This is a genomic window from Micromonospora sp. NPDC048907 (assembly GCF_055586885.1).
This window is the reverse complement of sequence record NZ_JBVJHI010000004.1, coordinates 586,134-640,910: the sequence shown is the minus strand read 5'-3', so window position 1 is coordinate 640,910 and position 54,777 is coordinate 586,134. Positions and strand designations below refer to the sequence as shown.

Below are 54,777 nucleotides of genomic sequence, written 5' to 3'. Positions count from 1 at the left end.
GCGTCGACGAGCTGCGGGCGCTGCAACTCGACCGGCTGCGCTGGTCGCTGCGGCACGCGTACGACAACGTGCCGCACTACCGGCGGGCCTTCGAGGCGGCCGGTGCGCACCCCGACGACGTGCGCGAGCTGGCCGACCTGGCCCGCTTCCCGTTCACCGGCAAGGCCGAGCTGCGGGAGAACTACCCGTTCGGCATGTTCGCGGTGCCCCGGGAGCGCGTCGCCCGGCTGCACGCCTCCTCCGGCACCACCGGGCGGCCCACCGTCGTCGGCTACACCCGCGCCGACCTCGACACCTGGGCGAAGCTGATGGCCCGCTCGATCCGGGCCTCCGGCGGGCGCCCGGGCGACCGGGTGCACGTGGCGTACGGCTACGGGCTGTTCACCGGCGGGCTCGGCGCGCACTACGGCGCCGAGGAGCTGGGCTGCACGGTCATCCCGGTTTCCGGCGGGATGACCGAGCGGCAGGTCATGCTGATCCGCGACTTCGAGCCCGAGGTCATCATGGTCACCCCCAGCTACATGCTGGCCATCGTCGACGAGATGGAACGCCAGGGCCTCGACCCGAGGTCCACGTCGCTCCAGGTCGGCATCTTCGGCGCCGAGCCGTGGACCGAGGACATGCGCCGGGAGATGGAGCAGCGCCTCGACATGCACGCCGTGGACATCTACGGCCTCTCCGAGGTGATGGGCCCCGGGGTGGCGGTCGAGTGCGTGGAGACGAAGGACGGCCTGCACCTCTGGGAGGACCACTTCTACCCGGAGATCATCGACCCGGTCACCGGCGAGGTGCTGCCCGACGGCGAGCGGGGCGAGCTGGTGCTCACCTCCCTCACCAAGGAGGCCATGCCGGTGGTCCGCTACCGCACCCGCGACCTCACCCGGCTGCTGCCCGGCACGGCCCGCGGCATGCGCCGGATCGAGAAGATCACCGGCCGGACCGACGACATGATGATCGTGCGCGGGGTCAACGTCTTCCCGACCCAGATCGAGGAGCTGATCCTGCGTACGCCCGCGCTGTCGCCGCACTTCCAGTGCGTGCTGGACCGGCAGGGCCGGATGGACACCCTCACCGTGAAGGTGGAGCGGCGGGCCGGGGTGGCCGCCGACGAGGCCGAGCGGGCCGGCGCCGCCCTGGTCGAGCAGGTCAAGAACACCATCGGGGTGAGCGTGGCCGTCCAGGTCATCGAACCCGACGGGGTGGAGCGCTCGATGGGCAAGATGCGCCGGATCGTCGACCAGCGGCGGGGCAACTGACGTGGCGGGTGAGGACGGCCGCACCGCGGCCCACGACATGTTCGACGCCGACGTGGCGTCCAAGGGCCTCGGCATCGAGCTGGTGTCGGCCGGCGACGGCGCGGCGGTGGCCCGGATGCGGGTCACCCCGGCCATGCTGAACGGCCACGCCATCGGCCACGGCGGCTTCGTCTTCCTGCTCGCCGACACCGCGTTCGCGCTGGCCTGCAACAGCCACGGCCCGGCCACCGTGGCCGCCGGCGGCGAGATCAGCTTCCTCCGCCCGGTCCGCGAGGGTGACCTGCTGGAGGCCCGGGCCACCGAGCGGGTCCGCTACGGCCGCAGCGGCATCTACGACGTCACGGTGTGCCGGGACGGCGAGGTGGTCGCCGAGTTCCGCGGCCGCAGCCGCACCATCGCCCGCGACTGACCGGCGTGCCGGCCCGTCCGCCCGCTGGGCTGCGGCAGGATGGGCCGATGGCACACATCCTGCTCCTGCACTCGGTCTACGGGCTGCGCCCCGCCGTGCTCGCCGCCGCCGACCGGCTGCGCGCCGCCGGGCACGAGGTGACCACCCCCGACCTGTACGAGGTGCCGGCCGCCGACACCGTGGACGCCGGCTTCGCGCTGCTGGAGAAGATCGGCCGGGACGTGGTCCTCGACCGGGCCCGCGCGGCGGCGGCCGGACTGCCCGCCGACGCGGTGCTGGCCGGCTTCTCCATGGGCGCGGGCGTCGCCGGGGCGCTGCTCGCCGAGCGGCCGGAGGCCGCCGCCCTGCTCCTGCTGCACGGCACCGGCGGCGATCCCGCCTCGGTACGCCCCGGGCTGCCGGTGCAGCTGCACCTCGCCGACCCCGACGACTACGAGGCGGAGGACGAGGTGGACGACTGGCAGCGGGCGATGACCGCGGCCGGCGCCGAGCTGACCGTGTTCCGCTATCCGGGCCCCGGGCACCTCTACACCGACCCCGGCACGCCCGACCACGACGCGCCGGCCGCCGCCCTCACCTGGGACCGGGTTCTGGCGTTCCTCGCCGACCGCTGACCCGCCGGCCGGCCCGGTCCGGCCCCGGTCCGGCCGCCCCGGGACGACGTCCGGGTCGGAGTGGCCCCGTGCCCGCTCCGGCCCGGACGTCGCCTCACGCGGCGAGCCCCCGCACGTCGCCGGCCGAGGTGAGCCCGGCCCGGGCGGATGCCCCCACCGGGCGCTCCCGGCCGGTCCGGCGTGGACGCGGCGGCCCGACGGCCGGCGGTCGCCCGCCCACCGCCCCCACCCGGCCCGCCGACTCGCGCGGCGGGCCGCCGGGTAACGGGTCCCGGAGCCCCGGGAACACCCCGAGCCGCGCCCGCACCGCCCGGCCCGGCCGGTTGCCGCCGGACCGGGCCGCCGGGAGAGCGCCCCGGGCAGAGGACCCGGCGGAGGCGCCCCCCGACACCCCCGCCGGCCGGCCCGCCGCGGCGCCGGCCCGCCCCCCGTGGACGGTGACCGCCCGCCGGCTGGCCGTCCGCCGGCTGGCCGTCCGCCGGCCGGCCGTCCGCCGGCTGGCCGGCGCGCCGGTTCCCACCGCGCCGCCCCCCGTCGCCGCACCCGGCGTCGGGCCGCCTCCCGCGACCACGCCGGGCGTCGGGCCGTCGCCCGTGACCGTGCCGGGCGTCGGGCCGCCCCCCGTAACCGTGCCGGGCGTCGGGCCGCCCCCCGCGGCCACAGCCGGCGTCCGGTCGTCCGCCGTCACACCCGGCGTCCGGCCACCCGCACCGGGGACCGGCGCCGGTCGGGCCCCTCCACCCGACCGGTGCCCCACCCCGGCCGGGCATGCGGCCCGGCCGGTGTCGACCCCGCCGGCGGCCGGGCGGGTCGCCCCGACCGGTTCGGCGTCCCGCAGCCGGCGGGCGAACTCCGCCCGCACGGCGCGGGGCAGCCGGTGCGCGGCCACCCGGGCCACGGCCGGCTCGGTGACCGCGTACCCGCCGGTGGTGGTCCGGTGCAGCAGGCCCGCGTCGACCAGTGCACGCAGCACCGGCTCGGTGCGCCCGGCCGGCCAGCCGAGCATCCGCGCCAGCGTGGCGGCCGGGACGTCCACGTCCCGGGCGGCGACCGCCATCACCACGGCCCGCCGCTCCCCGTCCAGCCGGTCCAGCCGGGCGTCGACCAGCCGGCGGACCGCCTCGGGCACCCCAGCCGGCTCGGCGTCGGCGCCGGGCGTGGCGACGTACGCCGCCGCGGCGCCCGGGTTGCCGCCGACCAGCGGGAGCAGCTCCGCGGCGGGCGCCGTGGGCCGGCCGGCCCGGTCGAGCAGGTGCCGCAGCAGCCGTCCGGTGTCGACGGTTCCCAGCGCGGGCAGCGGCACCCGGCGCCGCCGGCCGGCCGCCCCGGGCAGCAGGTCGGCCCAGCGCGGACCGTGCGTGGCCACCACGGCGAGCGGCAGGCTCCGTTCGGTGGCCGCGGCGAACACCCGGTGCAGGAACCGGTTCAGCGCCGGCGCGGCCCGGTCCAGGTCGTCCACCGCCACCACCACCGGCTGGCCGCCGGCCAGGTCCAGCAGGAGCTCCCCGCACACCTCGGCGCCGCGCGCGGCGGCCACCGGGTCGCCCGGCGCGGTCAGGAACTCGGCCAGCGCCTGCGCCGCGGCGCCGCGCCGGGCCGCCGGCAGCCCGTCCAGGGTGGTGCCCAGCCGCCGGCGTACGGTCTCGGGCGAGTGGCCGTCACGGAGCCCGGCGAGACCGCGGACCAGGTCCGCCAGCGGCGCCAGCTCGCCGTCCGGGAAAGGCGGGCAGTGCGCGACGCACCAGCGCACCGGGTCGCCGTCCACCGTCGACACCGCGCGGACCAGCTCGTGCAGCAGCCGGCTGCGCCCGCTGCCGGCCGGGCCGGCCAGCGAGATCCAGCGTGGACGCCGCTCCCGCACGGCCCGCGCGATCTCGTCGCCGGCCGTGGCCAGCTCGCGGCGGCGGCCGACCAGCGGGCCGTGGTGCCGGGCCGGCCGGCGCCGGGCCACCCCGGTCACCCGCCAGACGTCCAGCGGAGCCGCGCGGCCGGCCACCGCCAGGGCGGTGAGCGGGCGCTGCTCGACCAGGCCCGCGACGGCCCGCCCGGTGGCGGCGCAGAGCACCACCCCGCCGGGCGGGGCGTGCTCCTGCAGGCGGGCCGCCGTGGTGATCACCGCGCCGCTGGCCGCGCCGTGCCCACCGTCCCGGGTGGCGGCCAGGTCGACCAGCACCTCGCCGGTGGCCACGCCGACCCGGACCCGCAGCCGGGTGCCGGCCGGCAGCCGCCGGTCCAGCGCGTCCTGGATCTCCAGCCCGGCGCGTACCGCGCGGTAGGCGTCGAAGCCGTCGGAGCCGTGCGCCCCGAACAGCGCCATCACCGCGTCGCCGACGTACTTCTCCACCACCCCGTGCCACCGGTGGAGCACCGCGGCCACCGTGCCGAAGTAGGCCTGCTGCAGCGCCCGCACGTCCTCCGGGTCGAGCCGCTCGACGAGGCCGGTCGACCCGACGATGTCGGCGAAGAGGACGGTGACCGTACGCCGTTCCTCCGGCACGGGCCAGCGGGCCACGGTGACCGCTTCCCGACTCCCCACGGGCGTGGTGATCAGCATCGCACCCACCCTTTCCCCGGTCCGGTGCCTGACGACCACCGGAGACTTTCACCACCGGGTCCTCGGGGGATCGGTAGGACGACGTATGTCGACCACCCGCAACCATTAGTCGTAATGTCGACGCGAGGAGTACCACAAGGGCGCTGAGCCCGTAGAACGGTGCGGGAACCTGTGACTAGGCTGCGGGGCATGGCCAGCGATGTGGACACTGCGCCGCTCGTCGGCCGTGCCGACACGGTGGGAGCGCTGCGGTCGGCCCTGCTCGACGACGTCGCCCCGGGTCAGACCGCGGCGGTGTTCCTGACCGGCGAGAGCGGGGTGGGCAAGACCCGGCTGCTCGCCGAGGTCGGCGAGCGACTGCGGGACGCGGGCGCGCTGGTCCTCACGGGGGTCTGCCTCGACATCGGCGACGCCTCGCCGCTGCACCCGCTGCGCCAGGCGCTGCGCCGCCTCGACGCCGACCTGACCGAGGCCCGCACCTCCTCCGCGGTCCGCGGGCTGCTCCAGGTCTTCGACGAGGAGACCCCGGGCCCGGACGGCGCGGGCGCGCTGCTGGAGCGGGTGTCGCGCGGCCTGCACCTGGTCGCCGGCGGGCGGCCGCTGGTGCTGGTCCTCGACGACCTCCAGTGGGTCGACCGCAGCACCCGCCAGCTCCTGCTCTACCTGCTCGCCGGCCTCGGCGACCTCCAGTTGTCGGTGCTCGCCGCGATCCGGGCCGAGTCGTTGCAGGGCGCGCACCCGCTGCGCCGGGTGCTCACCGAGCTGCGCCGGCTGCGTTCGGTCCGGGTGATCGACCTGGCACCGCTGGACCGGGCCGCCACCGACGAGCTGGCCGCCGCGATCGTGGGCGCGCCGCTGGCACCCGAGGCCGCCGACCAGATGTGGCAACGCAGCGGCGGCAACCCGTTCGTGGTGGAGGAGCTGGCCCGCGACCTGCGCGACGGCCACGACGGCCTGTCCGACACGCTGCGCGAGGTCTTCCTGGCCCGGGTCGACGCGCTGCCGCAGCCCGCGCACGCCGTGGTGCACGCGGTCGCCGCCGGCGTCGAACCGGTCGAGCACTGGCTGCTGGCCCAGGTCGTCCGGCTGCCGGAGGACCAGCTGATCGAGGCGGTCCGGGAGGCGGTGGCGCACCGGCTGCTGGTCGGCGCCGACGACGGCTACCGGCTGCGGCACCGCCTGGTCGCCGAGGTGCTGGCGCACGAGCTGCTCCCCGCCGAGCGGGCCGCGCTGCACCGCCGCTACGCCGAGGCGTTGACCTCGGCCACCGCCGAGCTGCACCAGGCCCGGCTGGCCCACCACTGGCGGCTGGCCGGGGAGCCGGCCCGGGCCCTGCCGGCCGCGATGGCCGCCGCCCGCGAGGCCGAGCGGCTGCACGGCTACGCGGAGGCGCACCGCCACTGGTCGGCCGCCCTGAGCCTGGCCACCACCCCGCCGGCGGTGCTGCCCGACGGCGGCCGGCCCGAGCCGGTCGAGGTCGACCGGGCCGAGCTGCTGACCCACGCGGCCGAGTCGGCGCACCACTGCGGTGAGCACGCCCGCGCGCTGGCCCTGCTGGAGGAGCTGGCCGCGGACCCGGCCGGCCCGCCCACCTGCGCCCTGCACATCCGGCGGGCCCGCTACCTGGCCGCCGCCGGCCGGTCCGCCCCGGCCGAGGCCGAATACCGGCGGGTGCTCTCCGCCGACGACTGCACGCCCCGGGAGCGGGCGACCGCCGCCGCCCACCTGGCCGAGCTGCTGCTGCACCTGGGCCGCTACGCGGAGGCCGGCGACCAGGCCCGCGAGGCGCTCCGGCTCGCCGCCGACGTCGAGGGCACCGCCTCGGAGGTCGTGCTGGCCAGCGCCGCGCTCGGGTTCAGCGAGGCCTACCTGGAGGACCCGGACGCCGGGCTCGCCGTCATGCGGGAGGCGCTGGAGACCGCCGAGCGGTCCGGCCGGCCGGAGGACGTGGCCTGCGCGTACCTGCACCTGGCCGAGCTGCTCACCGGGCCGCTGAACATCCTCGAGGAGGGGGTGGTGGTGGCCCGCCGGGGCGCCGAGCGGGTCGCCGAGCTGGGGCTCGGCCGCACCTGGGAGACCCGGCTGCTGGCCATCGCCACCAACGGGCTGTTCCGCGTGGGGCAGTGGGCCGAGGCCGAGAAGGTCGTGGCGGCCGCGCTGCGGCACCGCCCGTCCGGCGCCGACGCGGTCGAGTTGCTGCTGGCCCGGTGCCGGCTCTCCGTCGGCTACGGCGACGTCGAGGCCTCCGACCGTGACCTGGAGGCGGTCGCCACCGTGCTGGCCGGCGGCGGGGCCCGGCACGTGCTGCCGATGCTCATCCTGCGGGCCGGGCTGGCCATGTGGCAGGGCCGGCACGACCTGGCCCGGCAGGCGGTCCAGCGGGGCCTGACCGAGAGCCGGTCCGACGACGTCATCGTGCTGGCCACGCTGGCGTGGCACGGGTTGCGCGCGGAGGCGGAGGCGTCGGCCAGCCGCACGGTGGAGGTGGACCCGAACGCGGTCCGCCGGCTGCGCGGGGTGGTCGACCGGGTGGCCGCCAAGAGCGGGAAGGCGGGCGCCCCGGTGCGGTACGTCGCCGACGCGTTCCTGGCCCTCTGCGCCGCCGAGCTGAGCCGGCTGGACGACGGCCGGGGCGACCCCGAGCTGTGGGCGCGCGCGGCCACCGAGTGGGACCGGCGCCACCACCCCTATCCGGCGGCCTACTCCCGCCTGCGGCAGGCCGAGGCGCTGCTGGCCCGGCGCAGCCGGGTGGCCACCGCCGGCAAGCTGCTGCGGCAGGCCCACCGGACGGCCCAGTCGCTCGGCGCCGTGCCGCTGAGCGAGGAGATCCGCACCCTGGCCGGGCGGGCCCGGGTGGCCCTGGACGAGGGCACGGCCGCCGCGCGTCCGGCGCCCCGGCCCCGGGCCGCCGAGCCGGCGGCGTCCACGGTGGACGAGCTGGTGGTGCTCACCGCCCGGGAGCGGGAGGTGCTCGCGGCGGTCGCCGAGGGGTTGACCAACCGGGAGATCGGCCAGCGGTTGTTCATCAGCGAGCGGACCATCGGCGTGCACGTGTCGCACATCTTCGACAAGCTCCAGGTCCGCACCCGGGTGCAGGCCAGCGCGATCTTCCTGCGCAACCGGGCCGAGTAGCCGCGCGTCGGCAATACGTCGTTCTACTGATCCGGCCGGCGTACGCCGGCTGGAAGGCTGTCCAGCGTCACCGGGTGGCGTCGTGGGGGCGCCGACCACTGTGGAGGAGAGATGAGCGAACCGGTCTGGGGTCCCGTGCACCAGGACATCGTCGGGCTGCTCGCCGACCACCCCGCCGACGTGCCGGCGGTCGTCGACCACCTCACCAAGCTCCAGGACCTGCTGGTCCGGCTGCCTCCGCTGGAGGAGAGCTGCCCGCTGGCCGATTTCAACAAGCTCTACCTGGTCATCACCTCCACGGTCCTCGACGGCCTGTACGACGACCGCTTCACCGACCCGACCTTCCTGGCCCGGCTTGACGTGGAGTTCGCGGCCCGCTACTTCGACGCGCTGCGGTTCTGGACGGACTCCCACCCGAGCACGCCGAAGGCCTGGTCGTGCCTGTTCCGGCGGATGCGCGGCCCGGACGCCCGGCCGTTGCCGTCGGCGGCGGCCGGGGTGAACGCCCACATCAACTACGACCTGCCGTTCGCGCTGGTGACCACCTTCGACAGCCTGGAGTCCGAGCCGGTCGACGGCAGCGACCAGCACCACGACTACCTGGAGATCAACAAAATCTTCGCCGAGCGGATCCCGGAGCTGCGCCGCGGTTACCTGGACCACTGGCAGCTGATGATCGACATGGTGAACGGCGACATCGACGACTGGTACCAGGGCGAGCTGGTGGAGTACACCCGGAACGTGGCCTGGCGCAACGCGCAGAAGATCTGGCGCTGCCGGCACGACCCGGAGGCCCGCGAGTGTGAGCGGATGCGGCTGGACGACAACGCCGCTCTGCTCGGCCGGCTGCTGCTGTCGCCCCTCGGGGCGTTCCTGCAGTAGCCGGGACGGGGGGTCCCCGCGTCCCGCCGCCGCTCGGGCGTGGGACGCGGGGACGCCGTCGGTGGTGCGAGGATGGGCCGGTGGAAGAGGCGCTCCCCGGCAACGTGACGGCCGGGGTGGTCCGGGTCGGCGACACCGTCCGGCGCCCGGCCGGCCCGTGGACCGCGAGCGTCGACGCCCTGCTCGGCCACCTGCACGCGGTGGGCTTCGGCGGCGCGCCGCGGCCGTTCGGCCGGGACGACCGGGGCCGGCAGGTGCTGGAGTACGTCCCGGGGGAGCCGGGCGACCCGGCCGGCACGTACTCCCTCGACGAGCTGGCCTCGATCGGCGCGTTCCTGGCCGATCTGCACCGCGCGACCGCCTCGTTCACGCCCCCGCCGGGCGCGACCTGGCAGACGGCCATCGCCCCCGACGGCGCGGAGCTGGTCTGCCACCACGACGTGGCGCCGTGGAACCTGGTGCGCTCGGCCCGGGGGTGGGTCCTCATCGACTGGGACGGTGCCGGCCCGGGCACCCGGCTCTGGGAGCTGGCGTACGCGGGGCAGAGCATGGCGGGGATGCGCCCGGACCGGCCGCTGGACGAGTCCGCCGCCCGGCTGCGCGCCCTGGTCGACGGCTACGGGTTGCCGGCGGTGGAGCGGCCGGCGCTGGCCGCGCTGCTCGGCCGCCGGGCCCGGGCCATGGTCGATCTGCTGGCGGCGGGCGCCCGCGACGGGGTGCAGCCCTGGGCGCGGATCCACGCCGAGGACGGGGCGTACTGGCGGGCCACGGCCGCGCTGCTGGACGCGGGGGTGGACCGCTGGACGGCCGCCCTGGCGTGACCGGTCAGCCGCGCCGGGTCCGCCCCCGGTACGCGGCCGCGGCGGCCCGGTTGTTGCACAGCTCGCAGCAGTAGCGCTGCCGGCCGGCGCGGGTCCGGTCCAGGTAGGGCGCGTCGCACCCGTCGGCCGCGCAGACGCCGAACCGCTCCGCCCCGCCGGTCGCCGCGGCCCGGGCCAGCGCCCCGGTGACGAGGGCGGCGAACGGTCCGGCCGGGCCGGGCCGGGGCAGCGGGGTGAGCCGCAGCGTCCCGTCGGGCCCGGGCTCGACCACCGTGCCGGCGCTCACCTCGGCGAGCACCTCGTTGAGCGTGGCCACCCGGGCGGCCGGGTCGGGCGCGGCGAAGACCGCGTGGAGCCGGTCGCGCAGGTCGCGCAGCCGGGGCAGGTCGGCCTCGGTGAGCGGTGCGGTGACCTCGGCGAGGCCGACGTCCCGGGCGGCGGCGCGTAGCCGCGCCACGGAGAGCTGGTCGACCGGGTCCTGGAGCACCCAGGTGCTGTGCAGCAGGGCGATGGCCAGGCGCAGCGCGGGTTCCAGGGGTGGCACCGCGCTCATCCGCGTCTCCTCCCTGGTCGGGTTGCCGACACGTCCGCCGTCCTTCCGTACTTGACCGATCGCCGCCCGCCATCCTAGCGTCGTCAGTTGCAAAACGCGTTTAAAAACTTATGGAGGTGGCACATGCGGCGTCTACCCGCCCTCGTGTCCGTGGCCGCGCTGCTGGTCACCGGCGCGCTCGCCGGTGGCGGCAACGCCCAGGCGGAGGTGCCCGCCGAGCCGGGGACCGCTGGCCACACGACGCCCACGGTGATCCGCGACATCGAGATCCCGGTCGCCGGGCAGCCGGCCGTTCGGGCCTGGCTGGTCCGGCCGCAGCGCGCCGAAGGCGGGCTGGCCGGGGTGCTGGACCTGCACTGGTTCGAGCCCGGCCGGGCCAACCAGGACCGCAGCGAGTTCCTGGCCGAGGCGACCGCCCTGGCCGGGCGCGGTGTGGTGTCGGTGCTGCCGCAGCTCACCTTCCCCTGGGCGGGCGACCCGGTCGGCGACGCCCGGGACCGGGACGCCGTCACGGCTCAGCTCGACGGGGTCCGGGCGGCGTACCGGCGACTGCTCGCCGAGCCGGGGGTGGACCGGACCCGCACCGCCGTGGTCGGCCACGACTACGGCGCCATGTACGCCGTCGACCTGACCGCCCGCGAGCCGGGGCTGCGCACCGCCGTGCTGCTCGCGCCGGACGCGACCTGGGCCAACTGGTTCGACCGCTACTGGCTCCAGCTGCCGGCGGGGGAGAAGGAGGCGTACCGGGCGGTCTTCGCCGGCCTGGACCCGGTGGACCTCGTGGGGCGGCTGGGCGCCGGGGCGTACCTGCAGTTCGCCGGCGCGGACCGGTTCGTCGGCGCGGAGACCCGGGCCGCCTTCGCCGCCGCGGCACCGCGGGCCACGGTGTCGCTCTACCCGGAGGAGGAGCACGACCTGGGCGCCGCGCGCACCCGGGACGACCGGGTCGCCTGGCTGGCCGGGCGGCTCGGGCTGCGCGGCTGACCCGGGGGACCCACCGGACCGGGCGGCGTCGGGGGGCGTCGCCCGGTCCCGGCCGGCGGGGGAGCGGCCGGACCGGCCCGGGCTGAGGACGCGGGCGGGGTGTCGGTCCGGCCCGACCGGGTACCCGGCGGCCATGCCGCACACCGGGTCGGTCCGCCGCTTCCCCTTCCGGTTCGACCCGGCGTTCCGGCTGCCGCTGGCCCTGCTCGGGGTGCGGCCGGAGACCGCCCGGGTCGAGGTGGGCCCGGACGAGCTGACCGTGCGGTTCGGTCCCTGGCGGCTGCGCACCACCCGCGGCAACGTCAGCGGGGTCGAGCTGGCCGGCCCGTACCGCTGGTGGCGGGTGGTCGGGCCGCACCTGTCCCTGGCCGACGGCGGGGTCACCTTCGGCACCGGCGTGGCCGCCGGGGTCTGCCTCCGCTTCGCCACGCCGGTGCCGGCGCTCGTCCCCGGCCGGTGGCCGCGCCACCCGGGCGTCACGGTGACGGTGACCGACCCGGAAGCGCTGCGCGACGCCCTGGCCACCCCGTCCTGATCATCTTTTTTCCGCTTGCCGGTTCCGCCGGGCCGCGCCCCGGGTACCGCCTACCGTCGGTTCAGGGCCTGAAGGGGTGCACATGGCGGAGGCACGGGACGGGGCGCAGCCCCGGCGGACGCGGGGGCGCCGCCACCAGGCGCAGTCGACCCCCGGGGACCGGGCGCTGCGCGACGCGCGCGACCCCGAGCACGGCGACCGGGCCCGGCGGGGCCCGGCGACGCTGCCCGAGCGCGTGGAGAGCCCGGCCCGGCGGGCCCAACCGACCGGCCGGCTGGTCCGCTGGCTGTTCCAGCACCGGGTGCAGCCGGAGGGCCCGGAGACCCGCGAGCACCAGTCGAAGGGGCATCCCTGGTGGCGGGTGATGTGCCTGACCGGTGTGGACTACTTCTCCACCCTGTCCTACCTGCCCGGCATCGCCGCGGTGGCGGCCGGCGCGCTGAGCCCTCTCGCGACCCTGCTGATCGTCGCGCTGACGCTGTTCGGGATGCTGCCGATGTACCGGCGGGTGGCCCGGGAGAGCCCGCACGGGCAGGGCTCGGTGGCCATGCTGGAACGGCTGCTGCCGTTCTGGCGGGGCAAGATCTTCGTGCTGGTGCTGCTCGGCTTCGTGGCCACCTCGTGGATCATCACGATCACGCTCTCCGCCGCCGACGCCACGGTGCACCTGCTGGAGAACCCGATCCTGCCCGAGTCGTTCCCGCACGGCGCCACGGCCGCCGTGGTGGTGACCGTGGTGCTGCTGCTCATCCTCGGCGGCGTGTTCCTGCTGGGGTTCAGTGAGGCGGTGCAGGTCGCCATCCCGCTGGTGGCGGTCTTCCTCGGGCTCAACGCGGTGATCGTGGTCGCCGGCCTGGCCGAGGTCGCCGCCGACCCGGGAACGCTCAGCGGCTGGACCGACCGGCTGACGCGGGTGGGCGGCGTGGGCGACGTGCTGGGCACCAGCGTGCTCGCGTTCCCGCTGCTGGTGCTGGGCCTCTCCGGCTTCGAGACCGGGGTCAGCATGATGCCGCTGGTCAAGAGCGACGGCGTCGACCCCGAGCACCGGTTGGCGGCGCGGATCCGCAACACCCGCAAGCTGCTCACCACCGCCGCGCTGATCATGTCGGTCTACCTGGTCGCCACCACCTTCGTCACCACCGTGCTCATCCCGGCGCACGAGTTCGCGCCCGGCGGGGCGGCCAGCGGGCGGGCCCTGGCCTTCCTGGCCCACGAGCACCTGGGCGAGGCGTTCGGCACGGTCTACGACATCAGCAGCATCCTCATCCTCTGGTTCGCCGGAGCCTCGGCGATGGCCGGTCTGATCAACATCGTGCCCCGCTACCTGCCCTCGTACGGCATGGCGCCCGAGTGGGGGCGGGCGGTCCGGCCGGTGGTGCTGGTCTACACGGCGATCAGCATCGCCATCACGGTCGCCTTCCGCGCCGACGTCAACGCCCAGGCCGGCGCGTACGCCACCGGGATCCTGGCCATGATGGTCTCGGGCGCGATCGCGGTGACCATCTCCGCCTACCGGTCGCGGCACCCGTTCGCCGGGATCGGGTTCACGGTGCTCACCCTCGTGCTGCTCTACGCGCTGGTCGAGAACGTCATCGAGAAGCCGGACGGCATCACCATCTCCGGCCTGTTCATCGCCGGCATCGTGGCCGTCTCGCTGATCTCCCGGGTGTCCCGCACCACCGAGCTGCGCGCCGAGCGGATCGAGTTCGACGAGGCGGCACGGCGGTTCGTCGCCGACTCGATCGCCCATGACGGCCGGCTGCACCTCATCGCCAACAAGCGGCAGAGCGGCTCGCTGAAGGAGTACCGGCTCAAGGAGCGCGCGCAGCGCGGCATGAACCCGGTGCCCGGCGCCGCCGACGTCCTCTTCCTGGAGATCGACATCAGCGACCCCTCGCGGTTCAGCGAGGTGCTGCGGGTGCACGGGGTCGAGGTCGGCGGATACCGGATCCTGCGGGCCGACAGCCCCGCCGCGCCCAACGCCATCGCGGCCATCCTGCTGGCCCTCCGGGACGCCACCGGGGTCCGCCCGCACTGCCACTTCGAATGGTCCGAGGGCAACCCGATCGCGCACCTGCTGCGCTACCTGATCCTCGGCCGCGGCGACACCCCGCCGGTGGTCCGGGAGATCATCCGCAAGACCGAACCGGACCCCGCCCGCCGCCCCGGCATCCACGTGGGCGGCTGAGCGCCGTCGCCGGCCGCCGGCTCCGTCCCGGTCCCACCACCCGGGGAACCGGTCCCACGACCCGGGGGTACGCGGGCCGCCACCCGCACCGGGCCGGGCCCGGCTGCCGGCGCCCCGCCGGGGTGCGCCGGTCAAACAAGCGCGCGCACCCGGGCGAGGAAGTCGCCGGCGCAGAAGTCGAGGAAGCCGTCCGGGTCCGGGCCGGCGTTCTGCAGCACGATGTGGTTGTACCCGGCGTCGACGTAGGCCTTCACCTTCGCCAGGTGCGGCTCCGGGTCCGGCCCGACCGAGAACTGCTGCCGGATGTGCTGGTCCTCCACCCAGACCGTCGCCGCGTCGAAGTTCACCGGGTTGGGCAACTCGCTCATCACCTTCCACCCGGTGACCGCCCAGCGGCTGGTCTCCTTCGCCGCGCGCACCGCCTGCTCCTCGTCGGAGGCCCAGGCCATCGGCACCTCCGCGTAGTGCGGCCCCCGCCCGCCGGCCTCCTGGTAGCGCTCCACGATCGACGACTTCGGCTCGGTGGCGAACAGCCCGTCGCCCAGCTCGGCGGCCATCGCCGCGGAGGACCGTCCGCTGGCCGCCACGGCGATCGCCGGGGGCGTCGCCGGCAGGTCCCACACCCGGGCGTCCTCCAGCTGGAGGTGCCGGCCCTCGTACGACTGGTAGCCGCCCTGCCAGAGCAGCCGGATGATCTCCAGGGCCTCGCGCAGCCGCTCGTGCCGGCCGCGGACGCTGGGAAAGCCCTGCCCGACCACGTGCTCGTTGAGCCGTTCGCCCGCGCCCACACCCAGGGTGAACCGCCCGTCGGAGATCAGCGCCATGGTGGCCGCGGCTTGGGCGATGATCGCCGGGTGGTACCGCACCGAGGGGCAGGTGACCCCGGTGGCCAGGCCGAGCGTGCTGGTCTTCGCGGCGATGGCGGCGAGCGCGCTCCACGTGAAGCAGGAGTGTCCCTGCACCTCGAGCCACGGGTGGTAGTGGTCGCTCATCTCGACGAAGTCGAATCCGGCCTGTTCCGCGCGGACCGCCTGCCGGATGAGCTCCTGCGGGCCGAAGGCCTCCGAGGCAAGCTTGTAGCCGATCTGCATCGCAGTGGTCTCCCGTCCTCCGCGCGGTGGATCGCTGCCCTTCCCACCCCAGACTCCGACAAACACCGCCGGAGCAAAGGGCCCAGCCTCCTAGGACGCCGGAGCGGTGGTGACCCCGCGCGCGCCGGGCACGGAACGGCCCGCGCCCCGGGGGAGCGGGCGCGGGCCGGGTGCTGCGGGGGGCTACTTGGACGGCTCGGGGAGCTTGCAGTCCACCTTGGGGTTCGCGCCGATGTAGTTCAGCGGGCCGGCCACGATCGTGACGAGGATGGTGCCCGCCTCGGCGCAGTTGGTCTCGTCGTTGCCGTAGTAACCGCGCTGGCCGGCGGCGATGGCGCCGATGACGAGCCAGATGACGACCAGGACGCCGACTATCGAGGTGCCGCGCATGGGTTGCCTCCACTGGGGTTGTGGTGGATTCGAGGTGGAGGCCATGTACCCAGAGCGGGGGAACGGTCAAACGGCGCCGCGGTGGCGGCGCGGCCGATTCCGACCATCGCGGTGCCGGGTCAGTGCGGCGGCGCGGGGCTCTCCGGGGGGCGCCCCCGGCTGCGCAGGTGGTCGGCGACGGCCACCCCGGCCAGCACCAGCATCGCGCCCAGAGCGGCGTAGATGGGCGCGAGGTGGAGGAGGAAGGGCGCAAGCGTCAGCAGCGCCAGGACGCCGCCGGGGCGGGAGACCGACACCCGGCTGAACACCTCGTACTCGAAGGCGGCGCGACCGGTCAGGAACAGCGCCGGCCCACCCAGGATGATCGCCAGCCAGGCCGGCGGGGTGCGCCCGGTCGGTTCGAGCAGCACCAGGTCGAATCCCGCGGCGCTGGTCACGACGCCGGCCACCATCAGCAGGTGGGTGTACGGGGCGGAGTTCAGGAACTTGCCCGGCTGTCTGGACATGGCGATGGCGTGCGGCAGCAGCTCGCCGGACTTGTGCACGTAGATGCGCCAGAGCAGCAGGGTGGTGGCGAACGCGATGGCGAAGGCCCCGATGTTCTCCACCTCGGAGTGGTGCAGGCTGAAGACGGTGCCGGTGACCAGGATGGCGTCGCCCAGCGCGATGATGAAGAACTGCTGGTAACGCTCGGAGAGGTGCTCGGCGGTCACGTTGCGCTGGGCGTCCGGCACCACGCCCAGCCGCGGCACCGGGTAGGCGAGCCGGAAGCCGAGGTAGTCGATGCCCAGGGCCACCAGCCAGAGGGTCTCGCGGGCGTGGCCGCCCGCCGTCGCCCCGACGAGCCAGGGGATCGCGGAGACCGCGAACCAGGTGAAGATCCGGGCGGCCCGGCGTTGGGTCTGCCGGTGGTGCCGGACGGCCGGCATGAGGAACAGCCCGCGTCCGAGATGGATCGCCACGTACGTGCCGGCGAAGACCAGTCCTCGGCCGCTGAAGGCCTCCGGGATGGCGGTGGTCATCAGCAGCGCCCCGAACATCACCGCGACGATCAGCAGCTTGATCTCGGGCCGTTGCGGGTCGTACATGTCGGTGACGAGGGTGGTGATGGCCCAGGTCCACCACAGCGCCATCAGCATGATCAGCGCCTGGACGGCCCGCTCCCAGTCGATGCCGGTGATCAGCCCGCGCGAGATGAGGGAGAGCGCGACCACGTACACGAGGTCGAAGAAGAGCTCCAGCAGGGTCACCCGGCGTGGCGCCTCGGGGTCCCGGACCGGTGGCCGCCGCTCGGCGGGCTGCTCCGGCGTGGGGGTGGGCACGAGCTGCTCCTGCGGTGGCGGGATCGGCGCGGCGGGCCGTCCGGCCCTGCACCCGACCGTAGCGACGCCCGCGTGGGCCCGTGCCGGCTTCCGGCATTTCGCGCCCGTCCGGGGCGCGGCGCCGGTGGTGACCCCCGGTCACCACCGGCGCCGCGCGTCGGATCAGGCGCCCTCGCCGGCCCCGGCCGGCAGCACCCGCTCGGCCTCGGCCCGGGCGCCGGCCAGCACCTTCGCCTGCTGCGACCAGGTCGCCAGGCCCGGCGCGGCGCGCAGGCCGGCGGCCTTGACGGTCTCCCGCAGCGTCGCCTCGTCCAGTTCGCTGAGCTGCTGGTAGGTGCGGATGCCGGCGGCCTGGAGGGCGGCGGCCAGCTTCGGCCCGATGCCCTGGATCCGCCGGAAGTCATCGGCGGTGTCCACCTGGGCCGGAGCGGCGTCCTCGACCGCGGCGCGCGGCGCGGGCACCGTCACGGGCGCGACCGGCTCGTCGGCCACCGGCTCGGCCGGCTCGGCCACCGGGTCGCCGGCCGGTACCGGCTCGGTCGCGGTGGCCGGTTCGTCGGCCACGGCCACCGGCTCCGGCGCGGTGCGGGCCGGCTCGGCCTCCTCGTCGGCGGCGCGCGGCGCGGGCACCGTCACCGGCTGCGCCTCGTCGGCCACCGGCTCGGCGGCCACCGTACGGGCCGGCTCCTCGTCGGCGGCGGCCGGCTCGGCGACCGTCACCGGCTCGGCGGACGGCAAGGGGGTGGCCTCGGCGGCCAGCGTGGCGGCGGCCGGGGCGGCGTCCTGGTCGGCCGGGGTCGGCGCCTCGGTCACCGCGGCGGGCGCCGGCACCTCGTCGACAACGGCCTCCGGCCGCTCCCGGTCGACCGTCGCGGTCACCTCGGGCGCCGGGGCGGCGGCACCCTCCACCGTGGGCGCGCCGGTGCCGGCCCCGTTCCGTCGGCCGCTCACCACCCACCCGATGACCAGGCCCACCAGCAGGGCCAGGATCAGCACCAGCCACTGCCCGAAGCTCGACGGCATGCCAACCTCCTCCTATGTACGTGAACGACAATCGCGAGAAAACCCGGGGCAGCTTCGCACACGTACGCGCGGGACGACAGGGAGGTCGGCGGCTGCCGCCGCCGGTGGGACGGGACGTGCCGGCCGGTGGCCGCGGGATGACCGAGCGTGTGCCACGCGGGGTGCGCGGAAGGGGCGCCCCGGACCCTGGTGCCGTTCGAGGGTCCGGGACGCCCCGGTCTTCGCGCCGGGCCGCTCAGCAGGCCTGGCGGGGTGCGGGCAGGTCGGCCGCGTCCCAGCTGTAGAAGCAGCCGGCCACGGCGTCGCGGGGGGAACGCCAGGTCGGCAGGTACGGCGAGGTGTGCGCCGACAGCCGCTCGTTGACCTGCTGGTAGAACGGGTTGTCGCGGACCTCGGCGGCCAGGTCCGGGTCGACGTCCACCGTCTCCATGAGGTGCACGCACAGATCGTGCAGGTAGTACAGCGAGCGGTGCCGTATGCCGGTGAGGCGGGGCAGGTCGGTGGCGTCGGACTCGGCGAAGATCTGCGCCACCCGGCCCTGCGCGCCCGGCACGATCCGGCTGACGACCAACAGTCGACTCATCGGGACCCCTCTCGCCGCTGGCGGTGCCGACTCCGGTCCACGGCGTCGGCCACCGTGGGCACACCCTGCCGGGCCCGCTGTCACCTGGCCGTCACGGTCCGGACCGTGGCATTGATGGCGGTGGTGACGCCGGCGCCGGTCAGCGGGGGTGGGGTGTGGTGGGTGCGGTCGAGCCGCGCGGCGCCGAGCCGGTCGGCCGGCCGGGGGCGTTGGTCCGGTCCGCGCGCCGCGGGGGCGCCTCCCGCCGGCTGGCCCGCCGGATCGGGGCGAGGGTGTCGTCGAGCAGCGCGCACATGGCCGGGGACGGTTCCAGGCGCAGCTCGCGCAGCAGCAGGTCGCGGTAGACGTAGAAGGCGTGCACCGCTTCGAACGCGTTGCCCTCGGCGAGGTGGATGCGGACCACCAGGCGGTGCGGGGTCTCCCGCAGCGGCTCGGCGGCCATCGCCTCCAGCGCCGCCTCCAGGGCCTCGCCGTGCCGCCCGGCGGCGAGGTGGTTGCCGGCGAGTTCCTCCAGCATGTGCAGCCGGAGCTGCCGCAGCCGTTCCCGTTCGAGCAGCACCCAGTCGTCGTACCAGCCGGGGAGGAGGTCGTGCCGGCCGGCGCCGGCGGCGCCGCGCGGAACCCGGCCGTCGCGTACCTGGTCGGCGGATGCCACCAGCTCGTCGACGTCGAGGTGGACGGCGGGGTCGAGGCGGACGGTGTCGCCGTCGGTGCGCAGCGGGCAGCAGGGGTCCTGGCGGAGCCGCCACAGCGCGGTGCGCAGGGAGGAGAGCGCCCGGTCCTCCGAGGTCTCCGGCCAGAGCAGACCGGCGAGGTGACTCCGGGTGGCGGCCGGACGCAGCCCGATGAGGGCGATGACCCGTTGCAGGCCCCGGGGGACCACCACCGGTACGCCGTCGTGGAGCAGCCGGAACCCGCCGAGCAGGTGCAGCGACACCTGTGGGGCGGGGTCTCCCGCCGTCGGCATTCTCGATCCACCGGACACGGGCGCACCCCCAGCACGCGGAACCCTCGTCCCGACCGTCCTCTGTCGCCCGGCTCGGCTGCCCGCGACGCCGGTGTCGGAACGGCTCCGCCGTGGCGGAGAAAGCCCGTTGTGACCGGGCTGACCGGTACGGAGGATATCAACACTTGTTACTCTGAGTCAACAAGGCGTCGGTTTGCTGACCGTCCGTAATGGTCACACGAACGGCCTGTGAACTGCGAAGAAGTGTCGCTATCCATTCGCAGAACTTGATCTTCGCATAGCTCTCACACAGTTTGCGTCAACGCAGCGTCACCAACTTCCCGGGCCGATGGTGGCCGGTTGACGCCGCGTTGACGGTGCCGGCGGCACCGTGTCGCCAGTCGTGCGCCGAGATCGCTCGTCCCGCACCGGTACGCATCCAGGGAGGCCGCGGATGGACCGCTCGCTCATCGTCGCCAAGGTGGTGCCGACCGCCGAGGATCGGGTCGCCGAGATCTTCGCCGCGTCCGACGCGACCGAGCTGCCGGGTCTGGTCGGCGTCCGGCACCGCTCCCTCTACCGGCTGCACGACCTCTACGTTCATCTCCTGGAGACGGAGGCGCCGACCGAGGGAGCGGTGGAGGAGGCGCGCGGCCATCCCGAGTTCGTCCGGGTCAGCGAACGGCTGCGCCCGTACATCTCGCCGTACCTGCCGACCTGGCGTTCGCCGCGCGACGCCATGGCGCACTGCTTCTACCGGTACGACGCCCCCGGGCGGCGGCCGTGACCACCACCGCGCCCCGGGACGAGCAGCTCTGGGCCCGCTGCGACGACTGCGCCTCGCTGCTCTACCGCAAGCGGCTGCGGCGCAACCTCGACGTCTGCCCGGAGTGCGGCTCGCACGCCCGGCTCGACGCCCCCGACCGGGTGGCGCAGCTGGTCGACCCGGACTCGTTCACGCCGCTGCCGGACCGGGCGGTGCGGGTCGACCCGATCGGGTTCGTGGACGCGCTGCCCTACCCGCACCGGCTCGGCGCGGCCCGCGCCGGCTCCGGCCTGGACGAGGCCGTGCTCTGCGGGACCGCCCGCGTCGGCGGCCACCCCGTCGCCCTCGCGGTGATGGACTTCCGCTTCCTCGGCGGCAGCCTCGGCTGTGCGGTCGGCGAGCTGATCACCCGTACCGCCGAGCGGGCGCTGGCCGACGCCACGCCGCTGGTGCTCGTCACGGCCTCCGGCGGCGCGCGGATGCAGGAGGGTGCGCTGTCGCTGATGCAGATGGCCACGGTCAGCCAGGCCGTCGCCGGGTTGCGCGAGGCGGGGCTGCTCACCGTCAGCGTCGTCACCGATCCCACCTACGGCGGGGTGGCGGCCTCCTTCGCCACCAACACCGACGTGGTGCTCGCCGAGAGCGGCGCCCGGCTGGGCTTCGCCGGCCCCCGGGTGATCCGCCAGGTCACCGGCGCCACCCTGCCCGAGGGCTTCCAGACCGCCGAGTTCCTGCTCCGCCACGGCCAGGTCGACCTGGTGGTGCCCCGGCACGCGCTGCGCGGCCGGTTGACGGCGCTGCTCGCCGCCGCCGAGGCCGGCCGGCGGGTGCCCGTACCCCGGCAGGAGCCGGCGCCGCGACCGGCCGTCACGGTCGGCGCGCCCGGACCGGCCCGGGACGCCTGGGAGACGGTGCGCACCGCCCGGCACCCCGGCCGGCCCACCACCCTGGACTACCTGGAGACCGCCTTCGACGGGTTCGTGGAGCTGCACGGCGACCGGCTCGGCGCCGACTGCCCGGCGATCGTCGGCGGGGTGGCCCGCCTGGACGGCCGCCCGGTGATGGTGATCGGCCACCAGAAGGGGCACACCACGGCGGAGCTGGTGGCCCGCAACTTCGGTATGGCCAGCCCGGCCGGACACCGCAAGGCGCTGCGGCTCATGCGCCTCGCAGCCCGGCTCCACCTGCCGGTGGTGACCCTCGTGGACACCCCCGGTGCCGACCCGGGCGTGGACGCCGAGCAGCAGGGCCAGGCCGCCGCGATCGCGGAGAACATCCTCGCGCTGAGCGTCCTGCCCACGCCCGTCGTCGCGGTGGTCACCGGCGAGGGCGGCAGCGGCGGCGCGCTCGCCCTCGCGGTCGCCGACCGGGTGCTGATGCTGGAGCACGCCGTCTACTCGGTGATCAGCCCGGAGGGCTGCGCCGCGATCCTCTGGTCGGACAGCTCGGCCGCCCCGCAGGCCGCCCGGGCGCTGCGGCTCACCGCCACCGACCTGTGCCGGCTCGGGGTGGTCGACGACGTCGTGCCCGAGCCGCGGCCCGCCGCACACAGCGATCCGGCCGGCGCGGCCGAGCTGCTGGGCCGGGCCGTGGCGGCGAACCTCGCCCCGCTGCTCGCCGTGCCGCCGGCCACCCTGGTCCGCCGCCGCCGGCAGCGGTTCCGCCGCTTCGGTGCGGCCCGGTCGGCGGGCGTGAACCCCTCGGTGGAGGCGATCGATCGGACGCGAACGGAGGTGGCGCGATGAGCGCGGACGGTGAACCCGAGGAGGTGCTGGACGGGTTGAGCCGGCACGCCCGCAAGCTGGTCGCCGAGCTGGCCGGCCCCGTGCGCCGCGTACGGCTGCGCAGCGGCGAGACCGTGCTGGAGGTCGAGTGGCACCACCCGGTCGCGCCGGCCCCCGCGCCGCGCGCCGAGGCCGACCCGGTCACCGCACCGCGGGTCGAGCCGGTTCCCGTCACGGAACGGCCGGCGGTGCGGGCGCCCGTGGTGGGCACCTTCTACCGGGCCCCCGAACCCGGCGCCGCCCCGTTCGTGGTGGTCGGCGACGTGGTCCGGCCCGGGCAGGTGGTCGGCATCGTCGAGGCGATGAAACTCATGAACGAGGTGGCCGCGGGCCAGGCCGGACGGGTGGTCGAGGTGCTGGTCGAGGACGGCAAGCCCGTCGAGTACGACCAGCCGCTGATCGCCCTGGAACCGCTCACCGGACGGGACGCCTGATGTTCGACAAGGTGCTGATCGCCAATCGGGGCGAGATCGCGTTGCGGGTGCTGCGCGCCTGCCGGGAGCTGGGCGTGCGGACGGTGGTGGTGCACTCCAGCGCCGACGCCGACTCGCTGCCGGTGCGGCTGGCCGACGAGACCGTCCAGATCGGACCGGCGTCCAGCCGGCAGAGCTACCTGAACGCCGCCGCGATCGTCGAGGCGGCCCGGCAGACCGGCGCGCAGGCCGTGCACCCCGGCTACGGCTTCCTCTCCGAGGACGCCGACTTCGCGGAGATCTGCGCGGAGAACGGTCTCGTCTTCGTGGGCCCGCCGCCGCAGGTGATGGCGGCCCTGGCGGACAAGTCCACGGCGCGGGCGCTGATGCGTCGGGCCGGCCTGCCGCTGCCGCCGGGCAGCGTGCGGACCCTGCCGACGGCCGCCGAGGCGCTCGACGTGGCCGCCGAGGTCGGCTACCCGGTGATCGTCAAGGCGGCCGCCGGCGGGGGCGGGCGCGGGATGACCGTGGTCCGCTCGGCCGCCGAGCTGCCCCGCGCGTACGCCCGCACCCGCGCCGCCGCCCAGGTCGCCTTCGGCGACGACCGGGTGTACGTCGAGCGGTACCTGGCGGACGCCCGCCACGTCGAGGTGCAGGTGCTCTGCGACGGCCACGGCAACGGCATCCACCTGGGCACCCGGGACTGCTCGGTGCAGCGCCGGCACCAGAAGCTCATCGAGGAGGCGCCCGCACCGGCGCTGCGACAGGCCACCCTGGACACCCTCGCGGAGACCGCGCTGCGCGGCGCCCTGTCGGTCGGCTTCACCGGTGCCGGCACCGTCGAGTTCCTGGTGGACGAGGCGGAGCGCTGCCACTTCCTGGAGATCAACTGCCGGATCCAGGTCGAGCACCCGGTGACCGAGCTGGTGACCGGCATCGACCTGGTCCACGAGCAGCTGCACGTGGCCGCCGGCACGCCGCTGCGCTGGCGGCAGGAGGATGTCCGGCTGCGCGGGGTGGCGGTCGAGTGCCGGGTCAACGTGGAGGATCCGGACCGGGACTTCGCCCCCGCCCCGGGCCGGCTGGACCGGTTCCGGCCGCCCGGCGGCCCGTTCACCCGGGTGGACACCCACGGCCACGTCGGCTACCTGGTCAGCCCGCACTACGACTCGCTGCTGGCCAAGGTGGCGGTCTGGGCGCCCGACCGGGACGGCGCGCTGGACCGGCTCGACCGGGCGCTCGGCGAGTTCGAGGTGGCCGGTGCGGGCGTGCGCACCACCATCCCGTTCGCCCGGCGGGTGCTGCGCGACGCCGCCTTCCGGGCCGGACGGCACACCACCGCCCTGGTCGACCGCCTGCTCCACCCGCCCGCCGCCGACGCCGCACCGGTCGCCGAGGTGGCTCCGCCCGCCGAACCGGCCGTGCCCACCCCCGTGCCCGACATCCGCGCCGACACCGACCCGGCCTGCCGTACGCCCGTCACCGCCGCGCCCGCCGCCGGCCCGAACGCCTGGAGGAACCCATGACCGTCGCTTCCGACCGACCGCTCGCCAACGAGATCACCGACATCCTGGTGACCCACTGCGGCCTGGACGCCGACGCGGCCGCCCGCACCCCGGCCGCCAGCCTGGAGGAGCTGGGCATGGACTCGCTGGCGCTGCTCGAACTCTCCGCGGTGGTGGCCGACCGGTGGCGGGTGAAGATCCCGGAGCAGGCCGGGCAGCTCAGCATCGCCGGCGTCGCCGACCTGGTGGCCCGGAAGGCGGACCCGCCGGGGCACACCGAGAACGCGGTCGACATCGCCGCCCCGCTGCCGCTGGTCTGGGAGATCACCAACGACGTGGCCCGGTGGACCGAGCTGTTCACCGAGTACGCGGCGGTCGAGATCCTGCACTCCGACGGCGACACGGTCCGCTTCCGGCTCACCATGCACCCCGACGAGAACGGCACGTCGTGGAGCTGGGTCAGCGAACGCACCGCCGACCCGGGCACCCGCGAGGTGCACGCCCGGCGGGTGGAGACCGGCCCGTTCGAGTACATGCGCATCCACTGGCGCTACGACGAGATCGACGGCGGCACCCGGATGACCTGGGTGCAGGACTTCGCCATGAAGCCCACCGCGCCGGTCGACAACGCCGGCATGACCGAGCGGATCAACACCAACAGCAAGGTCCAGCTCGCCGTCATCAAGGAGCGGATCGAGCGGGCGCACGCGGGAGGCGCGCGATGACCGACACCTCCACGGCCCGGGTCTCCGTCCACGACGTCACCGCCGACCGCCGGCGCGGCGGTGAGCTGCGGGTGCTGCTCGGCCCGAAGACCGTCGGCAGCACCTCCGGCTTCATGGGGGTGGCCACCCTCGCGCCGGGGGAGCGGATCGCCGAGCACTACCACCCCTACAGCGAGGAGTTCCTCTACGTCGCCCGCGGCGCCATCACCGTCGACCTGGACGACCGGCCGGTGCCCCTGGCGGCCGGGGAGGCGCTGTTCGTGCCCAGGGACGTGCGGCACCGGCTGCGCAACACCGGCGACGAGCCGGCCGAGGTGGTCTTCCACCTCGGGCCGCTCGCCCCCCGCCCGGAACTCGGCCACGTCGACACCGAGGGCGCCCCACCACCGCGGAAACCGTCGTGACCGGCCGGCGGACCGTGGTCACCGGCGTCGGCGTCGTCGCACCCGGCGGCGCCACCCGGGACCGGTTCTGGAAGACCATCACCGAGGGCCGCACCGCCACCCGGCGGATCAGCTTCTTCGACCCGTCGCCGTTCCGCTCGCAGATCGCCGCCGAGTGCGACTTCGACCCGGACGCCGCGGGCATCACCCTCGCCGAGCGGCTGCGCGCCGACCGGTACGTGCAGTTCGCCCTGGCCTGCTCCGCCGAGGCGCTCGCCGACAGCGGCCTCACGCTCACCGACGCCGACCGGGAGCGGGCCGGCGTGGTGCTCGGCACCGCCGTCGGCGGCACCATGGCGCTGGAGAAGGAGTACGTGCGGGTCAGCGACTCCGGCCGGAACTGGCTGGTCGACCACACCCTCGGCGGCCCGTACCTGTACCAGGCGCTGATCCCGAGCAGCCTGGCCGCCGACGTGGCCTGCCGGCACGGCCTGCACGGCCCGGCGCAGGTGGTCTCCACCGGCTGCACGTCCGGCATCGACGCCATCGGGTACGCCCACCAGCTCGTCGCCGACGGCGAGGCGGACATCGTGCTGGCCGGTGCCGCCGACTCGCCGATCTCCCCGGTCACCGTCGCCTCGTTCGACGCCATCGGCGCCACCAGCCCGGACAACGACGACCCGGAGCACGCCTCCCGGCCGTTCGACGCCGACCGGCACGGCTTCGTCCTGGCCGAGGGCGCGGCCGTGCTGGTGCTGGAGGAGGCCGAGCACGCCCGGCGGCGGGGCGCGCACGTCTACTGCGAGGTGGCCGGCTACGCCAGCCGCAGCAACGGTTTCCACATGACCGGGCTGCGCCCCGACGGGGCGGAGATGGCCGTGGCGATCACCGACGCGCTCCGCCAGGCCCGGCTCGCCCCGTCGGCCGTGTCGTACGTCAGCGCGCACGGCTCCGGCACCCGGCAGAACGACCGGCACGAGACGGCCGCGTTCAAGCGGGCGTTGGGCGCGGCGGCGTACCGGGTGCCGATCAGTTCGATCAAGTCGATGGTGGGGCACTCGCTCGGCGCGATCGGCTCCATCGAGATGGCGGCGTGTGCGCTGGCCATCGAGTACGGCGTGGTGCCGCCGACCGCCAACTGGGCCACCCGGGACCCGGAGTGCGACCTGGACTACGTGCCCAACGAGGCCCGGGAGGTGCCGGTGGACGTGGCACTGTCGGTGGGTAGCGGCTTCGGCGGCTTCCAGTCCGCGATGATCTTCCGCCGGCTGGCGGTCCACCCGTGAGCGCGAGGAGTGAGCCGGTGATGCGAGCCCCGCAGTCGCGAACAGGGACGGCGCGGTGACCGCCCGGGCCGTGGTCACCGGGATCGGGGTGGTCGCCCCGACCGGTGTCGGCGCCGACGCGCACTGGGACTCGGTGCTCGCGGGCACCCGCCGCACCGGGCCGATCACCCTGTTCGACCCGGCCGGCTATCCGACCCGGGTGGCCGGGGAGGTGCCCGGCTTCGACCCGGCCGGGTTCAGCGACACCCGGCAGCGGGTGCAGACCGACAGGTGGACGCACCTCGGCTTCGCCGCCACCCGGCTGGCCCTGACCGACGCCGGCCTGCCCGAGGAGGCGCCCGACCCGTACCAGTGGGCGGTCACCCTGGCCAGCTCCTCGGGCGGCAACCTGTTCGGGCAGCGGGAGCTGCAACGGCTCTGGGGCGGGCCGAGCCGGACCGTCGGGGCGTACCAGTCGATCGCCTGGTTCTATGCGGCCAGCGTGGGGCAGCTCTCCATCCGGCACCAGCTCAAGGGGCCCTGCGGGGTGACCGTCTCCGAGTCGGCCGGCGGGCTGGACAGCCTCGCCCACGCGGTCCGGACCATCCGGCGCGGCACCCCGCTGGTGGTGGCCGGGGCGACCGAGTGCCCGCTGAGCCCGTACGCGCTGGCCTGCCAGCTCCGCTCCGGGCTGCTCAGCGACGTGGCCGACCCGGAGCGGGCGTACCGGCCGTTCGACACCGGCGCCACCGGGTACGTGCCCGCCGAGGGCGGCGCCGTCTTCGTGGTGGAGGAGCTGGGGCACGCCCTCGCCCGGGGCGCCCGGATCTACGGGGAGATCACCGGCTGGGCGGCCACGCACGACGCGGCGCCGACCGACCGGGAGGCCGGGCCGGACCCGACCCACTACGCCCGGGCGCTGCGGCTGGCCCTGGACCGGGCCGCGGTCCGCCCGCACGACGTGGACGTCATCTGGCCGGACGCGCTGGGCGTGCCGGCGTACGACCGGGCCGAGGCGGCCGCCCTGCGCGCGGTCTTCGGTGCGACGACCCCGCCGGTGACCACCCAGAAGCCGCTGACCGGCCGGGCCCACCAGGGCGGTTCGGCGCTGGACGCGGCGACCGCGCTGCTCGCCTTCCACCACGGCCTGCTGCCCGCCTCCGCCGGGCCGGAGCAGCCGGCGCCGGGCTGCGAGCTGACCTTCCTGCGGCGGCCGCGCCCGCCGCGCAGCCGCATCGCCCTGGTCGGGGCGCGCGGCTTCGACGGCTTCAACAGCGCGGTGGTCCTCCGCGGCGCCGCGCCCCCGCCCGCGGGGGGCGAGACGTGACGGGGCGTCGCGTCAGGACGGTCGCGCCAGGTACGCCGTCTTGACGTCGCCGGAGAACCCGCAGGCCCGGTAGAAGGCGTGGGTCGCGGGCCGGCGCGAGCCGGTCATCAGCATCGCCTTGTAACAGCCCGCGTCCCACGCGGCCTGGAGCGTGCCGGCCATGATCTGCTTGCCCAGGCCGGTGCCGCGCCGCGACTCGTCGACGACGACGTTCTCGATGACGGCGTACGGCGATGCCGACCGGGTGATATTGGGAATCACGTTGAGATACGTGCTGGCGACGACCATTCCGTCCAGTTCGAGGACGAACAGGTGCAGCGCCGGATTGCTCAGGATCTGCGCGAAGGCCCGTTCATCGGAGCCGTCGGTCAATCGCGGGTCCTCGGGCTGCAGTTGCCGGTAGAGGCGGATGATCTGCGCGAAGTCGTCGGGCCGGGCCGCACGGAACATACCGCGAGCGTAGCCACCCGCCGGGCCGCACCGCGCGCCGCCGAGCGCAGCGTCGAGCGGCCGGCGGGCTACCGAGCCGGCGTGGCACCGATCCTGCCTGTCCGATCGAGCCTGAGCAATCCGCCCGGCCGCCCTTATTGATCTAGCCATTTGCATGTAGCAATGGATCCAACGGCTGTCGTACTGTTCCGTCAGCACCCCGGGAAACGCACGTGTTGGGCGTATTTCGCCCACTTCGAGGCTGGGCGGTGGGCGGTCGTGACAGCACATCCTATGGCGGAAGATCCTGTGTCGACAGATGCGAGTTGGGTGGACGACATTCTGTTCACCGGGCGTCCCACCGACATTTGTCTCCGCCTGCCCGAGCCGGTCGACAAGGCGACCCTGCGCCGCCTCGTCGGCGAGGCGCAGACCCGTCTCGCCGACGCCGGCCTGCGCCCCGGCGGCGCCGCCGCGCTGCGGCTGCCCCCGTCGCTGGCGTACGTGGTGCACCTGCTGGCCACCTGGCGCACCGGCGCCCAGGCGATCCTGCTCGACCACCGGCTCACCGACCACGAGGTCGACAAGGCCCTGCGCCGGCTCACCCCGCAGGTGGTCGTCGCCCCGGTGCGGACCGGCGGCGGGGCGCTGCGGATCTTCGTCGACGTCACCGCGGGCGTCACGCCGTACTCGGACCGCCCGGCCGGCAGCCCGCACGCGGTGATCCAGCTCAGCTCCGGCTCCACCGGGCCGTCCAAGGTGATCGGGCGCACCGCCGAGGACCTGGTCGGCGAGGTGCACCGCTACACCCGGATCGACGGGGTGGCGCTGCCCGGCGAGCGGATCGTCCTGCTGCCCTCCATGGTGCACGTGCTCGGTCTCGTCGGCGGCCTGCTCTACGGGCTGCACGCCGGCGTCGAGCTGTGCCCGCCGGAGCGGCTCAGCGGCGACGCGATCCTCGCCGCCGTCGCCGCCCAGGACAGCCCGGCCACCGTCCTCGGTGTGCCGTTCCACATCGGCCTGCTCGCCTCCACCGTGCCGGCCGGGCCACTGCCGCAGCTCCGGCGCATGACCACCGGCGGCGAGCTGGTCCCGGCCGCCGTGGCCCGCGCCTTCACCGACCGCTACGGCGTTCCGCTCGGCAACATGTACGGGATGACCGAGGTCGGCGTCATCGGCACCGACCTGTACGGGGCGCACCGCCCGGCCATCGCCCCCGCCCCCGGCATCCGGGTCCGCGAGTCCGGCGGTGAACTGTGGGTGAGCTGCCCGGCCAACCCGTACGTCGGGCTCGCCGACCCGACCCGCTGGGCCGACGGCTGGCTGCACACCCGCGACGCCGGCGCGGTCGACCCGGGGACCGGGCTGGTCACCGTCAAGGGCCGCCTCGACTCGCAGGTTTCGGTGGGCGGCATGAAGGTCGACCTCACCGAGGTGGAGGCCACCGTCGCCGAGCTGCCCGGGGTGACCGCCGCCGTGGTGGTCTGGGACGACGGCGTCATCGCGTACGTGCAGACCGACGGCTCGCTCACCGAGGACACCCTGGACAAGCTGCTCGCCGAGCGCCTGGCCGGCTACAAACGGCCCCGGACCCTGCACCTGCTCGACCAGCTGCCCCGCACCACCACCGGCAAGCTGGTCCGCTCCGCCCCGGCGCTCCGGGACGCCGCGTCATGACCGGCCCGCTACGCGAGGGCGACCTCGACCGGCCCGGCCGCCCCGGCGACCGCGACGGCGAGCACCAGGCCCCCGCCGCCGGTCGGATGGCCGACCCGCACCCCGGGACAGCCGGGGACCGGGCGCAGCAGCTCGCCGCCGCCGTCCGGCGCGGGCATCCGGCGGCGCAGCCCACCGCCGCGCAGCCCGACCCCGAGCGCCTTGCCGACCGCCTCCTTGGCCGTCCACAGGCGCAGGAAGTCCAGCTCCCGGTCGGCTTCGGCCCGGGCGGCCAGCCACGCCGCCTCGTCCGGGTCGTACCAGCGCCGGGCCAGGGGCGTGGCGGGCAGCGGCCGGCGCCGCTCGACGTCCACCCCGACCGGTCCGCCCGCCCGGGCGGCCACCACGACCACCCCGCCGACGTGGCTGACGCTGACCGGCAGCGTCCGCCCGCCGGCCGCGTGCACCTCCGGGCGCCCGCCGGGCGTCCGTCCCACCCCGATCTCCGCCTCGGGCCGGCCGAGCAACGCGCCACCCGCGCGCCTCAGCAGCCGCCGCGCCAGCTCCCGCTGGTCGCCGGCGGTCCGGCCGATCCACACGTACACGGTGTCCCGACCGGGCACCGGTAGCTGGTTCACGGAAAGAGGTTAACGCCATGCGAGACGAGGTCCGCGCCTTCGTCGTCGAGCAGCTCGCCGACATGAACTACGACGTCGAGGACATCGACGACGACACCACCCTCGGCCCCTCCGGCGTCGACCTCGAGTCGCTGGCCCTGGCCGACCTCGCGGTCCGGGTCGAGGACCGGTACGGCGTGAAGTTCGCCGACGACGAGTCGGAGAAGCTGGCCCTCATGACGGTCGGCGAGTTCACCACGATGGTCGCCGCCCGGGCGGCCGCGAACAGCGACGACGCCTGATGACCGGTCAGCCCGACCTGGGGCGAGCTGACCTGGTGAGCATGCTCGCCGAACTGACCGCGAAACCCGTCGACCAGGTGCCCGACCGGATCGGCTCGATGGAGCTGGCCTGGCTCGTGCACCTCGTCGAGCAACGCTACGACCGCCGGTTGGAGCTGACCGACGACCAGCTCGCCGGCATCCGCACCGTCGACGACGCGCTCGCGGTGTTCCAGACCTCGCTGACCGTTCCCGCAGATGGCTGAGCGGGAGGCCGTACGGATCACCGGCGTCCACGCGCTCAGCGCCCTCGGCAGGGGCGCCGACGCGCTGCTCGCCGGGGTGCTCGCCGGCACCCCGGCGTTCACACCGGTGCGCCGCTTCGACACCGCCGGCCGTCGGGTCACCGTGGCGGCCACCCTGCCCGAGGTCGGCACCCTCGCCGACGAGCTGACCGACGCGGTCGACCGCGCGTGCCGGGCGGCCGGCCTGGACCGCACGCACCGGGCCGGCGCCGCGCTGTTCCTGGCGGCGCACGGCGGTCCGCACTCGCTGCCGGCGCCGCGGGGCCCGGGCGGCGGGGACGCCGGGCCGGCGGTGCCGGCGCTCGCCGGCCACCTGGCCCGCCGCTGCGGGCTCGGGGAACGCACCCGCGTCTACACCACCGCCTGCGTGTCGGCGAGCACCGCGGTCGCCGACGCCGCCACCCTGATCGGCCGGGGCGACCTGGACCGGGTCGTGGTCGCCGCCGGCTACCTGGTCGAGCCGGACCAGTACGCCCTCTTCGACGCCGGCCGGGCGCTCGCCGCCGACGGGGCGGTCCGACCGTTCAGCGCCGGCCGGCAGGGGCTGCTGCTCGGCGACGGGGTGGTGGCCGTGGTGCTCGAGTCGGCCCGCGCCGCCGCCGGACGGGGCGCCCCGACCCTGGGGACGGTGGCCGGCTGGGGGCGGGCCGGCGACGCGTACCACCCGTGCCAGCCGCACCCGCGAGGGCTGGGCCTAGCCCGGGCGGTCGAGGCGGCGCTGCGCCGGGCCGGGCTGCCCGGCGCGGCGGTGGGCTACGTCAACGCCAACGCCACCGGCACCCCGTACAGCGACGCGTCGGAGGCGGCGGCGCTGGGCCGGGTGTTCGGCGCGGCGGCCGGGCGGATCCCGGTCAGCTCCACGAAGGCGGTGCACGGCCACGCGCTGGAGGCGTCCGGCCTGCTCGAACTGGCGGTCACCGTGCTCGCGCTCGGGCACGGCAAGCTGCCGGTCAACGCCGGCTGGCTCGGCCCCGACGAGAGCTGCCCGCTGGACGTCGTCACCGACGCGCCGCGCCCGGCGGCCACCGCCCACGCGCTGACCCTCAACGCCGCGTTCGGCGGCGCGAACACCGCCCTGCTGGTCGGTGCGCCGTGACCGCCGCCGTACTGGCCGAGGCGCGCTGGCCGGAGGCCGGGGACGGGCCGCCGCCGGCCGTGCCGGGCTTCGTGCACTCGGCGTTCGCGCCGCTGGTGGTGGCCGTGGCCGACCGCTGCCTGCGCGCCCGGTACGGCGCGGGGCCGCTGCCCGCCGGCAACCGCACGGCGGTGCTGCTGGTCAGCGCGAGCGGCGACCGGGCCAGCGCCGCGCACGTCCGGGCCACGGTCGCGGCCGGTGGCCGGGTCGGTCCGCTGTTCTTCTTCCAGTCGGTGCCGAACAGCGTGGCCGGGCACGTCGCGGCGCGCTGGGGACTGGACGGGCCGGTGGTGTGCCTGAGCCCGACGGGGGACGCACGGGCGGAGGGCGCCGCCGAGGCGGCTCTGCTGCTGTACGACGGCGACGCCGCGCAGGCGTTGCTGGTCCTGGTCGAACAGGCACCGGACGGTACGCCGGGCGAGGCGACCGCCGTGCTGCTGGGGGAGGGAACACGTCAATGAGGACGAGGGGACTGCGCGGTGCCCTGGCCGCCGACACCGAGCTGGGCGCGGGGAACGTGCTCGCCCGGGTGCTGGCCCACGGCGCGGACCGGGACGGACCCGGGCTCACCTTCGACACCGCGGTCGACGGCCACCCGGCCGAGACCCCGCTGACCCTGGGCAGGCTCGACGAGCTGGTCGCCGCCCGGGCCGCCTGGCTGCACGAGCGCGGGATCAGGCCGCGCGACCCGGTCGCCGTCTGGGCCGGTTCCGCCGCCGACATGGTGCTGTCGTTCCTGGCGCTGGCCCGGCTCGGCGCGATCCCGGCGCTGATGAACGGCCGGCTGCGCCCGGAGATCGCCGCCGAGTACATCCGCCGGCTGCGCGCCGCCGGGGTGCTCGCCGACGCCGCGCACACCGCGGCGCTGCACGGGCACGACCTGGGCGCGCCCCTGCTCGGCGAGCCCGCCGAGGCGGGCGGCGGCGACCCGGCCGCGGCCCCGCCGCACTACCGGCACCACGACGACGACCCGGTCGTCATCACCCACACCTCCGGCACCACCGGGGTGCCGAAGGCGGTGCTGCACTCGCACGCCAGCCTCTTCGCCGCCACCCGGCACCTGCTCGCGATGCCGCAGGCGCAGGGCACCACCCGGATCCTCAACGCGCTGCCCGCCCCGCACACCGCGACGGTGCTGATGGTCAACCAGGCACTGGGCAACCGGGCCGAGATGTACCTCCTCTCCGAGCAGGGCGGCGAGCGGGTGCTCGACGCGATCCAGCGCTGGCGGCCGGACGGCGTGTTCGGGTTCTCCGTCACCTGGGCCGAGCTGGCCCGCTTCGACCTGTCCGCGTACGACCTGGAGTCGGTGCGGCTGTGGTTCAACACCGGCGACTGCTCGCACGAACCGCACGTGCGCCGGCTGGTCAAGGTGGGCTCGCGGGACGTGATGACCCGCGACGGCGTGACCCGGGTGCCCGGCTCGGTCTTCATCGACGGGCTGGGCTCCAGCGAGATGGGTCACTCGATGTTCCACGTCACGCACACCGTCGACACCGACCGGTACGGCCGCTGCGTCGGCCGCCCGTACCGGTTCACCCGGGTGGCCGTGCTCGACGAGGTGGGCAACGAGCTGCCGCCCGGGCAGGTCGGCTGGCTGGGCATCGACTCGCCGTCGCTGTTCCGCGGCTACTGGAACGACTCGGTCACCACCTACCGGTCCCGGCTGCGCGGCTGGTACCTCACCGGCGACCTGGTCCGCGCCGACGCCGACGGCCGCTACTACCACCTCGACCGGGCCGTGGACTCCGTCGAGACGGGCGACGGGAAACGCTTCTTCACCGCGCTGTCCGAGGAGCGGATCCTCGCCGCCTGCGCCGACGTCACCGACTGCACGGTGGTGATCGTCTCCGAGGGCGGCACGGTGGTCACCGACGTGCTGCTGGAGCTGGCCGCCGGGGCGGACCCGGCCGAGGACCGCACCGCCCGCATCCGGGCCGCGATCGGGCCGGACCTGGCCGCCACGCTGCGCCGGGTGGTGCCGGTGCGCGCCGAGGACATCCCGGTCACCGTCACCGGCAAGGTCCGCAAGGTGGCGCTGCGCGAGCGCTATCTCGCCGAGGCTCCGGCATGAGCGCCGTCATCACCGGCATGGGGCTGTTCACCCCGGCCGGCCGGGGCGTCGAGGAGACGTTCGCGGCGCTCACCACCGGACGGTCCGGGTTGCGCCGGCCGCCCGAGGGGCACCCGGCGCGGGACAGCCTCGAGGTGGCCGGGATCCTGCCGGACATCGACCCGCGCAGCGTCGCCTCCGGTCCGGAGACCAAGGTGCTCGACCGGATCGTGCTGCTCGCCCTGATCACCGCGGCCGAGGCGCTCGCCGACGCCGGCATCGAGGTGGGGCGCGACGTCGACCCGGACCGGATCGGGGTGATCGTCGGCGGGGTCGGCGGGATGTCCACCCTGGAGAGTCAGGTCCTGGCCCGCGCCGCGCGGGGCCGGGCGGCGGTCAGCCCGTACCTGCTCACCGGCATCCTGCCGAACATGCCGTCGGCCCGGATCGCCATCGCCCACGGCATCCGGGGCTACAGCTCCGCGGTGGGCACCGCCTGCGCCTCCGGCGCCCAGGCGGTGGCCGACGGGGTACGCCTCATCCGGGCCGGCGAGGCCGACGTGGTGGTCTGCGGGGCGAGTGAGGCACCGCTGTTCCCGACCTTCGCCGACACCTTCGGCAACGCCCGCGCCCTGGCCCGGGGCTGGGACGACCCCACCGAGGCCAGCCGACCGTTCGACAAGCGGCGCAACGGTTTCGTGCTGGCCGAGGGGGCGGCGCTGCTGGTGCTGGAACGCGCCGAGCACGCCGCCGCGCGGGGGGTCACCGGCTACGCCGAGGTCGCCGGCTACGGGGTGAACACCGACGCCCACCACCCGACCGCGCCCCGGCCGGACGGCGCGGGGGCGGCGGCGTGCATGCGCCGGGCGCTGGCCGGCGGGGGAGTGACGCCGACCGAGGTCGGCTACGTCAACGCGCACGGCACCGGCACGAAACTCGGCGACATCGCCGAGACCACCGCCCTCGCCGCGGTGTTCGGGGTGGGCGGGGTGCCGGTCAGCTCCACCAAGGCGCTCACCGGGCACCTGCTCGGTACCTCCGGCGTGCTGGAGGCGGCGGCCACCGCCCTCGCCCTCGGGCGCGGGCTGCTCCCGCCCACCTACCACCTCGACGACCCGGACCCGGACTGCGAGGCGGACCACGTCCGCGCCGCGCCCCGGGAGACCCGGGCCGAGCACGCGCTGACCAACTCGTTCGGGTTCGGCGGCCAGAACGTCAGCCTGCTGCTGCGCCGCAACTGATCGGACGCCGTCCCGGGCGGACGCCCGGGTCGCAGTCACGGGGGGAACAGGGGGAAAGGCTACCTATGGACATCAACGGAATAGACCACGTCGAGCTGTACGTCGGAGACGCCCGCCAGGCCGCCTTCTACTTCGACACGGCCGTCGGCTTCCGGGTGCGGGGCCAGGGCGGCCCGGAGACCGGACTGCCCGGGCAGCGCTCGCTGCTGCTCGAACAGGCCGCCATCCGGATGGTGCTCACCAGCGGCTTGACCGCCGAGCACCCGGCCTCGACGTACGTGCAACGGCACGGCGACGGCATCGCCGTGGTGGCCCTGGAGGTCGACGACGCCGCCGGGGCGTACGCGGAGCTGGTGGCCCGGGGTGCGACCGGGGTGACCGCGCCGCGCACCTTCACGGGTCCGGACGCCGAGGTGGTGACCGCCGAGGTGGGCGGCTTCGGCGACGTGCTGCACCGCCTCGTCGAGCGGCGCGGCGACCGGACGCGGTTCCTGCCCGGGGCGATCGAGGAGCTGCCCGGCGGCGGCGACACCCCGCTGCTCGCCGAGATCGACCACCTGGCGGTCTGCGTGCCGCCCGGCCAGCTCGACGAGACGGTCGGGCACTACGAGAAGGTCTTCGGCTTCGCGCAGATCTTCGAGGAGCACATCGAGGTCGCCGGGCAGGCGATGAACTCGAAGGTGGTGCAGAGCCCGTCCGGGCGGGTCACCCTCGTGCTGCTGGAGCCGGACACCGGCCGGCGGCCCGGGCAGATCGAGGACTTCCTGCGCTGGCACGCCGGCGCCGGGGTGCAGCACCTCGGGCTGCGCACCGACGACATCGTCACGGCGGTCGGCGCCCTCGCCGGCCGGGGGGTGCGCTTCGCCGGCACCCCGGACGCCTACTACGACGACCTGGAACGGCGGGTCGGGAAGGTGGACGCGCCGCTGGACCGGCTGCGCGACCTGAGCATCCTGGTCGACTCCGACCACGACGGCCAGCTGCTGCAGATCTTCACCGAGTCGATGCACGTGCGCCGCACCCTCTTCCTCGAACTCATCGAGCGGCGCGGGGCGCGCACCTTCGGCAGCGGCAACATCAAGGCGCTCTACGAGGCCAAGGAACGCGAACTCGCCGCGGCGGGGGCGACCCCCGCCGTCGCGGCCGGGACGGCAGGAGGGGTTCGGGCATGACCACGACACATCCGGTGCTGACCGCCGAGGAGGAGGCGCTGCTGCCGTCCGAGGAGGACGTGCGGCACTACGCCGAGCACGGCTGGTACCTGAGCAAGAAGCTGCTCACCGACGACGAGGTGGACACCCTCGTGGCGGCGACCGACCGCTACTACGCCGGGGAGCGGGACCGGCGGCTGCCCGTCCGCCCGCCGAAGCTGGCCTACTGGGAGCCCGCCAGGGGCGACGTGCAGCGGCACAACGACTACGTGCACCACGAGCACGACGCCATCGGCCGGATCCTGCGCAAGCCGCTCATCGGCGCGGTCGCCGCCCGGCTCGCGCGGGCCGACGAGATCCGGATCTTCCAGTCCACCCTCATCTACAAGCCGCCGATCTCCGGTGAGCCGTCGAACATCGTGCCCTGGCACTTCGACAAGCATTACTGGGCGTCGTCCTCCTCCGAGGACATGCTCACCGCGTTCATCCCGTTCCACGACTGCGGCGAGGAGATGGGCACCATCACCATCGTCGACGGGTCGCACCGCTGGCGGGAGGTCGGCGCCGACGACACCGTGGTGCGGCACTTCGCCGACCGGGACCGCGACCAGTTGGAGGCGATGCTCGCCGAGAACGCCGCGTACAACGGCGCGGAGATCCGCAAGGTCCCCGTGGTGATCCCGAAGGGACACATGAGCTTCCACCACTGCCGCGTCTACCACGGCAGCGGGGCCAACGTCAGCGGCCGCCCCCGCCAGGCGATCTCGCTGCACCTGCAGGACGGCGCCAACGCCTGGCGGGAGTATCCGCTCTCCGACGGCACGCTCGCCGCGTACAACCACGACGTGCTGGTCCGCCGCACCCCGCAGGGCCGGCCGGACTACGCGGACCCCGCCTTCTGCCCGGTCATCTGGCGCGACCGCGACACCCTGGCCGCGACCAAGGAGGGCCGTCCGGCGTGATCGGTCCCGACCCGGTCGGCCTCTACCGGACGGTCCGGCTGATCCGCCGCTTCGAGGAGCGGGCCATCGAGCTGGTCGACGCCGGGGAGATCGTCGGCGGCATCCACCCGTACCTCGGCCAGGAGGGCGTCGCCGCCGGGGTCTGTGCGGCGCTGCGCGCCGCGGACCTGGTGACCGGCACCCACCGCGGGCACGGGCACGTGCTGGCCAAGGGCGCCGACCCGGCCCGGATGCTCGCCGAGCTGTGCGGCCGGGTCACCGGGCTCAACCGGGGCCGGGGCGGGTCGATGCACGCCGCCGACTTCGGCGTCGGGGTGCTCGGCGCCAACGCCATCGTCGGGGCCGCCGGCGCGATCCTCACCGGGGCGGTGTGGGCGCGCCGGCGGCGCGGCGACGACGTGGTCGGTGCGACCTTCTTCGGCGACGGCGCGGTCAACGAGGGGATGCTCCTCGAAGCGTTCAACCTGGCCGCGCTCTGGCGGGTGCCGGTGCTGTTCGTCTGCGAGAACAACGGCTACGCCACCACCATGCCGGTCGAGGGCGCGGTCGCCGGCACCATCGCGGGCCGCGCCGCGGCCTTCGGCATGCCGGCGGTCGCCGTCGACGGCCAGGACCCCGAGAAGGTCCGCGAGGTCACCGCCGCCGCCGTCGCGCGGATGCGCGCCGGCGGCGGCCCCGAGCTGGTCGAGGCCCGCACCTACCGGTTCGACGCCCACCACACCTTCGAACACCGGGTACGCCTCGACTACCGCCCGCCCGAGGAGGTGGCCGCGGCGCGCCGCCGGGATCCGGTGCTCATCCAGGGCGACCGGCTTCCCGCCGAGGTCCGGGCGGCGGTCGACGCCGAGGTCGAGGCCACCCTCGCCGCGGCGGTGGACTTCGCGCTGGCCGGCCCGGCGCCCGACCCCGCCACCGCCCTCGACCACCTGTACGCCAGCGGGCTCACCGCCCGGACCGGAGGTGGCTGATGCCCCGGCTCTCCTACCGCCGGGCGCTCACCCGGGCGCTCGCCGACGAGATGACCCGCGACGAGTCGGTCTTCCTGCTCGGCGAGGACATCCGGGTGGCCGCCGCCAGCGTCACCACCGGCCTGCTGAAGCGGTTCGGCCCCGAGCGGGTCCTCGACACGCCCCTGTCCGAGCAGGCGTTCACCAGCTTCGCCACCGGCGCCGCGCTGGCCGGGGCGCGCCCCGTGATCGAGTTCCAGATCCCGTCGCTGCTCTTCCTGGTCTTCGAGCAGATCGTCAACCACGCCCACAAGTTCCCGCTGATGACCGGCGGCCAGTGCGCGGTGCCCGTCACCTACCTGGTGCCCGGCTCCGGCTCCCGCACCGGCTGGGCCGGGCAGCACTCCGACCACCCGTACAGCCTCTTCGCCCACGTCGGGGTGACCACCGTGGTGCCGGCCACGCCGGCCGACGCGTACGGCCTGCTGGTCTCGGCGATCCGCTGCGACGACCCGGTGGTGGTGTTCGCCCCCGCCGGGGCCCTCGACGTGCGGGCCGACGTCACCGATCTCGCCCCGGTGCCGCTGGGCCGGGGCGTGGTGCGCCGTCCGGGCGCCGACGTCACGGTGGTGGCCGTCGGGCACCTGGTGCACGACGCGCTGGCCGTCGCCGACGAGCTGGCCGGCCAGGTCTCGGTGGAGGTCTTCGACCCGCGCACGCTGTACCCGTTCGACTGGGACGGGCTGCTCGACTCGGTGTCCCGCACCGGGCGCCTCGTGGTGGTGGACGACTCCAACCGGTCCTGCGGCATCGCCGGGGAGATCATCGCCACCGTCGTCGAGCGGGTCCCGCTCGCCGCGCCGCCCCGCCGGGTCACCCGCCCGGACGGCGCGGTGCTGCCCTTCGCACCCGCCCTGGACCGGGCCGTGCAACCCGGCCGTGACCAGCTCACCGCCGCCATCCAACTGACCTGTAAGGACGGATGAACGATGGACCCGAACTATCCGTGGCCGCCCGCCGGGCAGGCGTGGACCGACCTGCCCGAGTCGACCCGTACGGCGATGGTCGCGGCCGGCGCCGGCGCCTGGGAGAAGATCTTCCACGGCCGGGCCACGTACAACAAGCAGTGGCGGCTCGCCCGGCCACCGGTGCTCACGGCCGACGCGTTCCGGGAGCTCAACGAGGTGTGCGACAGGATCGTCCAGCTCATCCTGGAGGCCTGCCGGCGCCGGGCCCGCACCGCCGGCGAACTGCGCCGGCTGCTCGACGTGCCGGTGGGGGAGACCCGGCTGCTGGACGAGGACGAGCCGCTGCACGAGGGGCTGCTCGCCGCGTACCGGCCCGACGTGCTGTTCTCCGGCGGCGTGCCGTGCATCGTGGAGTACAACATCGACAGCAGCCTCGGCGGCGGCTTCGACGCCGACACGGTGATCTACCGGTACGCCGAGCTCTACCGCGAGCAGGGCCTGCTCGACGGGCTGGCGGTCCGGCCCGCACCGTCCCTGCTCGACCAGCGCTTCGTGGCCATCCGGGACACCCTGGGCCTGCCCGACGGCGCCCGCGTGGCGCTGCTCATGGACTTCGACGCCGAGTACCCGGGCCTCGACGACCCCGACACCTTCATCCGGATCCTCTCGCCGCTCGCCGACCAGGCCGCGCGCTTCGGCATCGACCTGGTCATCGCCCCGGTCCGCACGGCCACCCTGGACGAGCACCGGCGGCTCGTGGTCGGCGGCGCCCCGGTGGACGCGCTGTTCCGGCTCTTCGTGCCCAACCGGGTCACTCCCAGCGCCGGCCTCGACGCGGTGGCCGGCGCCCTCGCGGCCGGCACCCTGCCGATGTTCGTCAGCAGTGCCGCCTGGCTGCTCAGCAACAAGCTCAACTACGCCTGGCTGTGGGCCGACCTGGACCTGCTGGCCGAGGCCGACCAGGCGCTGATCCGCCGGTACGTCCCGCACACCGTGGCGCTCACCGCCGACCAGCTCGACCGGGCGCTGGCCGAGCAGGCCGACCTGGTCGCCAAGCCGGCCGGCGGCTCGGCCGGGCACGGGGTGCTGATCGGCCGGACGATGAGCCCGGTGGCCTGGGAGGACGGGGTCCGCGCCGCGATCGACGCGGGCGGCAACATCCTCCAGCGCTACCACGAGGCGGACCGGGTGGCCATGGACTTCGTGCAGATCGAGACCGGGGAGACGGTCACCGCCGAGGTCCCCTACAGCCTGGCCCCGTACCTGTTCGGCCGCACCGGCTCCGGCGCCCTGGCGCGGGTCGGCTACCCGGGCTGCGAGGAGGTCCTCAACCTGGCCCGGGGCGTCCTCATGACCGGCATCCTCCTGACCGACTGACCCCGGCTCGTCAGTGTCGGCCGGCCGGCGCGGTGGGGGTGGTGAAGAAGGCGGCGATGGGGTCGACGAGCTTCGGGGGCGCGACGGCGATGCCGTTGTGGGCGCTGCCGGGGACGCGCAGGGTCCGGGCCCGGGGGAGGGCGGCGGCCAGCAGGTCGTTGACCTCGGTGAAGTACGGGGCGGCCCGGGCGCCGCTGACCAGCAGCACCTCGGCGGTGATCCGCGCGTACTCCTCGGCCGGCCCCTCGTGCGCCTGGACCTGCCGCGATTCGGCAAGCGTCATCCCCACCAGGCTGCCCATCGTCCGACCGACCTCGGTGCGCAGGAACGCCCGACAGATCGCGGTACGCACGGCGAGGGGCAGCCGCGACGCGGGTGTGTGCGGGTTGACTCCGGCCCCCACGATCGCCAGCGCCCGCGCCGGGTCGCCGGCCCGGATCGCCTCCTCGGCCGGGTCGAGGAACGCGGTGGGCAGGCCGCGCCCGGCCAGGCAGAGCGGCAGGTCGTAGAGGGCGATCTGGTCCAGCGGCAGCCGGAGCGCGGCCCGCAGGACGACGAACGCGCCGTAGCTGTGCCCGATGGCCCGGCGGGCGCCGGTGTGCGCGAGGACCGCGCCGAGGTCGTCGATCTCCTGCTCCACCGTGTACGGCTCGCGCCGCGCCGCCGCGTCCGCCCGGCCCCGCCGGTTGTACAGGTGGACGGTGAACCGGTCGGCGAGCCGCGCGGCCAGCCGCCGGTATTCGTGGATGGTGACCCCGCCCCCGTGCACGAGCACGAGATCCGGTCCCGCGCCCCTCGAGTGCAGGACGATCCCCGCGCCGTCCGGTGCCGTGATCCGCTGCATGACTGCTCCCTTCGACCCCGCAAAACCGCGAACGCTGTTTGCAGTTTACAGTAGGTGTCGTGAGCGGCGCATCCACCGATCCGGACGAGCCCGGCACGCGGTCCGTCTGGACCCGGCCGCAGCGCGGCGCCCGCGGCCCCGCCCCGACGCACAGCCGGGACGAGATCGTCGCCGCCGCCGTCGCGCTGGCCGACGCCGACGGGCTGGGCGCGGTGTCGATGCGCGCGGTCGCCGGGGCGGTCGGGATGGCCGCCGGCTCGCTCTACCGGCACCTGTCCTCCCGGGACGACCTGCTGGACCTCATGGTCGACCGGTGCGCGGGCGAGCTGCGGCCGTACCCGGCCGACGACGACGGAACCTGGCAGGACCGGTTCCTCCGGCTGGCCCGCCGCCAGCTCGCGCTGTACCGGCGCCACCCGTGGCTGCCCGACGCCATCGCCCGGCCCACCGTCCCCGGGCCCAACACCCTGGCCCACTTCGACGCCTGCCTGCGCCTGCTACAACCGGTCCGGGCCGGGGTCGCCGCGAAGTTCGAGGCCATCGCCATGGTCACCGGCGTCGTCTCGCTCTTCGCCCGCACCGCGGCGGCCGCCGGGACGGTCACCTTCGGCCACGTCGACCTGGCGGCGTACCCGCATCTGGCCGCCGCGTTCGCCGAACCGCCGTCCGCCCCGCCCGACCGGGACCTCTTCGAGCGCACCCTGCGCAGCCTGCTCGACGGCCTGCTCACCGCCGACCCCACCCGACCCGCGGGCTGAGCCGCGCCGGGGACCGGGCCGTGCTTCCGGGTCAGGCCGGTTCGGCGGTCGTCCCCAGGTGGGCGCCGAGCACGCGGAGGGTCTCCGCGGTGGCGACCGCGTCGCTGCGGGCGCTGCCGTGCCGGCCGTCGCTGCTGTAGAGCGACGGATCCGCGACGAGCGGGTGGTCGGTCAGGTGCACGTGCAGCGTGCCCAGCCGTTCCGCCAGCCGCCCGGTGTGGGCGGAGAGCCGGCGCATCCGTGCACGGAGGCCGGCTCGCAGCGCGTCGGGCACCGCCGGGCTGTGCGACACGTCGAACATGCCGACCGTGATGACGGCCGCCCCGGCGCCCTGGAGCGCGGTGACCATCGCGGTCAGCTCCGCGTCCACGGCCTCCGGGTCGTACGCGGGCCGGAACGCGTCGTTGCCCCCGCACACCACGAGCGCCAGGTCCGGCGCGAACGCCAGCGCCGGCGCCAGCTGGGTGGCCCGCACCTCGTGCGCCCGCAGCCCGCGCCGCCCCAGGTTCCGGTACGCCAGCTCGGGCCCGGCCGCGCGCAGCTCCGCGCCGATCCGGTCGGCCCACTGGAGCTCCGGGTAGCCGTCGACCGGCTCGCACATCCCCTCGGCCACGCTGTCGCCCAGGACCACGAACCGCCGCCACGGGTGCCCCCGCAGCAGCTCGGCCGCCTCACCCGGGCGCAGGCACCACGGATCCGTCGCTTCGGTCACCGTCGATCCCACCCCCGCACGCTAACCCAGCCGTACCGGATCCGTCGATCATGAGGCCGGCGCCCGCGGACCGGTGACAATGGCGGGATGCAAATGGCGGTGTGCGGGCCGGCGGAGGCGACGGCGGAGGAACGGGCGCAGGCCCGGCGGGTGGGGGAGCTGCTCGCCGAGCGCGGCGTCACCGTGCTCTGCGGCGGGGGCGGCGGCGTGATGGCCGCGGTCGCCGCCGGCGTCCGGGACCGCGCCGGCCTGGTCATCGGGGTACGCCCCGACGACGGCTCCGCCCCGGCCCCCGCCGAGCTGTCCGCCTCGGTGGTCACCAACATGGGCCAGGCCCGCAACGCCATCCTCGTGTGGAGCGCGGACGCGGTGATCGCCGTCGGCGGCTCCTGGGGGACGCTCAGCGAGGTGGCGCTGGCCCTGCGGCGGGGCGACATCCCGGTGGTGCTGCTCGGCGGCTGGCGCGTCGTGGACGCCCGCGGTGTCCCGGTCCCCGGCCCGGCCCACGCGGTCACACCCGAGGACGCCGTGCGCCGGGCCGTCGGGAACCGGCCGGAACCGGCCCCTCCGGGCCGGGCCGCGACCTGACGGCCGCCGCAGCGGTGAGCAGAGCCGGGCCTCCGGTCAGCCGAGCAGCGCCAGCAGGTCCCGGGGTCGGGCCGCCCTGACATCGGCCGCCTCCGCCGGGTCGTACTGGTGGCCCCAGGCCGCGGCGACCGCCACGGCGCCGCTGTCGCGGGCGGCCCGCAGGTCCAGCGGCGAGTCGCCCACGTACGCGGCGCGGGCCGGGTCCACGCCCAGTCGCCGGCAGGCCAGCTCGACGCCGTCGGGCGCCGGTTTGGAGCGGGCCACCTGGTCGCCGCCGAGGACCACCCGGAAACGATCGAGCAGGCCGACCCGGTCGAGCAGGATCCGGGCCGCCCGGTGGCTCGCGCCGGTGAACAGGCCCACCGGCACCCGGGCGGCGACCTCGGCGAGCACCTCCGCCACCCCGGGGTAGACGGTGACCCGCTCGGCGAGCGCGGCCAGCTGGGCGTGGTAGGCGGCCAGGTCCGCGTCGGTGGCCGGCCGCCCCAGCAGGTGGGTCAGCAGGTCGGCCGGCGAGCCGAGCGGGTAGCCCGCGATGACGTCGGCGTCGCTGTGCTCCGGCCCGCCGCCGGCCCGCACCGCCGCGCGGTAGGCCGCGGGCACCACCTCGTGCGACTCGATCAGCGTGCCGTCCATGTCGAAGACGATGCCGGCCACCGGCACGGTCACGCGGGCTCCGCCCGGTGGGCGGCGGCCAGCCGCTTCGGGGCGCGCGCGTGCCACGCCTCGGTGACCAGTTCGGTCAGCTCGTCGACCCCAATCCGGTCGAGCCGGACCAGCACCGCCGGGTAGCCCTCGAAGTGCGGCGTGGTGAAGTAGACCTCGGGGTCGTCCGCGAGCAGCGCCTCCTTCGCGCCGAGGTCGGGCACCCGGGCGCCCAGGACCGGGCCGTCGGGCGCGGCGTCACCCAGCGCGTCGAGGTCGGCGCGGCGCAGCGGCCGCTCCCAGACGAAGAGCTTGTCGCGCACCCGCCAGGCGGGCAGGTCGTCGTGCGAACCGCGCTCGGTGGTCTCCGGCAGGGCGAGCGCGATCCGCCGGACGTCGTCCCAGGTGGCCATGGGCCGACCCTACGCCGACCCGCCGACACCCCCCGGGAAGGCCGGCCGCGGGGAACTCGGCGGCCGGTGCGGTCGTCGCGTCCCCCGTACGGCGGGAGGTCCTGGCAGACTGGCGGCACGGCCAGCCGACCGGAGCGGGGTGTCATGCGCAGGATCATCGTGGGGATGTCGGTCTCCCTCGACGGCTACTTCGAGGGGCCCGGTGGCGACTTGAGCTGGCACCGGGTCGACGACGAGCTGCACCAGCACTTCAACGACGACCTCCGGCAGATGTCCGCCTTCCTCGACGGCCGGCGCACCTACGAGCTGATGGCGGAGTTCTGGCCCACCGCCGACCAGGACCCGGCCAACGACGCGCCGATGCGGGAGTTCGCCGGCATCTGGCGGGACATGCCGAAGATCGTCTACTCCCGGACCCTGGAGCGTGCCGACTGGAACACCACCGTGGTGCGCGAGGTCGACCCCGATGAGGTGCGGGCGCTCAAGGAGCAGCCGGGCGGCGACATGGCCCTCGGCGGCGCCGAGCTGGCCGCCGCCTTCGCCCGGCACGGCCTGGTCGACGAGTGGCGGCTCTACGTCGTCCCGGTCGTGCTCGGCGCCGGCCGGCCGCTCTTCCCGCCCGGCACCCGCCTCGACCTCGACCTGATCGCCGAGCGCCGGTTCGGCAACGGCGTGGTGGAACTCCGCTACCGCTGACGGTGCACTCAGGCCGGGGTGGAGGCCACCGGTTCCGCCGCCGGCCGATCGGCGGGCGGGCGGGCCACCAGCAGCGGCGCCACCGTGAGCACCAGGCAGGCCACCGCCATCACGAGCAGCGCCGGGGTCAGCCCGAGCACCGCCACCGACCAGCCGCCGAGCAGCGCCCCGACGGGCAGGCCCAGGAACGCCACCGAGCCGGCGATGCCCAGCACCCGGGTCTGCAACGACTCCGGCACCCGCTCGTAGAGGGCCGCGCCCAGCAGCGGGTTGACGGCCGCGATGGCGATGCCGGACACGAACGTCACGACGAGCACCACCACCAGGTCGTCGCTGAGCGCCAGGGCGAGCAGCCGGGGCGCGCCGCTGAGCGCCAGCCCCAGCGCGAACGTCGTCCCCCGGGGCAGCCGGGTGCCGGCCACGGTGAAGAGGAGGTTGCCCAGCAGCGCGCCGGCGGAGAACACGCCCAGCAGCAGGCCGAACCCGGCCGGGTCGCCGAGCACCCGGTCCACCCAAAGCGGGATCCACACGGCGACGCTGGCGTTGGCGAACATGTTCGACGCGGAGACCACGATCAGCATGGTCAGCAGCGTGCGGTCGGTGCGCAGGTAGGCGAAGCCTCCGCGCAGCGCCCGCAGGTAGCTCTCCCGGGGCGCCGGCTGGGCCGGGGCGGGCGGCCGGACCAGCAGGCCGATCACCAGCGCGCACGCCGCGAAGGTGGCCGCGTCGATCCAGATCGCCCGGGTCACCCCCACCCAGTCGATGAGCAACCCGCCGAGCACCGCGCCGAACAGCGTCATGCCCCGGGCCAGCCCGTCGTAGGCGGAGGTGAGCCGGATGAGCGGCACCCCGGCCCGCTCGGCGGCCGGCTTGAACAGCACGTGCTTGACCCGGTCGCCGATGCCGCGCAGCCCGCCGGCCACCGCGACCAGCACCAGCAGCGTGCCGAACCCCAGCCAGGGCGCCAGCGCCACCACCGCCATGGCGGCCGCGCTGGCCGCGTCCACGGCGACCGAGGTGCGGCGTACCCCGAAGCGGTCCGCCCACGGGGTGGCCAGCGCGCTGGAGAGCATGTACGGCAGGGTCTCCGCCGCCGCGACCAGGCCCATCCGGGTCGGGCTGCCGGTGGTCTCCAGCACCAGCCAGGGGATCGCCACCACCGAGATCCGGGTGCCCAGGTTGGACAGCAGGTCGGCGCCGACCAGCGTGTAGAGCTCCCGGCGCGGGGTCACGCCGGGCTGCCGACGGCCGTGCCCAGCGACTCGGCGTCGGCCGGGTGGTCGGCGGCGTACCGGGCGCGCAGGGCGCGTTTGTCGACCTTGGCGGAGCGGTTCAGCGGCAGCGCGTCCAGGAACTCCACCGCGCCGGGTGCCCAGGTCTCGCTCAGCTCCCGGGTGACCAGCGCGATCAGCTCCTCCCCGGTCACCGTGGCCCCCGGTGCGGCCACCACGTACGCGTGCGGCAGCTCCCCGGCCACCGGGTCCGGCACGCCGATCACCGCGGCGGCGCGGACCTCGGGGTGGGCGGCGAGCACGTCCTCGATCGGCCGGGAGTAGATCGGCCAGCTGCGCTGCCGGGTGAGGATCCGGTCCTGGAGCCGGTCGACCAGGTAGAGGTAGCCGTCGTCGTCGAGGTGGCCGATGTCGCGGGTGCGCACCCACCCGTCGACGAGCGTCTCGGCGGTCAGTTCCGGCTGCCCGTGGTAGCCGGCGAAGCTCAGTTTCGTGCGCGCCCACACCTCGCCGTCCACACCGGCCGGCAGCACGCGGCCGTCGGCGTCGCGGATCTCCACGGCCACGTCCCCGTACGGGCGGCCGCACGAGCGCAGCCGCTCCGGGTGCTCGGGGTCCTCGGTGAGCCCGGGCAGGGCGCAGATCACCACGGCCTCGCTGAGCCCGTACACGATGCGCAGGCACGGGCCGAAGCGGGCGATCGCCTGGCGCAGCCGGGCGGGCGCGGCGGGCCCGGCCCCCACGTTGAACATGAACATGGCCGAGAAGTCGGCGCCGTCGAGGGCCGGGTGGTCGAGCACCTCGTAGAGCATCGGCGGGGTGACGAACGTGGAGGTCAGCTTCTCGGCGTCCACGGTCCGGATGAACGCGGCCGGGTCCCACTGCTCGCGCAGGAACAGCACCCCGCCGGTGAACAGGTTGAACAGGGTGGTGATCTGGCCGCTGGCCAGCCACATGGGCGAGTGGGACAGGTGCCGCAGCAGCGGGAAGCCGGCCGAGCGGAAGTCGGCGGCCAGGGCGAGTATCTGCCGGTAGAAGCTCTCCCGGTGGTGCACCAGCTTCGGTGTGCCGGTGGTGCCGCTGGTCTGGAGGAACGACTCCGGGGCGGGCGGCGCGGCGGGCAGGTCGGCCGGTTCGCCGCCGGCGGCGGTCAGGTCCGGGCCCGCGCCGCCGGGCGCGAGGCAGAGCACCGGTACGGTCAGCCCGGCCGCGATCCCGGCGCCGAGCGGGTCGCGCGGGTCGTGCACGAACGCGTCGGGCCGGGCCAGCGCGACGAACTCGTCGATCTCCCGGCGGGAGGTGACCGGGGCGACCCACATGCTCCGGCAGCCCAGGAGGTGCAGCGCGAGCTGGAGCAGTGGCCCCTCCAGGGTGTTGCCGAGCATCACGAGCACGGCGTCCCCGGGGCGTACGCCGTGCCGCAGCAGCGCGCCGGCCAGGCCGCGCACCTCGGCGGCGACCTCGGGGTAGGTGAGCCGGCGGCCCCCGCCGACGAGCGCCTCCCGGTCGCCGAACCCGGCGAACAGGTCCAGCGCCTCGTGCACGTAGTTCGGCCGGTCGGTCATCGGGCAGCCCCCATCGTGGTCCGGGGACGGTCGGCGTTGGCACCGGGGCGCGGTGCCACGACGACCGCCGTGGCGGCGTCCGGGCAGGTCGGAGCCGGGACGCGACGGCAGGTGCCAGGGTCGGCGACCGCACCGCCGCCAGTGCCGAGCCTAGGCAGCGCCGGTCCGGAGAGGACAGCGCCCGAACGGCGTTCGCCGGCACCCCGAAGACATTTGATCATGTCGATCAGGTTGATTGACGCTCGTCACCGCCGACGGTTAGTTTCCGGTCCATCGCCCGGCGGCGGCGCCGATCGCGCCGCGGCCCGGGGCTGCCAACGATGGAGGATCAATGCCGACCCCGAAGAGATGGCACGTCATAGCTTCCGCCGCAACGCTGCTGATCGCCGGCACCCCCGCGGTCACCGCGAGCGCCGGCCCCACCGACACCGAGAGCGCCCGGCACGGGCGGGCGGAGTGGGCCGGGACCTGGGCCGCCGCGGTGACCCGCGGGAACACCGTCGGCCTGACGAACACCGGCCTGAACAACCAGAGCATCCGGATGCCGGTGCAGACCACCGTCGGCGGCGACCGCCTCCGGGTCCGGCTGACCAACCTCTACGGCGAGCAGGCCGTCAAGGTCGGCCACGCCACCGTCGCCCGCCCCAACACCGCCACGCCCGACGACCTGTCCGACGTCGACCCGGCCAGCGTCCGCGAGCTGACCTTCCAGGGGGCCTCCTCGGCCACCGTCAACAAGGGCGCCGAGCTGCTCAGCGACCCGCTGTCCTACCGGGTGGCCGAGCAGGAGGACCTGGTCGTCACCCTGTACTTCCCGGTGCTCACCGGGCCGGTCACCTTCCACGGGCAGTCCCGGGTCACCAACTTCATCGGCGCCACCGACCTCACCACCGCGGCCGGCGGCGCCGGCTTCACCACCCGGCCCAACTGCTGCTGGATGTTCCTGTCCGGCATCGACGTGGAACGCCGGCTCAGCCCCGGCTCGGTGGTCGTCCTCGGCGACTCGATCGGCGACGGCAACGGCAGCACCGTCAACGCCGACCGGCGCTGGCCGGACCTGCTGGCCAGGCGGCTCATCGACGCCCGCCCCGACGTGCGCACCCCGGGCGTGCTCAACCTGAGCCTCTCCGGCAACCGGCTCAACCACGAGGGCACCGAGCCCGGCGCGGGTGACTTCCCCGGCTACTACGAGCTGGGCCCGAACGCCCTGGCCCGGCTCAACGAGGACGTCTTCCCGCAGACCGGGGTGCGGACCGTCGTCACCCACCTGGGCATCAACGACATCTGGATGAACGGCGACAGCGCGGAGGCCATCATCGCCTCGCTGCGGCAGCTCAACCGGCAGGTCCAGGAGCGCGGGCTGACCAGCCTGGTCGGCACGATCACCCCGTACGAGGGCAACGGCGGCCCGGGGGTGTGGACCGCGGAGAAGGAGGCGACCCGGCAGGCGGTCAACACCTGGCTGCGCGGCCCCGGTCAGGCGGAGTTCGACGGGGTGATCGACTTCGACGCCGTGCTGCGCGACCCGACGCACCCGAGCCGGCTGCTGCCGGCGTACGACGCCGGGGACCACATCCACCCGAACGACGCCGGCGCGCAGGCGATGGCCGACGCCGTGCCCCTGCGACTGCTGGGTCTGTGACACCGGTGGGGGCGGCGTCGGCACCAACGCCGCCCCCACCGTCTTTCCTGGGGAGGAAACTGTGGACGTCGACGCGATCCTGACCGGCCTGTACAGCGAGGAGGGCCGGCAGAACCCGTACCCGTGGTACGCGGCCCTGCACGAGCACGGGCCGATCGCCGCGGTCCCGAAGCGGGCCGAGCACAGCACGATCACCGCCGTGTCCGGCGGCTACGACCTGGTCGACCGGGTGCTGCGGGACCCGGGCTGGTACAAGGGCGCCCCGCCCGGCTGGCAGGACCAGGAGATCCTGCGCACCTTCCTCACCTCGATGATGTTCGTCAACCCGCCCGACCACACGCGGATGCGGGCGGTCTTCGCCAGGACATTCACCCCGCGCCGGCTCGGCGCGCTGGAACCGGTGATCGTCCGGATCGTCGAGGAGCGGCTGGACCGGATGGCCGAGGCCGGCGCCGACGGTGCCGAGGTCGACTTCGTGGCCGACTTCGCGTACCCGGTCCCGGCGCTCGTGATGGCCGAGTTCATCGGCCTGCCCGAGGCGGACCTGGCCTGGTACCGGCAGCGGGTCGACTGGATCGACGAGTACATGGACGTGGCCGGCAAGACGCCGGAGCGGCTGGCCCGGGCCAACCAAGCCGCCGACGAGCTGCGCGGCTACTACCGCGAGCTGCTGGCCCACCGGCGCAAGCAGCCGGGGGAGGATCTGATCAGCGGGCTGGTCGAGGTGCTCGACGCGGGCGGCGTCGAGCTGACCGAGGAGGAGTTGATCAGCAACCTCATCGTGCTGTTCAACGCCAGCTTCGTCACCACCGTCTACATGTTCAGCAACGGCCTGCCGCTGCTGCTGGCCCACCCGGACGTGGTGGCCGCACTGCCCGGGGACGACGCGCTGGCCCGCGGCTGCGTGGACGAGGTCCTGCGGATGGAGAGCCCGGTGCACTTTTTGGCCCGCGCCGCGCCGCACGACACCGAGCTGGGCGGCGTGCCGGTCGCGCGGGACGAGAACGTGCTGCTGCTGATCGCCGCGGCCAACCGCGACCCGGCCCGCTTCCCCGACCCGGACCGCTTCGACCCGCACCGCGCGGGCCCGCCGTCGCTCGCCTTCGGCGTCGGGCTGCACTTCTGCCTCGGCTCGGCGGTGTCCAGGCTGGAGGGCCGACTCGCGCTGCCCCGCCTCTTCGCCCGCTTCCCCGAGCTGGCCGTCACCCAGCCGTACACCTACAGCGGCAGCCTCTTCCTGCGCGGCATCGACAAGCTCTTCGTGACGACGGGGGAGGCCCGATGACGCTCGACCCGCAGGTGGTCGCGTGGCGGGCCGCGCGCGCCGCCGCCGGCGCCGCGCCGCTCTACACCCAGACCCTGGCGCAGGCCCGCGCCGCCGACCTCGCCGCGATCCGCGCCGGCGCCGGCGCGGTCGAGCCCGTGCACGAGGTACGCGACACGCAGCTCCCCGGCCCGGACGGGCCGCTGCCGGTGCGCATCCACCGGCCGGCCGGCGACGGGCCGCTGCCCACCCTGGTCTGGTTCTTCGGCGGGGGCTGGACGCTGGGCAGCGTGGACACCGCCGACGGGATCTGCCGCCGGCTGGTCAACCTCACCGGCTGCCAGACCGTGACCGTCGGCTACCGGCTGGCCCCCGAGCACCGCTTCCCGGCTGCCGTGGACGACTGCCACGCGGCGGTCCGCCGGCTGGCCGCGCACGCCGACGAGTTCCGCGTCGACCCGGACCGGCTGGCCGTCGGCGGGGACAGCGCGGGCGGCAACCTGGCCGCCGCGGTCACCCTGCTGGCCCGCGCCGACGGCGGCCCCCGGCTCGCCGCCCAGGTGCTGGTCTACCCGAACACCGACCAGCGGCCCCGCCGCGCGCCGGCCGGCGACGAGGACCCGCTGCTGTTCAACAGGCACTCCGTCGAGTGGTACCGCGGGCACTACCTGGCCGACCCCGGCGACGCGGCCCACCCGCTCGCCTCGCCGCTGCTCGCCGAGGACCTCGCCGGCCTGCCCCCGGCGCTGGTCATCACCGCCGAGCACGACCCGCTGCGCGACGAGGGCGAGCGGTACGCCGACCGGCTCGCGGAGGCCGGCGTGCCCACCGAGGCGACCCGGTACGACGGCATGGTCCACGGGTTCTTCGCCATGCCGGGGGTGTTCGACGCCGGCCGGCGGGCGCAGGAGCAGGCCGCCGCCTTCCTGCGGGACCGGTTCGGCCTGGCGCCCGTCGGTTCGGCCGCCGGGGCGACCGCGGAGGGACCGGAGCATGGCTGAGCCGACGACCAGGGCCGCCGGGCCGGCGGTGCCGTGGCGGCGTCCGGGCGGGAGGGCCGCCGCACCACCCGGTGCGGGGGCCGCCGAGCCGGCGGTGCCGGGGCCGCCACCGGGCGACCTCGCCGACCCGGCCCCCCACGCCGAGCCCGCGTTCGCGCCGCCGGCGAGCCTGGCCGACTTCGCCGGGCTGGCCCGGGCCGCGCTGCCCGCCGACGTGTGGGACTTCGTGGCCGGCGGCAGCGGCACCGAGACCACCCTGGCCGCGAACCGGGCCGCGCTGGACCGGGTGGCGGTGCTGCCCCGGATGCTGGCCGGGGTGGACGTTCCGGCCACCGCGGCCCCGCTGCCCGGCGGCCGGTACGCCCTGCCGGTGGCCGTCGCGCCCATGGCGTACCAGAAACTGCTGCATCCCGACGGTGAGGTGGGGCTCGCCGCGGCGGCCCGCGCGGCGGGCGTGCCCTACGTGGCCAGCACCCTGGCCAGCACGCCGATCGAGGAGGTCGCCGCGGCCGGCGGCACCGTCTGGTTCCAGCTCTACTGGCTGCGCGACCGCGCCATGGTCGCCGACCTGCTCGACCGGGCGCTGACCGCCGGCTGCGCGGGGCTGATGGTCACCGTCGACGTGCCGGTGCTCGGCCGGCGGCTGCGCGACGTGCGCAACGGCTTCGCCCTGCCGCCGCACGTCACGGCGGCGAACCTGCCCGGCGGCCGGGACGACCTGGCCCACCAGGGCACCCCCGGGGTGTCCGCCGTGGCCGTGCACACCGGCGCGGTCTTCGCCCCCGCCCTGAGCTGGGCCGACCTGGCGTGGCTGCGGGAGCGTACCCGGGTGCCGTTGCTCGTGAAGGGCATCCTGGACCCGCGCGACGCGGCCCGCGCCGCGGAGCTCGGCGTCGACGCGGTGGTGGTCTCCAACCACGGCGGCCGGCAGCTCGACGGCGCGCCGGGCAGCGCGGCCGTGCTGCCCGAGGTGGTGGCCGCGGTGGGGGAGCGCTGCGCGGTGCTGCTGGACAGCGGCGTGCGCGGCGGCACGGACGTGCTGCGCGCCCTCGCCCTCGGCGCGGCCGGGGTGCTGGTCGGGCGGCCGATGCTCTGGGCCCTCGCGGCCGGCGGGCGGGCCGGCGCGGAGGCGGCCCTGGCGCTGCTCGCCGCCGAGCTGCGCGACGCGTTGCTCCTCAGCGGCTGCGCCGACCCGGCCGCCGCCCGCCAGCTGCGCACCCTGATCGGAGGCTGACGTGGAGCCGGTGGACCTGACCGTCGCGGCCCTGCACCCGAGCGTGGACGACCCCGCGTTGAACTCGATGAACTTCCTCAACGAGGTGGCGCAGCACTACCCGGACGCCGTGTCGCTCGCCGCCGGCCGGCCGTACGAGGAGTTCTTCGACGCCGCGGTGCTGCACGCGCACCTGGACGCCTTCCGCCGGCACCTCGCCGACGACCTGGGCCTGAGCCGCGCGCAGGTCGACCGGACGCTGCTGCAGTACGGCCGGACCAAGGGCATCGTGCACCACCTCATCGCCCGCAACCTGGCCGTCGACGAGGGGCTCACCGTCGACCCGGAGGCGATCGTGGTGACGGTCGGCTGCCAGGAGGCGATGTTCCTGGTGCTGCGCGCGCTGCGGGCCGGGCCGGGGGACGTGCTCCTCGCGGTCGCGCCCACGTACGTCGGGCTGACCGGCGCGGCCCGCCTGGTCGACCTGCCGGTGCGCCCCGTCGCCGGCGGCCCGGACGGCATCGACCTGGCGGACCTGCGCGCCCAGGTGCGCCGCGCCCGCGCCGAGGGGCTGCGCCCGCGCGCCTGCTACGTGATGCCCGACTTCGCCAACCCCTCCGGCGTGCGCATGGAGCTGGCCCAGCGGCGGCGGCTGCTCGACCTGGCCGCCGAGGAGGAGCTGCTGCTGATCGAGGACAACCCGTACGGCCTGTTCCCGGCCGCCGGCGCCGACCGGCTGCCCACCCTCAAGGCGCTGGACACCCGCCGCCGGGTGGTCTACCTCGGCTCGTTCGCCAAGACCGTGCTGCCCGGCGCCCGGGTCGGCTACGTGGTCGCCGACCAGCGGGTGGCCGGCTCCGACGGCACTGTGGGTCCGCTCGCCGACCAGCTCGCCAAGATCAAGAGCATGGTCACCGTGAACACCTCGCCGGTCAGCCAGGCGGTGATCGGCGGGGCGCTGCTGGCCCACGACTGCTCGCTGGTGGCGGCCACCGCCCGGGAGCGGGCCGCGTACGCCCGCAACCTGCGGCACCTGGCCGACGGGCTGGCCCGGCGCTTCCCGGCCGGCGGGCCGGTGCGCTGGAACGTCCCGGCCGGCGGCTTCTTCGTGGTGGTCACCGTGCCGTTCGGCGTGGACGACGCGCTGCTGCACCGCTCGGCCCGCGGCTACGGCGTGCTCTGGACCCCCATGGCGCACTTCTACGACGCGGGCGCCCCGGTCAACGCGCTGCGGTTGTCGGTCAGCGCGGTCACCCCCGAGCAGATCGACGTGGGCCTGGACCGGCTGGCCGCGCTGATCACCGACGAGCTGTCCGCGGTGGGCGCCCCGGCCTGACCCCGCGCTGTCGTCGTTCCGCCACCACCCGTGTTCCCGGGCGGTGCGGCCACCGTTGATAATGGACGGATGGTTGCCTGGGAGTACGCGTTGCTGGTCCGCCGCTATCAGGGGCAGGGCCGCAATTTCCACGTCACGTTCGTCTGGTACGGCCCGGACGGGTCCCGCAACGACGTGACAGCGTACGGCGACACCGCGATCGCCCACCTCAACCGCGTCGGCCGGGAGGGCTGGGAGCTGGTCTCCGCCGCCGAGGACGTGAACAACGTGCAGGGCAGCACCGAGGTGCACCGCT

At 75.5% G+C, this 54,777-nt stretch carries 54 protein-coding genes (2 of these 54 running past the window's edge); 38 read left to right on the top strand and 16 right to left on the bottom strand.

Translation table 11 applies throughout. The annotated features are described in order from the left end of the window. The 3 genes in view from paaK to ACZ6PY_RS16935 are tightly spaced (at most 47 nt apart) and all read left to right on the top strand, a layout consistent with a single transcriptional unit that may run on beyond the window. Positions 1-1,256: the 3' portion of a phenylacetate--CoA ligase PaaK gene (paaK, locus tag ACZ6PY_RS16945; RefSeq protein WP_466073127.1), read on the top strand. It extends 52 nt beyond the left edge of the window; the window shows 1,256 of its 1,308 coding nt (coding positions 53-1,308); its start codon lies off the left edge, out of view; its stop codon occupies positions 1,254-1,256. 37 nt (positions 1,257-1,293) lie between these two features. Next, on the top strand, positions 1,294-1,665 hold the full coding sequence (gene paaI / locus ACZ6PY_RS16940; protein WP_466073566.1) for a hydroxyphenylacetyl-CoA thioesterase PaaI: 372 nt from the start codon (positions 1,294-1,296) through the stop codon (positions 1,663-1,665). A gap of 47 nt (positions 1,666-1,712) precedes the next feature. Next, a complete protein-coding gene (locus ACZ6PY_RS16935) occupies positions 1,713-2,279 on the top strand; it encodes a dienelactone hydrolase family protein (RefSeq protein WP_466073125.1) in 567 nt (188 codons plus the stop codon). A gap of 94 nt (positions 2,280-2,373) precedes the next feature. Here ACZ6PY_RS16935 and ACZ6PY_RS16930 read toward each other — a convergent pair whose 3' ends face one another. Then, entirely contained in the window at positions 2,374-4,833 is a 2,460-nt protein-coding gene (locus ACZ6PY_RS16930) for an adenylate/guanylate cyclase domain-containing protein (protein ID WP_466073123.1), read from the bottom strand. A 189-nt stretch (positions 4,834-5,022) separates the two neighbouring features. On the opposite strand from ACZ6PY_RS16930, the gene ACZ6PY_RS16925 reads away from it, so the two are divergent. From ACZ6PY_RS16925 to ACZ6PY_RS16915, 3 genes are all read left to right on the top strand, one after another. After that, positions 5,023-7,965, top strand: coding sequence for an ATP-binding protein (locus ACZ6PY_RS16925; RefSeq protein WP_466073121.1), 2,943 nt, complete (start codon positions 5,023-5,025; stop codon positions 7,963-7,965). Between the two features lie 111 nt (positions 7,966-8,076). After that, on the top strand, positions 8,077-8,847 hold the full coding sequence (locus tag ACZ6PY_RS16920; RefSeq protein WP_466073119.1) for a DUF5995 family protein: 771 nt from the start codon (positions 8,077-8,079) through the stop codon (positions 8,845-8,847). An 80-nt stretch (positions 8,848-8,927) separates the two neighbouring features. Further along, positions 8,928-9,668: a phosphotransferase gene (locus ACZ6PY_RS16915; protein ID WP_466073117.1), complete on the top strand. Its 741-nt coding sequence runs from the start codon at positions 8,928-8,930 to the stop codon at positions 9,666-9,668. Between the two features lie 4 nt (positions 9,669-9,672). On the opposite strand, the gene ACZ6PY_RS16910 is transcribed toward ACZ6PY_RS16915, so the two are convergent. Next, entirely contained in the window at positions 9,673-10,221 is a 549-nt protein-coding gene (locus ACZ6PY_RS16910; RefSeq protein ID WP_466073115.1) for a CGNR zinc finger domain-containing protein, read from the bottom strand. A gap of 123 nt (positions 10,222-10,344) precedes the next feature. On the opposite strand from ACZ6PY_RS16910, the gene ACZ6PY_RS16905 reads away from it, so the two are divergent. The 3 genes from ACZ6PY_RS16905 (at position 10,345) to ACZ6PY_RS16895 (ending at position 13,928) form a co-directional block, all read left to right on the top strand. After that, on the top strand, positions 10,345-11,205 hold the full coding sequence (locus ACZ6PY_RS16905; protein ID WP_466073113.1) for an alpha/beta hydrolase family protein: 861 nt from the start codon (positions 10,345-10,347) through the stop codon (positions 11,203-11,205). A gap of 133 nt (positions 11,206-11,338) precedes the next feature. Next, the gene (locus ACZ6PY_RS16900) at positions 11,339-11,740 is read left to right on the top strand and encodes a hypothetical protein (RefSeq protein ID WP_466073111.1); all 402 of its coding nucleotides are present in this window, start codon (positions 11,339-11,341) and stop codon (positions 11,738-11,740) included. Between the two features lie 82 nt (positions 11,741-11,822). After that, positions 11,823-13,928 carry an APC family permease gene (locus tag ACZ6PY_RS16895; RefSeq protein WP_466073109.1) on the top strand — a complete coding sequence of 702 codons (2,106 nt, stop codon included), beginning with the start codon at positions 11,823-11,825 and terminating at the stop codon, positions 13,926-13,928. 131 nt (positions 13,929-14,059) lie between these two features. Here ACZ6PY_RS16895 and ACZ6PY_RS16890 read toward each other — a convergent pair whose 3' ends face one another. From ACZ6PY_RS16890 to ACZ6PY_RS16865, 6 genes are all read right to left on the bottom strand, one after another. Next, positions 14,060-15,019 (bottom strand): TIGR03557 family F420-dependent LLM class oxidoreductase, encoded by a 960-nt coding sequence (locus ACZ6PY_RS16890; protein ID WP_466073107.1) that lies wholly within the window; start codon positions 15,017-15,019, stop codon positions 14,060-14,062. A gap of 183 nt (positions 15,020-15,202) precedes the next feature. After that, positions 15,203-15,409 (bottom strand): hypothetical protein, encoded by a 207-nt coding sequence (locus tag ACZ6PY_RS16885; RefSeq protein ID WP_466073105.1) that lies wholly within the window; start codon positions 15,407-15,409, stop codon positions 15,203-15,205. 119 nt (positions 15,410-15,528) lie between these two features. Further along, on the bottom strand, positions 15,529-16,731 hold the full coding sequence (locus tag ACZ6PY_RS16880) for a low temperature requirement protein A (protein WP_466073103.1): 1,203 nt from the start codon (positions 16,729-16,731) through the stop codon (positions 15,529-15,531). Between the two features lie 162 nt (positions 16,732-16,893). Continuing rightward, positions 16,894-17,754, bottom strand: coding sequence for a helix-hairpin-helix domain-containing protein (locus ACZ6PY_RS16875; protein WP_466073101.1), 861 nt, complete (start codon positions 17,752-17,754; stop codon positions 16,894-16,896). A 235-nt stretch (positions 17,755-17,989) separates the two neighbouring features. Further along, entirely contained in the window at positions 17,990-18,337 is a 348-nt protein-coding gene (locus tag ACZ6PY_RS16870; RefSeq protein ID WP_262285687.1) for a TcmI family type II polyketide cyclase, read from the bottom strand. Positions 18,338-18,476: 139 nt separating this feature from the next. Further along, positions 18,477-19,304: an AfsR/SARP family transcriptional regulator gene (locus ACZ6PY_RS16865; RefSeq protein ID WP_466073099.1), complete on the bottom strand. Its 828-nt coding sequence runs from the start codon at positions 19,302-19,304 to the stop codon at positions 18,477-18,479. Between the two features lie 433 nt (positions 19,305-19,737). Between ACZ6PY_RS16865 and ACZ6PY_RS16860 the strand changes: the two genes are divergently transcribed. The 8 genes from ACZ6PY_RS16860 to ACZ6PY_RS16825 are packed head-to-tail and all read left to right on the top strand — an operon-like array spanning position 19,738 to position 27,451. Beyond that, complete coding sequence (locus ACZ6PY_RS16860) at positions 19,738-20,070, top strand: TcmI family type II polyketide cyclase (RefSeq protein WP_262285689.1); 333 nt, start codon at positions 19,738-19,740, stop codon at positions 20,068-20,070. Next, on the top strand, positions 20,067-21,794 hold the full coding sequence (locus tag ACZ6PY_RS16855) for an acetyl-CoA carboxylase carboxyltransferase subunit alpha (RefSeq protein WP_466073096.1): 1,728 nt from the start codon (positions 20,067-20,069) through the stop codon (positions 21,792-21,794). Before ACZ6PY_RS16860 ends, ACZ6PY_RS16855 begins: the two co-directional genes overlap by 4 nt. Further along, complete coding sequence (gene accB / locus ACZ6PY_RS16850; protein ID WP_466073094.1) at positions 21,791-22,267, top strand: acetyl-CoA carboxylase biotin carboxyl carrier protein; 477 nt, start codon at positions 21,791-21,793, stop codon at positions 22,265-22,267. The genes ACZ6PY_RS16855 and accB overlap by 4 nt, the downstream gene beginning before the upstream one ends. Next, positions 22,267-23,772 (top strand): acetyl-CoA carboxylase biotin carboxylase subunit, encoded by a 1,506-nt coding sequence (locus tag ACZ6PY_RS16845; protein WP_466073092.1) that lies wholly within the window; start codon positions 22,267-22,269, stop codon positions 23,770-23,772. Before accB ends, ACZ6PY_RS16845 begins: the two co-directional genes overlap by 1 nt. Further along, positions 23,769-24,476: an SRPBCC family protein gene (locus ACZ6PY_RS16840; protein WP_466073090.1), complete on the top strand. Its 708-nt coding sequence runs from the start codon at positions 23,769-23,771 to the stop codon at positions 24,474-24,476. The genes ACZ6PY_RS16845 and ACZ6PY_RS16840 overlap by 4 nt, the downstream gene beginning before the upstream one ends. Further along, positions 24,473-24,880 carry a cupin domain-containing protein gene (locus ACZ6PY_RS16835; protein WP_466073088.1) on the top strand — a complete coding sequence of 136 codons (408 nt, stop codon included), beginning with the start codon at positions 24,473-24,475 and terminating at the stop codon, positions 24,878-24,880. Before ACZ6PY_RS16840 ends, ACZ6PY_RS16835 begins: the two co-directional genes overlap by 4 nt. Further along, positions 24,877-26,145, top strand: coding sequence for a beta-ketoacyl-[acyl-carrier-protein] synthase family protein (locus ACZ6PY_RS16830; protein ID WP_466073086.1), 1,269 nt, complete (start codon positions 24,877-24,879; stop codon positions 26,143-26,145). Before ACZ6PY_RS16835 ends, ACZ6PY_RS16830 begins: the two co-directional genes overlap by 4 nt. 55 nt (positions 26,146-26,200) lie before the next feature. Then, a complete protein-coding gene (locus ACZ6PY_RS16825; RefSeq protein WP_466073084.1) occupies positions 26,201-27,451 on the top strand; it encodes a beta-ketoacyl synthase N-terminal-like domain-containing protein in 1,251 nt (416 codons plus the stop codon). 12 nt (positions 27,452-27,463) lie between these two features. Here ACZ6PY_RS16825 and ACZ6PY_RS16820 read toward each other — a convergent pair whose 3' ends face one another. After that, complete coding sequence (locus ACZ6PY_RS16820) at positions 27,464-27,901, bottom strand: GNAT family N-acetyltransferase (protein WP_466073083.1); 438 nt, start codon at positions 27,899-27,901, stop codon at positions 27,464-27,466. Positions 27,902-28,174: 273 nt separating this feature from the next. Here ACZ6PY_RS16820 and ACZ6PY_RS16815 point away from each other — a divergent pair, with 273 nt between their 5' ends. Further along, the gene (locus ACZ6PY_RS16815; RefSeq protein ID WP_466073081.1) at positions 28,175-29,557 is read left to right on the top strand and encodes a class I adenylate-forming enzyme family protein; all 1,383 of its coding nucleotides are present in this window, start codon (positions 28,175-28,177) and stop codon (positions 29,555-29,557) included. An 8-nt stretch (positions 29,558-29,565) separates the two neighbouring features. Here ACZ6PY_RS16815 and ACZ6PY_RS16810 read toward each other — a convergent pair whose 3' ends face one another. After that, entirely contained in the window at positions 29,566-30,174 is a 609-nt protein-coding gene (locus tag ACZ6PY_RS16810; RefSeq protein ID WP_466073079.1) for a 4'-phosphopantetheinyl transferase family protein, read from the bottom strand. A 17-nt stretch (positions 30,175-30,191) separates the two neighbouring features. On the opposite strand from ACZ6PY_RS16810, the gene ACZ6PY_RS16805 reads away from it, so the two are divergent. The 11 genes from ACZ6PY_RS16805 to ACZ6PY_RS16755 all read left to right on the top strand — a co-directional run bounded on the left by ACZ6PY_RS16805 (position 30,192) and on the right by ACZ6PY_RS16755 (position 40,573). Continuing rightward, complete coding sequence (locus ACZ6PY_RS16805) at positions 30,192-30,455, top strand: acyl carrier protein (RefSeq protein ID WP_466073077.1); 264 nt, start codon at positions 30,192-30,194, stop codon at positions 30,453-30,455. After that, the gene (locus tag ACZ6PY_RS16800; RefSeq protein WP_262285701.1) at positions 30,455-30,700 is read left to right on the top strand and encodes an acyl carrier protein; all 246 of its coding nucleotides are present in this window, start codon (positions 30,455-30,457) and stop codon (positions 30,698-30,700) included. The genes ACZ6PY_RS16805 and ACZ6PY_RS16800 overlap by 1 nt, the downstream gene beginning before the upstream one ends. Beyond that, positions 30,693-31,835 carry a beta-ketoacyl-[acyl-carrier-protein] synthase family protein gene (locus ACZ6PY_RS16795; RefSeq protein WP_466073075.1) on the top strand — a complete coding sequence of 381 codons (1,143 nt, stop codon included), beginning with the start codon at positions 30,693-30,695 and terminating at the stop codon, positions 31,833-31,835. Before ACZ6PY_RS16800 ends, ACZ6PY_RS16795 begins: the two co-directional genes overlap by 8 nt. Next, the gene (locus ACZ6PY_RS16790) at positions 31,832-32,335 is read left to right on the top strand and encodes a beta-ketoacyl synthase chain length factor (protein ID WP_466073073.1); all 504 of its coding nucleotides are present in this window, start codon (positions 31,832-31,834) and stop codon (positions 32,333-32,335) included. Before ACZ6PY_RS16795 ends, ACZ6PY_RS16790 begins: the two co-directional genes overlap by 4 nt. Further along, the gene (locus ACZ6PY_RS16785) at positions 32,332-33,948 is read left to right on the top strand and encodes a class I adenylate-forming enzyme family protein (RefSeq protein ID WP_466073071.1); all 1,617 of its coding nucleotides are present in this window, start codon (positions 32,332-32,334) and stop codon (positions 33,946-33,948) included. The genes ACZ6PY_RS16790 and ACZ6PY_RS16785 overlap by 4 nt, the downstream gene beginning before the upstream one ends. Then, the gene (locus tag ACZ6PY_RS16780; protein ID WP_466073069.1) at positions 33,945-35,168 is read left to right on the top strand and encodes a beta-ketoacyl-[acyl-carrier-protein] synthase family protein; all 1,224 of its coding nucleotides are present in this window, start codon (positions 33,945-33,947) and stop codon (positions 35,166-35,168) included. The genes ACZ6PY_RS16785 and ACZ6PY_RS16780 overlap by 4 nt, the downstream gene beginning before the upstream one ends. A gap of 65 nt (positions 35,169-35,233) precedes the next feature. Then, a complete protein-coding gene (hppD, locus tag ACZ6PY_RS16775; RefSeq protein ID WP_466073067.1) occupies positions 35,234-36,340 on the top strand; it encodes a 4-hydroxyphenylpyruvate dioxygenase in 1,107 nt (368 codons plus the stop codon). Beyond that, a complete protein-coding gene (locus ACZ6PY_RS16770) occupies positions 36,337-37,281 on the top strand; it encodes a phytanoyl-CoA dioxygenase family protein (protein ID WP_466073065.1) in 945 nt (314 codons plus the stop codon). Before hppD ends, ACZ6PY_RS16770 begins: the two co-directional genes overlap by 4 nt. Beyond that, positions 37,278-38,249 carry a thiamine pyrophosphate-dependent dehydrogenase E1 component subunit alpha gene (locus ACZ6PY_RS16765; RefSeq protein ID WP_466073063.1) on the top strand — a complete coding sequence of 324 codons (972 nt, stop codon included), beginning with the start codon at positions 37,278-37,280 and terminating at the stop codon, positions 38,247-38,249. The genes ACZ6PY_RS16770 and ACZ6PY_RS16765 overlap by 4 nt, the downstream gene beginning before the upstream one ends. Further along, the gene (locus ACZ6PY_RS16760; protein ID WP_466073061.1) at positions 38,249-39,214 is read left to right on the top strand and encodes an alpha-ketoacid dehydrogenase subunit beta; all 966 of its coding nucleotides are present in this window, start codon (positions 38,249-38,251) and stop codon (positions 39,212-39,214) included. The genes ACZ6PY_RS16765 and ACZ6PY_RS16760 overlap by 1 nt, the downstream gene beginning before the upstream one ends. Before the next feature lie 3 nt (positions 39,215-39,217). Next, complete coding sequence (locus tag ACZ6PY_RS16755; protein WP_466073059.1) at positions 39,218-40,573, top strand: ATP-grasp domain-containing protein; 1,356 nt, start codon at positions 39,218-39,220, stop codon at positions 40,571-40,573. A gap of 10 nt (positions 40,574-40,583) precedes the next feature. Here ACZ6PY_RS16755 and ACZ6PY_RS16750 read toward each other — a convergent pair whose 3' ends face one another. Next, the gene (locus ACZ6PY_RS16750) at positions 40,584-41,417 is read right to left on the bottom strand and encodes an alpha/beta fold hydrolase (RefSeq protein WP_466073057.1); all 834 of its coding nucleotides are present in this window, start codon (positions 41,415-41,417) and stop codon (positions 40,584-40,586) included. Positions 41,418-41,476: 59 nt separating this feature from the next. On the opposite strand from ACZ6PY_RS16750, the gene ACZ6PY_RS16745 reads away from it, so the two are divergent. Then, positions 41,477-42,175: a TetR/AcrR family transcriptional regulator C-terminal domain-containing protein gene (locus tag ACZ6PY_RS16745; protein WP_466073055.1), complete on the top strand. Its 699-nt coding sequence runs from the start codon at positions 41,477-41,479 to the stop codon at positions 42,173-42,175. 31 nt (positions 42,176-42,206) lie between these two features. Here the strand turns inward: ACZ6PY_RS16745 and ACZ6PY_RS16740 are convergent, their stop codons facing one another. Further along, positions 42,207-42,899 carry an SGNH/GDSL hydrolase family protein gene (locus ACZ6PY_RS16740; protein ID WP_466073053.1) on the bottom strand — a complete coding sequence of 231 codons (693 nt, stop codon included), beginning with the start codon at positions 42,897-42,899 and terminating at the stop codon, positions 42,207-42,209. Between the two features lie 75 nt (positions 42,900-42,974). Here ACZ6PY_RS16740 and ACZ6PY_RS16735 point away from each other — a divergent pair, with 75 nt between their 5' ends. Next, positions 42,975-43,475, top strand: a complete 501-nt coding sequence (locus ACZ6PY_RS16735; protein ID WP_466073051.1) for an SLOG cluster 4 domain-containing protein — start codon at positions 42,975-42,977, stop codon at positions 43,473-43,475. A 36-nt stretch (positions 43,476-43,511) separates the two neighbouring features. Here ACZ6PY_RS16735 and ACZ6PY_RS16730 read toward each other — a convergent pair whose 3' ends face one another. Then, positions 43,512-44,144 (bottom strand): HAD family hydrolase, encoded by a 633-nt coding sequence (locus tag ACZ6PY_RS16730; RefSeq protein ID WP_466073049.1) that lies wholly within the window; start codon positions 44,142-44,144, stop codon positions 43,512-43,514. Next, complete coding sequence (locus ACZ6PY_RS16725) at positions 44,141-44,533, bottom strand: MmcQ/YjbR family DNA-binding protein (RefSeq protein ID WP_466073047.1); 393 nt, start codon at positions 44,531-44,533, stop codon at positions 44,141-44,143. The genes ACZ6PY_RS16730 and ACZ6PY_RS16725 overlap by 4 nt, the downstream gene beginning before the upstream one ends. A 144-nt stretch (positions 44,534-44,677) precedes the next feature. On the opposite strand from ACZ6PY_RS16725, the gene ACZ6PY_RS16720 reads away from it, so the two are divergent. After that, positions 44,678-45,229 carry a dihydrofolate reductase family protein gene (locus tag ACZ6PY_RS16720; RefSeq protein WP_466073045.1) on the top strand — a complete coding sequence of 184 codons (552 nt, stop codon included), beginning with the start codon at positions 44,678-44,680 and terminating at the stop codon, positions 45,227-45,229. Between the two features lie 8 nt (positions 45,230-45,237). Here the strand turns inward: ACZ6PY_RS16720 and ACZ6PY_RS16715 are convergent, their stop codons facing one another. Together ACZ6PY_RS16715 and ACZ6PY_RS16710 are read right to left on the bottom strand one after the other, a co-directional pair. Further along, positions 45,238-46,461 (bottom strand): MFS transporter, encoded by a 1,224-nt coding sequence (locus tag ACZ6PY_RS16715; protein ID WP_466073043.1) that lies wholly within the window; start codon positions 46,459-46,461, stop codon positions 45,238-45,240. After that, on the bottom strand, positions 46,458-48,026 hold the full coding sequence (locus tag ACZ6PY_RS16710; protein ID WP_466073041.1) for a class I adenylate-forming enzyme family protein: 1,569 nt from the start codon (positions 48,024-48,026) through the stop codon (positions 46,458-46,460). Before ACZ6PY_RS16710 ends, ACZ6PY_RS16715 begins: the two co-directional genes overlap by 4 nt. 358 nt (positions 48,027-48,384) lie before the next feature. Between ACZ6PY_RS16710 and ACZ6PY_RS16705 the strand changes: the two genes are divergently transcribed. From ACZ6PY_RS16705 to ACZ6PY_RS16680, 6 genes are all read left to right on the top strand, one after another. Continuing rightward, a complete protein-coding gene (locus ACZ6PY_RS16705) occupies positions 48,385-49,668 on the top strand; it encodes an SGNH/GDSL hydrolase family protein (protein WP_466073564.1) in 1,284 nt (427 codons plus the stop codon). A 61-nt stretch (positions 49,669-49,729) separates the two neighbouring features. Then, positions 49,730-50,953 carry a cytochrome P450 gene (locus tag ACZ6PY_RS16700; protein ID WP_466073040.1) on the top strand — a complete coding sequence of 408 codons (1,224 nt, stop codon included), beginning with the start codon at positions 49,730-49,732 and terminating at the stop codon, positions 50,951-50,953. Beyond that, entirely contained in the window at positions 50,950-51,933 is a 984-nt protein-coding gene (locus ACZ6PY_RS16695) for an alpha/beta hydrolase (protein ID WP_466073038.1), read from the top strand. The genes ACZ6PY_RS16700 and ACZ6PY_RS16695 overlap by 4 nt, the downstream gene beginning before the upstream one ends. Next, positions 51,926-53,167 carry an alpha-hydroxy acid oxidase gene (locus ACZ6PY_RS16690; RefSeq protein ID WP_466073036.1) on the top strand — a complete coding sequence of 414 codons (1,242 nt, stop codon included), beginning with the start codon at positions 51,926-51,928 and terminating at the stop codon, positions 53,165-53,167. Before ACZ6PY_RS16695 ends, ACZ6PY_RS16690 begins: the two co-directional genes overlap by 8 nt. Position 53,168: 1 nt before the next feature. Continuing rightward, positions 53,169-54,482, top strand: coding sequence for an aminotransferase-like domain-containing protein (locus tag ACZ6PY_RS16685; protein ID WP_466073034.1), 1,314 nt, complete (start codon positions 53,169-53,171; stop codon positions 54,480-54,482). A 69-nt stretch (positions 54,483-54,551) separates the two neighbouring features. Continuing rightward, positions 54,552-54,777: the 5' portion of a hypothetical protein gene (locus tag ACZ6PY_RS16680; RefSeq protein ID WP_091258764.1), read on the top strand. 26 nt of this gene lie beyond the right edge of the window; 226 of the gene's 252 nt are visible here — the first part of the coding sequence; its start codon is at positions 54,552-54,554; the stop codon falls past the right edge of the window.

Coding starts and splice junctions, on each gene's coding strand:
- ACZ6PY_RS16795 (WP_466073075.1), top strand. CDS start 30,693: ATGGCTGAGCGGGAGGCCGTACGGATCACCGGCGTCCACGCGCTCAGC.
- ACZ6PY_RS16930 (WP_466073123.1), bottom strand. CDS start 4,833: ATGCTGATCACCACGCCCGTGGGGAGTCGGGAAGCGGTCACCGTGGCC.
- ACZ6PY_RS16910 (WP_466073115.1), bottom strand. CDS start 10,221: ATGAGCGCGGTGCCACCCCTGGAACCCGCGCTGCGCCTGGCCATCGCC.
- ACZ6PY_RS16820 (WP_466073083.1), bottom strand. CDS start 27,901: ATGTTCCGTGCGGCCCGGCCCGACGACTTCGCGCAGATCATCCGCCTC.
- ACZ6PY_RS16785 (WP_466073071.1), top strand. CDS start 32,332: ATGAGGACGAGGGGACTGCGCGGTGCCCTGGCCGCCGACACCGAGCTG.
- ACZ6PY_RS16710 (WP_466073041.1), bottom strand. CDS start 48,026: ATGACCGACCGGCCGAACTACGTGCACGAGGCGCTGGACCTGTTCGCC.
- ACZ6PY_RS16845 (WP_466073092.1), top strand. CDS start 22,267: ATGTTCGACAAGGTGCTGATCGCCAATCGGGGCGAGATCGCGTTGCGG.
- ACZ6PY_RS16885 (WP_466073105.1), bottom strand. CDS start 15,409: ATGCGCGGCACCTCGATAGTCGGCGTCCTGGTCGTCATCTGGCTCGTC.
- ACZ6PY_RS16735 (WP_466073051.1), top strand. CDS start 42,975: ATGCAAATGGCGGTGTGCGGGCCGGCGGAGGCGACGGCGGAGGAACGG.
- hppD (WP_466073067.1), top strand. CDS start 35,234: ATGGACATCAACGGAATAGACCACGTCGAGCTGTACGTCGGAGACGCC.
- ACZ6PY_RS16815 (WP_466073081.1), top strand. CDS start 28,175: ATGGCGGAAGATCCTGTGTCGACAGATGCGAGTTGGGTGGACGACATT.
- ACZ6PY_RS16875 (WP_466073101.1), bottom strand. CDS start 17,754: ATGCCGTCGAGCTTCGGGCAGTGGCTGGTGCTGATCCTGGCCCTGCTG.
- ACZ6PY_RS16935 (WP_466073125.1), top strand. CDS start 1,713: ATGGCACACATCCTGCTCCTGCACTCGGTCTACGGGCTGCGCCCCGCC.
- ACZ6PY_RS16860 (WP_262285689.1), top strand. CDS start 19,738: ATGGACCGCTCGCTCATCGTCGCCAAGGTGGTGCCGACCGCCGAGGAT.
- ACZ6PY_RS16870 (WP_262285687.1), bottom strand. CDS start 18,337: ATGAGTCGACTGTTGGTCGTCAGCCGGATCGTGCCGGGCGCGCAGGGC.
- ACZ6PY_RS16890 (WP_466073107.1), bottom strand. CDS start 15,019: ATGCAGATCGGCTACAAGCTTGCCTCGGAGGCCTTCGGCCCGCAGGAG.
- ACZ6PY_RS16895 (WP_466073109.1), top strand. CDS start 11,823: ATGGCGGAGGCACGGGACGGGGCGCAGCCCCGGCGGACGCGGGGGCGC.
- ACZ6PY_RS16725 (WP_466073047.1), bottom strand. CDS start 44,533: ATGGCCACCTGGGACGACGTCCGGCGGATCGCGCTCGCCCTGCCGGAG.
- ACZ6PY_RS16805 (WP_466073077.1), top strand. CDS start 30,192: ATGCGAGACGAGGTCCGCGCCTTCGTCGTCGAGCAGCTCGCCGACATG.
- ACZ6PY_RS16750 (WP_466073057.1), bottom strand. CDS start 41,417: ATGCAGCGGATCACGGCACCGGACGGCGCGGGGATCGTCCTGCACTCG.
- ACZ6PY_RS16920 (WP_466073119.1), top strand. CDS start 8,077: ATGAGCGAACCGGTCTGGGGTCCCGTGCACCAGGACATCGTCGGGCTG.
- ACZ6PY_RS16755 (WP_466073059.1), top strand. CDS start 39,218: ATGGACCCGAACTATCCGTGGCCGCCCGCCGGGCAGGCGTGGACCGAC.
- ACZ6PY_RS16900 (WP_466073111.1), top strand. CDS start 11,339: ATGCCGCACACCGGGTCGGTCCGCCGCTTCCCCTTCCGGTTCGACCCG.
- ACZ6PY_RS16800 (WP_262285701.1), top strand. CDS start 30,455: ATGACCGGTCAGCCCGACCTGGGGCGAGCTGACCTGGTGAGCATGCTC.
- ACZ6PY_RS16695 (WP_466073038.1), top strand. CDS start 50,950: ATGACGCTCGACCCGCAGGTGGTCGCGTGGCGGGCCGCGCGCGCCGCC.
- accB (WP_466073094.1), top strand. CDS start 21,791: ATGAGCGCGGACGGTGAACCCGAGGAGGTGCTGGACGGGTTGAGCCGG.
- ACZ6PY_RS16835 (WP_466073088.1), top strand. CDS start 24,473: ATGACCGACACCTCCACGGCCCGGGTCTCCGTCCACGACGTCACCGCC.
- ACZ6PY_RS16865 (WP_466073099.1), bottom strand. CDS start 19,304: ATGCCGACGGCGGGAGACCCCGCCCCACAGGTGTCGCTGCACCTGCTC.
- ACZ6PY_RS16760 (WP_466073061.1), top strand. CDS start 38,249: ATGCCCCGGCTCTCCTACCGCCGGGCGCTCACCCGGGCGCTCGCCGAC.
- ACZ6PY_RS16780 (WP_466073069.1), top strand. CDS start 33,945: ATGAGCGCCGTCATCACCGGCATGGGGCTGTTCACCCCGGCCGGCCGG.
- ACZ6PY_RS16925 (WP_466073121.1), top strand. CDS start 5,023: ATGGCCAGCGATGTGGACACTGCGCCGCTCGTCGGCCGTGCCGACACG.
- ACZ6PY_RS16905 (WP_466073113.1), top strand. CDS start 10,345: ATGCGGCGTCTACCCGCCCTCGTGTCCGTGGCCGCGCTGCTGGTCACC.
- ACZ6PY_RS16720 (WP_466073045.1), top strand. CDS start 44,678: ATGCGCAGGATCATCGTGGGGATGTCGGTCTCCCTCGACGGCTACTTC.
- ACZ6PY_RS16770 (WP_466073065.1), top strand. CDS start 36,337: ATGACCACGACACATCCGGTGCTGACCGCCGAGGAGGAGGCGCTGCTG.
- paaI (WP_466073566.1), top strand. CDS start 1,294: ATGTTCGACGCCGACGTGGCGTCCAAGGGCCTCGGCATCGAGCTGGTG.
- ACZ6PY_RS16690 (WP_466073036.1), top strand. CDS start 51,926: ATGGCTGAGCCGACGACCAGGGCCGCCGGGCCGGCGGTGCCGTGGCGG.
- ACZ6PY_RS16840 (WP_466073090.1), top strand. CDS start 23,769: ATGACCGTCGCTTCCGACCGACCGCTCGCCAACGAGATCACCGACATC.